Annotated in this window: 47 protein-coding genes, 1 other RNA gene and 11 pseudogenes; 42 read left to right on the top strand and 17 right to left on the bottom strand. The window is 62.1% G+C overall.

The genetic code is table 11. From position 1 onward, the window contains the following. Window positions 1-94: 94 nt before the first annotated feature. Together X735_RS142185 and ssrA are read right to left on the bottom strand one after the other, a co-directional pair. Window positions 95-655 (bottom strand): AAA family ATPase, encoded by a 561-nt coding sequence (locus tag X735_RS142185; protein ID WP_023813087.1) that lies wholly within the window; start codon window positions 653-655, stop codon window positions 95-97. 100 nt (window positions 656-755) lie between these two features. Continuing rightward, window positions 756-1115, bottom strand: a transfer-messenger RNA (tmRNA) gene (gene ssrA / locus X735_RS1000000167995). Between the two features lie 170 nt (window positions 1116-1285). Between ssrA and X735_RS142190 the strand changes: the two genes are divergently transcribed. From X735_RS142190 to X735_RS142205, 4 genes are all read left to right on the top strand, one after another. After that, a complete protein-coding gene (locus X735_RS142190; protein WP_023813086.1) occupies window positions 1286-1597 on the top strand; it encodes a DUF2853 family protein in 312 nt (103 codons plus the stop codon). 157 nt (window positions 1598-1754) lie between these two features. After that, on the top strand, window positions 1755-2549 hold the full coding sequence (locus X735_RS142195; RefSeq protein WP_023813085.1) for a thymidylate synthase: 795 nt from the start codon (window positions 1755-1757) through the stop codon (window positions 2547-2549). Continuing rightward, complete coding sequence (locus X735_RS142200; RefSeq protein WP_023813084.1) at window positions 2546-2965, top strand: HEPN domain-containing protein; 420 nt, start codon at window positions 2546-2548, stop codon at window positions 2963-2965. The genes X735_RS142195 and X735_RS142200 overlap by 4 nt, the downstream gene beginning before the upstream one ends. Beyond that, entirely contained in the window at window positions 2944-3339 is a 396-nt protein-coding gene (locus tag X735_RS142205) for a hypothetical protein (RefSeq protein ID WP_155930600.1), read from the top strand. Before X735_RS142200 ends, X735_RS142205 begins: the two co-directional genes overlap by 22 nt. Window positions 3340-3361: 22 nt before the next feature. Here X735_RS142205 and X735_RS1000000170430 read toward each other — a convergent pair. Then, window positions 3362-3564: pseudogene (locus X735_RS1000000170430) on the bottom strand (molybdopterin-binding protein). Between the two features lie 149 nt (window positions 3565-3713). Between X735_RS1000000170430 and modA the strand changes: the two are divergent. The 4 genes from modA to X735_RS142225 all read left to right on the top strand — a co-directional run bounded on the left by modA (window position 3714) and on the right by X735_RS142225 (window position 6762). After that, complete coding sequence (gene modA, locus X735_RS142210; RefSeq protein ID WP_023813082.1) at window positions 3714-4508, top strand: molybdate ABC transporter substrate-binding protein; 795 nt, start codon at window positions 3714-3716, stop codon at window positions 4506-4508. A gap of 24 nt (window positions 4509-4532) precedes the next feature. Further along, the gene (gene modB, locus X735_RS142215; protein ID WP_023813081.1) at window positions 4533-5237 is read left to right on the top strand and encodes a molybdate ABC transporter permease subunit; all 705 of its coding nucleotides are present in this window, start codon (window positions 4533-4535) and stop codon (window positions 5235-5237) included. Next, a complete protein-coding gene (gene modC, locus X735_RS142220; protein ID WP_023813080.1) occupies window positions 5234-6346 on the top strand; it encodes a molybdenum ABC transporter ATP-binding protein in 1113 nt (370 codons plus the stop codon). Before modB ends, modC begins: the two co-directional genes overlap by 4 nt. 74 nt (window positions 6347-6420) lie before the next feature. Next, window positions 6421-6762, top strand: a complete 342-nt coding sequence (locus X735_RS142225; protein ID WP_023813079.1) for a winged helix-turn-helix domain-containing protein — start codon at window positions 6421-6423, stop codon at window positions 6760-6762. 42 nt (window positions 6763-6804) lie between these two features. On the opposite strand, the gene cobF is transcribed toward X735_RS142225, so the two are convergent. Beyond that, a complete protein-coding gene (gene cobF / locus X735_RS142230) occupies window positions 6805-7590 on the bottom strand; it encodes a precorrin-6A synthase (deacetylating) (protein WP_023813078.1) in 786 nt (261 codons plus the stop codon). A 206-nt stretch (window positions 7591-7796) separates the two neighbouring features. On the opposite strand from cobF, the gene X735_RS142235 reads away from it, so the two are divergent. The 8 genes from X735_RS142235 (at window position 7797) to X735_RS142270 (ending at window position 14166) form a co-directional block, all read left to right on the top strand. Further along, window positions 7797-8798 (top strand): DUF4424 domain-containing protein, encoded by a 1002-nt coding sequence (locus X735_RS142235; RefSeq protein ID WP_023813076.1) that lies wholly within the window; start codon window positions 7797-7799, stop codon window positions 8796-8798. Then, the gene (locus tag X735_RS142240) at window positions 8798-9316 is read left to right on the top strand and encodes a dihydrofolate reductase (RefSeq protein WP_023813075.1); all 519 of its coding nucleotides are present in this window, start codon (window positions 8798-8800) and stop codon (window positions 9314-9316) included. Before X735_RS142235 ends, X735_RS142240 begins: the two co-directional genes overlap by 1 nt. A gap of 179 nt (window positions 9317-9495) precedes the next feature. Further along, on the top strand, window positions 9496-10620 hold the full coding sequence (gene hflK, locus X735_RS142245) for an FtsH protease activity modulator HflK (RefSeq protein ID WP_023813074.1): 1125 nt from the start codon (window positions 9496-9498) through the stop codon (window positions 10618-10620). Then, a complete protein-coding gene (locus X735_RS142250; protein WP_023813073.1) occupies window positions 10620-11588 on the top strand; it encodes a protease modulator HflC in 969 nt (322 codons plus the stop codon). The genes hflK and X735_RS142250 overlap by 1 nt, the downstream gene beginning before the upstream one ends. Window positions 11589-11594: 6 nt before the next feature. Next, a complete protein-coding gene (locus X735_RS142255) occupies window positions 11595-11783 on the top strand; it encodes a DUF2065 domain-containing protein (protein ID WP_023813072.1) in 189 nt (62 codons plus the stop codon). A gap of 127 nt (window positions 11784-11910) precedes the next feature. After that, complete coding sequence (locus tag X735_RS142260) at window positions 11911-13428, top strand: DegQ family serine endoprotease (protein WP_023813071.1); 1518 nt, start codon at window positions 11911-11913, stop codon at window positions 13426-13428. 55 nt (window positions 13429-13483) lie between these two features. Further along, the gene (locus tag X735_RS142265; RefSeq protein WP_023813070.1) at window positions 13484-13909 is read left to right on the top strand and encodes a putative toxin-antitoxin system toxin component, PIN family; all 426 of its coding nucleotides are present in this window, start codon (window positions 13484-13486) and stop codon (window positions 13907-13909) included. After that, window positions 13906-14166, top strand: a complete 261-nt coding sequence (locus X735_RS142270) for a hypothetical protein (protein ID WP_023813069.1) — start codon at window positions 13906-13908, stop codon at window positions 14164-14166. Before X735_RS142265 ends, X735_RS142270 begins: the two co-directional genes overlap by 4 nt. On the opposite strand, the pseudogene X735_RS01000000166240 reads toward X735_RS142270, so the two are convergent. Continuing rightward, a pseudogene (locus tag X735_RS01000000166240) lies at window positions 14167-14729 on the bottom strand (GNAT family N-acetyltransferase). Continuing rightward, window positions 14726-15613, bottom strand: coding sequence for a phosphoserine phosphatase SerB (serB, locus tag X735_RS142275; RefSeq protein WP_023813068.1), 888 nt, complete (start codon window positions 15611-15613; stop codon window positions 14726-14728). The pseudogene X735_RS01000000166240 and the gene serB overlap by 4 nt, the downstream one beginning before the upstream one ends. On the opposite strand from serB, the gene miaA reads away from it, so the two are divergent. Both miaA and X735_RS142285 read left to right on the top strand, forming a co-directional pair. After that, the gene (gene miaA, locus X735_RS142280; protein WP_031213588.1) at window positions 15612-16571 is read left to right on the top strand and encodes a tRNA (adenosine(37)-N6)-dimethylallyltransferase MiaA; all 960 of its coding nucleotides are present in this window, start codon (window positions 15612-15614) and stop codon (window positions 16569-16571) included. The genes serB and miaA overlap by 2 nt on opposite strands. Window positions 16572-16676: 105 nt before the next feature. Continuing rightward, on the top strand, window positions 16677-17468 hold the full coding sequence (locus tag X735_RS142285) for a GGDEF domain-containing protein (RefSeq protein WP_023813066.1): 792 nt from the start codon (window positions 16677-16679) through the stop codon (window positions 17466-17468). A 221-nt stretch (window positions 17469-17689) separates the two neighbouring features. Here X735_RS142285 and X735_RS142290 read toward each other — a convergent pair whose 3' ends face one another. Further along, window positions 17690-19522, bottom strand: a complete 1833-nt coding sequence (locus X735_RS142290) for an ATP-binding protein (protein ID WP_023813065.1) — start codon at window positions 19520-19522, stop codon at window positions 17690-17692. Window positions 19523-19677: 155 nt separating this feature from the next. Here X735_RS142290 and X735_RS142295 point away from each other — a divergent pair, with 155 nt between their 5' ends. Genes X735_RS142295 through X735_RS142305 form a run of 3 tightly spaced genes read left to right on the top strand, consistent with a single transcriptional unit; the run spans window position 19678 to window position 21126 of the window. Continuing rightward, window positions 19678-20241, top strand: a complete 564-nt coding sequence (locus X735_RS142295) for an XRE family transcriptional regulator (protein WP_023813064.1) — start codon at window positions 19678-19680, stop codon at window positions 20239-20241. Between the two features lie 4 nt (window positions 20242-20245). Further along, window positions 20246-20554 carry a hypothetical protein gene (locus X735_RS142300; RefSeq protein WP_023813063.1) on the top strand — a complete coding sequence of 103 codons (309 nt, stop codon included), beginning with the start codon at window positions 20246-20248 and terminating at the stop codon, window positions 20552-20554. A gap of 44 nt (window positions 20555-20598) precedes the next feature. Then, the gene (locus X735_RS142305) at window positions 20599-21126 is read left to right on the top strand and encodes an N-acetyltransferase (protein WP_023813062.1); all 528 of its coding nucleotides are present in this window, start codon (window positions 20599-20601) and stop codon (window positions 21124-21126) included. Window positions 21127-21130: 4 nt separating this feature from the next. Here the strand turns inward: X735_RS142305 and X735_RS142310 are convergent, their stop codons facing one another. After that, window positions 21131-22009: a LysR family transcriptional regulator gene (locus X735_RS142310; RefSeq protein WP_023813061.1), complete on the bottom strand. Its 879-nt coding sequence runs from the start codon at window positions 22007-22009 to the stop codon at window positions 21131-21133. 122 nt (window positions 22010-22131) lie between these two features. Here X735_RS142310 and X735_RS142315 point away from each other — a divergent pair, with 122 nt between their 5' ends. Then, window positions 22132-23283, top strand: coding sequence for a gamma-butyrobetaine dioxygenase (locus tag X735_RS142315; RefSeq protein WP_023813060.1), 1152 nt, complete (start codon window positions 22132-22134; stop codon window positions 23281-23283). After that, a complete protein-coding gene (locus X735_RS142320; protein WP_023813059.1) occupies window positions 23280-23870 on the top strand; it encodes an HD domain-containing protein in 591 nt (196 codons plus the stop codon). Before X735_RS142315 ends, X735_RS142320 begins: the two co-directional genes overlap by 4 nt. Before the next feature lie 73 nt (window positions 23871-23943). Here the strand turns inward: X735_RS142320 and X735_RS01000000166235 are convergent. Then, a pseudogene (locus tag X735_RS01000000166235) lies at window positions 23944-25763 on the bottom strand (NAD(P)/FAD-dependent oxidoreductase). A gap of 432 nt (window positions 25764-26195) precedes the next feature. Here X735_RS01000000166235 and X735_RS142325 point away from each other — a divergent pair. The 10 genes from X735_RS142325 (at window position 26196) to X735_RS142370 (ending at window position 38379) form a co-directional block, all read left to right on the top strand. Further along, a complete protein-coding gene (locus X735_RS142325; RefSeq protein ID WP_245273282.1) occupies window positions 26196-27338 on the top strand; it encodes a DUF6600 domain-containing protein in 1143 nt (380 codons plus the stop codon). 256 nt (window positions 27339-27594) lie between these two features. After that, complete coding sequence (locus X735_RS142330) at window positions 27595-29376, top strand: acetolactate synthase 3 large subunit (protein ID WP_081734942.1); 1782 nt, start codon at window positions 27595-27597, stop codon at window positions 29374-29376. 86 nt (window positions 29377-29462) lie between these two features. Continuing rightward, the gene (gene ilvN / locus X735_RS142335) at window positions 29463-30035 is read left to right on the top strand and encodes an acetolactate synthase small subunit (protein WP_023757090.1); all 573 of its coding nucleotides are present in this window, start codon (window positions 29463-29465) and stop codon (window positions 30033-30035) included. A gap of 115 nt (window positions 30036-30150) precedes the next feature. Beyond that, the gene (locus X735_RS142340) at window positions 30151-30747 is read left to right on the top strand and encodes a LysE family translocator (protein ID WP_023813056.1); all 597 of its coding nucleotides are present in this window, start codon (window positions 30151-30153) and stop codon (window positions 30745-30747) included. A 239-nt stretch (window positions 30748-30986) separates the two neighbouring features. Then, entirely contained in the window at window positions 30987-32243 is a 1257-nt protein-coding gene (locus tag X735_RS142345; protein ID WP_023813055.1) for an efflux RND transporter periplasmic adaptor subunit, read from the top strand. Further along, complete coding sequence (locus X735_RS142350; protein ID WP_023813054.1) at window positions 32240-35401, top strand: efflux RND transporter permease subunit; 3162 nt, start codon at window positions 32240-32242, stop codon at window positions 35399-35401. The genes X735_RS142345 and X735_RS142350 overlap by 4 nt, the downstream gene beginning before the upstream one ends. 80 nt (window positions 35402-35481) lie before the next feature. After that, the gene (gene nthA, locus X735_RS142355) at window positions 35482-36105 is read left to right on the top strand and encodes a nitrile hydratase subunit alpha (protein WP_023813053.1); all 624 of its coding nucleotides are present in this window, start codon (window positions 35482-35484) and stop codon (window positions 36103-36105) included. Then, the gene (gene nthB / locus X735_RS142360; RefSeq protein WP_023813052.1) at window positions 36102-36761 is read left to right on the top strand and encodes a nitrile hydratase subunit beta; all 660 of its coding nucleotides are present in this window, start codon (window positions 36102-36104) and stop codon (window positions 36759-36761) included. Before nthA ends, nthB begins: the two co-directional genes overlap by 4 nt. After that, the gene (locus X735_RS142365; RefSeq protein ID WP_023813051.1) at window positions 36748-37107 is read left to right on the top strand and encodes a nitrile hydratase accessory protein; all 360 of its coding nucleotides are present in this window, start codon (window positions 36748-36750) and stop codon (window positions 37105-37107) included. Before nthB ends, X735_RS142365 begins: the two co-directional genes overlap by 14 nt. Before the next feature lie 144 nt (window positions 37108-37251). Next, complete coding sequence (locus X735_RS142370) at window positions 37252-38379, top strand: ATP-dependent RecD-like DNA helicase (RefSeq protein ID WP_023813050.1); 1128 nt, start codon at window positions 37252-37254, stop codon at window positions 38377-38379. Here X735_RS142370 and X735_RS142375 read toward each other — a convergent pair. Further along, window positions 38372-38794 (bottom strand): STAS/SEC14 domain-containing protein, encoded by a 423-nt coding sequence (locus X735_RS142375; RefSeq protein ID WP_023813049.1) that lies wholly within the window; start codon window positions 38792-38794, stop codon window positions 38372-38374. The genes X735_RS142370 and X735_RS142375 overlap by 8 nt on opposite strands. Before the next feature lie 135 nt (window positions 38795-38929). Between X735_RS142375 and X735_RS142380 the strand changes: the two genes are divergently transcribed. Further along, window positions 38930-39670, top strand: coding sequence for a pyridoxine 5'-phosphate synthase (locus X735_RS142380; protein ID WP_023813048.1), 741 nt, complete (start codon window positions 38930-38932; stop codon window positions 39668-39670). 103 nt (window positions 39671-39773) lie between these two features. Further along, window positions 39774-41418: pseudogene (locus X735_RS01000000166230) on the top strand (potassium transporter Kup). Window positions 41419-41475: 57 nt separating this feature from the next. Here the strand turns inward: X735_RS01000000166230 and X735_RS01000000166225 are convergent. From X735_RS01000000166225 to X735_RS142385, 3 genes and pseudogenes are all read right to left on the bottom strand, one after another. After that, window positions 41476-42255 (bottom strand): annotated as a pseudogene (locus X735_RS01000000166225) (IS6 family transposase). Window positions 42256-42282: 27 nt separating this feature from the next. Further along, window positions 42283-42582 (bottom strand): annotated as a pseudogene (locus X735_RS1000000168945) (DUF1403 family protein); the annotation flags it as partial. Between the two features lie 122 nt (window positions 42583-42704). Continuing rightward, on the bottom strand, window positions 42705-43082 hold the full coding sequence (locus X735_RS142385) for a hypothetical protein (protein ID WP_023679574.1): 378 nt from the start codon (window positions 43080-43082) through the stop codon (window positions 42705-42707). A 329-nt stretch (window positions 43083-43411) separates the two neighbouring features. Between X735_RS142385 and X735_RS01000000166220 the strand changes: the two are divergent. The 3 genes and pseudogenes from X735_RS01000000166220 to X735_RS142400 form a co-directional block, all read left to right on the top strand. After that, window positions 43412-44107, top strand: a pseudogene (locus X735_RS01000000166220) (IS6 family transposase); the annotation flags it as partial. Then, a complete protein-coding gene (locus X735_RS142395; protein WP_031194388.1) occupies window positions 44104-44283 on the top strand; it encodes a hypothetical protein in 180 nt (59 codons plus the stop codon). The pseudogene X735_RS01000000166220 and the gene X735_RS142395, both read left to right, overlap by 4 nt. After that, on the top strand, window positions 44283-44900 hold the full coding sequence (locus X735_RS142400) for a hypothetical protein (RefSeq protein ID WP_023737119.1): 618 nt from the start codon (window positions 44283-44285) through the stop codon (window positions 44898-44900). Before X735_RS142395 ends, X735_RS142400 begins: the two co-directional genes overlap by 1 nt. A 105-nt stretch (window positions 44901-45005) precedes the next feature. Here the strand turns inward: X735_RS142400 and X735_RS1000000169375 are convergent, their stop codons facing one another. After that, window positions 45006-45281 carry an acyl carrier protein gene (locus tag X735_RS1000000169375; protein WP_023679571.1) on the bottom strand — a complete coding sequence of 92 codons (276 nt, stop codon included), beginning with the start codon at window positions 45279-45281 and terminating at the stop codon, window positions 45006-45008. A gap of 141 nt (window positions 45282-45422) precedes the next feature. Here X735_RS1000000169375 and X735_RS1000000167985 point away from each other — a divergent pair. After that, a pseudogene (locus X735_RS1000000167985) lies at window positions 45423-45704 on the top strand (winged helix-turn-helix domain-containing protein); the annotation flags it as partial. Beyond that, window positions 45673-45801 (top strand): annotated as a pseudogene (locus X735_RS1000000168940) (winged helix-turn-helix domain-containing protein); the annotation flags it as partial. The pseudogenes X735_RS1000000167985 and X735_RS1000000168940, both read left to right, overlap by 32 nt. A gap of 1574 nt (window positions 45802-47375) precedes the next feature. Here X735_RS1000000168940 and X735_RS1000000169985 read toward each other — a convergent pair. From X735_RS1000000169985 to X735_RS1000000169975, 3 genes are all read right to left on the bottom strand, one after another. Continuing rightward, window positions 47376-48200 carry a hypothetical protein gene (locus X735_RS1000000169985; protein ID WP_245273281.1) on the bottom strand — a complete coding sequence of 275 codons (825 nt, stop codon included), beginning with the start codon at window positions 48198-48200 and terminating at the stop codon, window positions 47376-47378. 2935 nt (window positions 48201-51135) lie between these two features. Further along, window positions 51136-52488, bottom strand: coding sequence for a Ulp1 family isopeptidase (locus X735_RS1000000170425; RefSeq protein WP_348625602.1), 1353 nt, complete (start codon window positions 52486-52488; stop codon window positions 51136-51138). A 2270-nt stretch (window positions 52489-54758) separates the two neighbouring features. Continuing rightward, on the bottom strand, window positions 54759-54893 hold the full coding sequence (locus tag X735_RS1000000169975; RefSeq protein WP_023671820.1) for an aldehyde dehydrogenase family protein: 135 nt from the start codon (window positions 54891-54893) through the stop codon (window positions 54759-54761). A gap of 877 nt (window positions 54894-55770) precedes the next feature. Between X735_RS1000000169975 and X735_RS1000000167970 the strand changes: the two are divergent. Both X735_RS1000000167970 and X735_RS1000000167965 read left to right on the top strand, forming a co-directional pair. Beyond that, a pseudogene (locus tag X735_RS1000000167970) lies at window positions 55771-56159 on the top strand (DDE-type integrase/transposase/recombinase); the annotation flags it as partial. A gap of 267 nt (window positions 56160-56426) precedes the next feature. Then, a pseudogene (locus tag X735_RS1000000167965) lies at window positions 56427-56724 on the top strand (type IV secretory system conjugative DNA transfer family protein); the annotation flags it as partial.

Raw genomic sequence — 56724 nt, 5'->3', positions numbered from 1 at the left:
TGGAAACGAATCTCCATCCTGTTCGATAGGTCTTACCAGATCCTCATCCAGCCCAACTTAAGTGAACTGCATTACGGGTTCATCCCGGCCTTTTTCATGCCAATCCTGCCTCGATCAGCACGAAGCGCAGCCGCTCCTCGACCGTCGCCAAAGGCAGCGGGACGGTTTCATAGCCCAACTCCGTGTAGACGCCGACCAGCGCATGGTGCGTACGCTCGGCCTCCTCAAGCGTCTGCTTTCTCTCCTCATCCTGCGCGAAGATCTCCGGCCAAAGCGGGGCGACGAAGACGCGCTGATGATAGCGGAAGCGCCCGGCGGCGGCGTTGGCGTGTTCGGGTAGCGGCAGGCCGCTCAGCCTGAGGTACCCAATCGTGTCCGGAACGCCGCGATCGAAAAAAACAGGACGCCCGGTCTGTTGTCGCGCAATTTGATACGAGCGCATCTCCCATGCCAGCATCAACTCGGCGAACAGGGCGCGATCACGCCAGGGCAAAGCGGATCCGCCAATGGCGGACTGGTCGCGGATAATGCCGCGCCCGGCTTCCACCGAGGTGGCAAAGCCTGCGTGGCGCAGGGCTTCGATCAGGGTGGTCTTGCCGGATCCGGGACCACCGGTCAGCACGAAGAATCGATCGGAATCGTTTTGTTTGTCCATAGAGACGGGCACGCGGCGGTGCGCCTTCGCGGCCCATAGCCGTTGGACGGACCGGCCAGCGGGTGTTACCGTTGTGCGTAGCCATGTTGAGGAGGGGAGAAGTGGAGGTTTCTGTTGCCAGGTACCTCCGAACCCCGCCTAGAAGTGCGAACCTCTAGGGCTTGATTTGAAGCTATCGCACCGCTTACGCGGCGAGACGTGCTTCCGCATAGTTGTCATTTGCAACTACAGGTTTAGCCCGATGACGGTGGTACCATGCCGGGCAAAAGTACGATCTTTACACCTTCGTCGATCCTATTTCGCCCCCAGCAGAAACCGCTCTGTCATCAGCAGCGGCTTTTGGTGGAGGCGCCGGGTACCGCCCCCGGGTCCGAACGGCTTATTTCATCGCCCATTTATCGCCATAGTCGGTCAAGCCGACAAACTGAATATAGGGGGCCATCGCAAGAAATGGAAGGCCGGAATGGCACTTTGTCCCCCTGACAAAACCGCAAGTCCAAAGGGTTGACTTGGGCGCGGTCTCAACCGAAGCTTTGCCCCGGTGAGGAGTTACCGACCTAGCGCACATGTTGCAGCAGCGCGCCACAGCCCTCATCGATCGGATCCGTGGCGCCGACGAGGGGAATTTTGATGGCCGACTATCTTGCAGACGTGAAGAAATACGATGCCGGCGCCAGCGCTGATGCGGTTGAAAAGATCGTCAAGCACCTGGGTATCGCGCTCAGGAACCGCGATTCCTCGCTGGTATCCTGCACCGACCCGAAGGAACTCGGGCGTGTCAGGGACAACTGGGTCGCCAAGAAGCTCGGCATCAGCGATGCAGCGAAGGCCGATGCATCCATCGAGAAGACTTGCAAGGCAATGGCTGCCGACAACACCAAGAGCCGGGTGACTTTCTACTACCTCGTCGCGAAGGACCTGGGCAAGCTCGGCTCCCTCTGACGACCGCGCTTCAATTCGCAGGGCTGGCGCGGTCCATGCGCCAGCCCTGATGTTGTTGGGGACTGGCTGGCTTCGGGCAGGGCTTGCGCTGCTTTGTGGTGTTCGATTGCCTGTCCGTAAGCTATGATGGCTGGACAACCGAATCGAGCCGGAACCAATGCGCCAGTATCTCGACCTCCTGCAGCACGTGCTGGACAACGGCGCCGATCGCGGCGACCGCACCGGCACCGGAACCCGCTCCGTCTTCGGCTACCAGATGCGTTTCGACCTGGCGCGCGGCTTTCCCGTCACCACCACCAAGAAGCTGCATCTCAAGTCGATCATCCATGAACTGCTGTGGTTCCTGGCCGGCGACACCAACATCAAATACCTCACCGACCATGGCGTTTCGATCTGGGACGAATGGGCCGACGAGAATGGCGATCTCGGCCCGGTCTACGGCAAGCAGTGGCGTTCCTGGCCGGACGGCCATGGCGGCTCGATCGACCAGATCGCGAATCTTCTCAAGGAGATACGAAAAAATCCTCAATCGCGGCGGCTGATCGTTTCGGCATGGAATCCAGCCGAGGTGGAAGCGATGGCGCTGCCGCCCTGCCACTGCCTTTTCCAGTTCTACGTTTCGGAAGGGCGGCTTTCCTGTCAGCTTTACCAGCGGTCGGCCGATATCTTTCTCGGCGTGCCGTTCAACATCGCGTCCTATGCCCTGCTGACCCTGATGGTGGCGCAGGTCACCGGGCTGAAACCCGGCGATTTCGTCCACACACTTGGCGATGCGCATCTCTACTCGAACCATTTCGAGCAGGCGCGCGAACAGCTGCGGCGCACGCCGAGGGCGCTGCCGACGATGTGGATCAACCCCGAGGTGAAGGACCTGTTCGCCTTCCGCTTCGAGGATTTCCGGCTGGAAAAATACGTCGCCGATGCATCGATCAAGGCGCCGATAGCGGTATGACGCTAGAGCGGACCGCGCTTCAAGCCATAGCCAATGCGAAGCTGCAAGACGCAGAACTTTTGTTTCAGAACGAACGCTATTCGAATGCTTACTATCTTTTCGGGTACGCTGCGGAAATTGCCATCAAGTCACGAATTTCGCGGCTTTTTCAGCCAGATACCATTCCTGATAAGAAATTCGTCCAAGACATTTACAGCCATGACCTCAACCGGCTTGTGGCGTTGGCTGGCTTGTCTGTGGATCTTACCGAAAGCCGGACGGCGTCGCCGGTATTCGATAGCCATTGGTCGGCGGTCTCAGATTGGAATGAAGCTTCGCGTTACGATATGATAGATGTGTTCGAGGCGACGGCCATGCGAAACGCGATGGTCGACGAAGAGCAAGGAATATTCAGATGGCTTCAGGATCGTTGGTAAGGATCGACATCGACGCCGGCATCAACCTAATTCGTGCTCTTGATGAAAAGGGATTCGGAGTTGCAGCTGCACTATGGTTGTACAACAGTGACGTCGACAATTGGCGCATGATTATCGCCTATCGCGGCCCACGAAAGGATCTCGAAAAAAAATATCTCGATGCGGCAACCATTGCTGCTGACTGGCGCAAGGCACGTCCACAAGAGCCTATTTTAGATCTTAGCAAGGTGAAGATCACATCAGCGGACGACCGGCTCATCGCCGGCTTGGGTATCGCCATGCGGGTTGATGGTCTAGGTGAGGTGCGATTTTCTCACAACACCATCAATGGCATCTATGTCGAAGATGCCTTGATCCATAGGCTTGCGGCCTAAGCCCAATAAATTAGGACAGGCCCTAGTCGATGCCTACCATCACGTCCGAGGCCTTGACCACGGCATAGGCCTGCTTGCCCTTTTCGAGCTTGAGATCGGCGACGGCCTCGTTGGTGAGCGAGGCGGTGACGATGGCCGCCGCCAACGCCGATCATGACATGCGAGGTGGTGGCTCCTTGACGATCTCGGCGATCGTTCCCCGGAGGGGATGTTGCGGGCACTGATCTTTCCAGGGTTTCTTTGCCGGTCTTTCCAGGACAATTGGTGTCGTACGGACGCTTTCATGGGGCGCCGGGCCTTCCCTTGTTATATTCATGCGGATATATCGGTCGGAGACTTAGGGCTGACTAGCTTTCAAACCGAGGAGAGTTCCCATGCTGCGCAAAGGTTTTGGATCGAGGGCGATCGCCATTGGCGGTTTCGCTGCGGCGCTGATGGCAGTCGTGCCGGCAGCACATGCGGAAGACAAGGTGGTGGTGTTTGCCGCGGCCAGCCTCAAGGACGCGCTCGACGCCGTGAACAAGGCCTGCGAGGCCGATGTCGGCGAGACGGCGACTGTCTCTTATGCCGCGAGCTCGGCGCTGGCCAAACAGATCGAGGGCGGGGCGCCTGCCGACGTCTTCATCTCGGCCGACCTCGACTGGATGAAATATCTCTCCGACAAGAAGCTGACCAAGCCGGACACCGAAGTGAAGCTGCTCGGCAATCAGATCGTGCTGGTGGCGCCGAATGACTCGGCGGTCGAAACCAGGATCCAGAAGGGCTTTGACCTCGCCAAGCTGATCGGCGACGGCAAGCTCGCCATGGGCGATTTCAAGGCGGTGCCGGCCGGCAAATACGGCAAGGCCGCACTTGAATCGCTCGGCGTCTGGTCCTCGGTCGAAGGCAAGGTGGCGCAGGCCGAAAACGTGCGCGCGGCGCTGAAGCTGGTTTCGACGGGCGAAGCAGCGCTTGGCATTGTCTATGCCACCGACGCGCATGCCGAAAAGGGCGTCAAGGTGGTCGGCACCTTCCCGGAGGATTCGCATCCGTCGATCATCTATCCGATTGCCCAGACCGCCGATTCGAAGGACAAGGACACGCCGGCTTTCCTGAAATGCCTGCAGTCGGCCAAGGCGGCCGCGCTGTTCAAGGATCAGGGATTTACGGTGCTCGCGCCGAGCAACTGAGTTCCAGGGGCTTCATCTGACATTATGAACTGGCTGCTGGACCTCACTCCCGACGAATGGAATGCGGTCCGGCTGTCCATCAAGGTGGCAACGGTGGCGATGCTCGCCAGCCTGCCGCCAGGCATCTTGGTTGCGCTGCTGCTTGCCCGGGGACAGTTCTGGGGCAAGACCGTTCTCAACGGGCTGGTGCATCTGCCGCTGATCCTGCCGCCCGTGGTGACCGGCTACCTGCTGCTGCTCACCTTCGGCCGGCGTGGCCCGGCCGGCGCTTTCCTGGCAGAGCATTTCGGCATTGTCTTCTCCTTCCGCTGGACAGGTGCGGCGCTGGCCTGCGGCGTCATGGGCTTTCCGCTGATGGTGCGGGCGATCCGATTGTCGATCGAGGCGGTGGACCGCAAGATGGAAGCGGCGGCGGGAACGCTCGGCGCCAACTCGCTCTGGGTTTTTGCCACCATCACGCTGCCGTTGATCCTGCCCGGGCTGATCGCCGGCGCCATCCTCGCCTTCGCCAAGGCGATGGGCGAGTTCGGCGCCACCATCACCTTCGTCTCCAACATTCCCAATGAGACGCAGACATTGCCGTCGGCGATCTACACATTCACGCAGGTGCCGGGTGGCGATGAAGGGGCGCTCCGCCTGACGCTGATCTCCATCGTCATCTCCATGGCCGCGCTGGTGGCCTCGGAGGTGCTGGCGCGGCGTGTCGGCCGGCGACTGGACATCGAATGAGCGTTCTCGTCGACATCAGTCATCGGCTCGGCGGTTTCGCCATCGACGCCCGCTTCGAAAGCGCTGGGCGGCTGACGGCGCTGTTCGGAGCGTCTGGGTCGGGCAAGACGACGCTGATCGACATGATTGCCGGGCTGATCCGGCCCGACAAGGGACGCATCGAGGTCGACGGCCGTGTGCTGGTCGATACCGGTGCCGGCATTTTCGTGCCGAAGCACAAACGCCGCATCGGCATGGTGTTCCAGGATGCGCGGCTGTTTCCGCATTTGAGCGTTGCCGGCAATCTTCGCTACGGCCGCTGGTTCACGCCGCCGGCGGAGCGCTACGCCGATATCGATGCCGTCGTCGACCTGCTCGGCATCGGGCCGCTCATGAACAGGCGGCCGGCAAAGCTCTCGGGCGGCGAGAAACAGCGCGTGGCGATCGGCCGGGCACTGCTTGCCAGCCCCAGACTGCTGCTCATGGACGAACCGCTGGCCTCGCTCGACGAAGCGCGCAAGGCCGAAATTCTGCCCTATGTCGAAAGGCTGCGCGACGAGACGAAAATCCCGATCGTCTATGTCAGTCATTCAGTCGCCGAAGTGGCGAGGCTGGCCAGCGACGTGGTGATGCTGGCGCAGGGCAATGTCGTTGCCAGCGGGCCGACCGAGGCGGTGATGCAAAGGCTCGACCTGTTGCCGGCGGAGGAGCGCGGCGAGGGCGGCGCCGTGCTGGACACCAGGGTGCTGCGTCACGACGAGACTTTCGGCATGACCGTGCTCGGCTCGGCCGCGGGCGAGTTCCGGGTGCCACAGCTGGCGATGAAGACAGGTACGCCGGTGCGCATCCGTATCCGCGCCCGCGATGTGATGATCGCCACCGAAAAGCCGAGGGGTCTCAGCGCGCTCAACATCCTGCCGGGGACCATTACCGCGATGAGCCCCGGCGAAGGGCCCGCGGTCGAGGTCGGTATCGACTGCAATGGTGCAACCGTGCTTGCCCGCATCACTGAACAGTCGCGGCAGGCGCTGAAGCTCCATCTTGGCGGCAAGGTTTTCGCGGTGATCAAGACGGTGAGCTTCGATCGGGCGAACACCGGCGCCGGCCTGCCCGCCGAGGTGGATGGGTGATCCCGCTATGTCTTTTTGGAATAGCGGTTTCGCCAGGGAGCTTCTAGTATGAGGTTGGACCGCGGAGAGTAATGATGCCGTCGCTGAGCTTGCGGATAAATCTCGACCCCGACGGGCGCGTCGGGCCGGGCAAGATCGAACTCCTGGAACAGATCGCCGCCTTCGGCTCCATTTCGGCCGCCGCGCGCGGCATGGAGATGTCCTACAAGCACGCCTGGGACCTGGTCGAGGACATGAACCGGGTGTTCGGCAAGCCGCTGGTGGCGGCACAGACCGGTGGCCGCAAGGGCGGCGGCGCGCAACTGACGGCTGTGGGGCTGGCGGTGGTCAGCCGTTTTCGCGCCATCGAGCGGGCGGCGGCTTCGGCGGCAGCGACGCATATGGAGGCATTGCAGGCGGAGATTGATGCTGGGTGAGGGGGAAGGGAGTAGGGGAGTAGGGGAGTAGGGGAGTAGGACTTATTGCTTTTCACCGGGCTTGCGCAGCAAATAGCTGTCCATGATCCAGCCCTTCTGCCGACGAGCTTCTTCTCGAACCTTTTCGATCTCTGCGCCGATGTCACCGATCCTGCCGGAGAGAGTGATCTCGTCTTCCGTTCCGAGATAGGCGCCCCAATGGATGACGACATCCTTGTCTACAAGCGTGTTGAAAGCGCATTTGCCGTCCAGCAGCACGACCGCGCTGCCGGCATTGTCCGGCATGCCTTCCTCGGTCAGGCGGCGGCCTGTGGTGATGAGGACGGAATCGCCGATGCGGTTCAGCGCCATCTTGTGGCTGGCGGCAAGTGCCTGGACGGCGGTGATGCCGGGGATCACCTCAAGCTCGAACGCCACATTGCCTCGCAGGCGCACGCGCTCGAGGATGCGTAACGCGCTGTCATAGAGCGAAGGATCGCCCCAGATCAGGAAGGCGCCGCAGCCGTCGCCTGCAATCTCGTCGCGGATCAGGCCTTCGTAAATGGCGGCGATGGCTTCATGCCAGTCATCGACGGTCGAGCGGTAGGAGGGGGCCGGCCCATCTTCCATTGGCAGGTCGCGCAGCGGCACGTCGAATTCGACGCGGCGCGACTTCGGATTGGTGACGAAGCGGTCGCATATCCGGCGGCGCAGTTCGGCCAGCTCATTTTTTTTCGCGCCTTTGTCGGGAATGAACAGCACATCCGCCTGGTTCAGGCCTGATATGGCCTGAACGGTCATGTGGTCGGGATTGCCGGCGCCGATGCCGATGACGAGAAGCTTGCGCATGGGCGAACTCCTGCCCGATCGGAACCCGTTAGTCCAGACCGCGCTGGCGCGTGTCCAGACCGCGCTGGCGCGTGTCCAGACCGCTGCTGGGTGTCCAGACCGCTTGCTCCAGACCCTTTTTGGTGCGCTAGCGGATGCGGAAGGGCTTTGAAACGCCACATTGAAACGGCTAGGGTCCTGCAAGCATTCTAGCCGAGGGGGCTTCCATGTTGCGATATGTTCTGACCGCCGTGCTGGCCCTGTCGGCTGCGCCCGTATTTGCCAATGATTCGGTTGCCGAACTTGGCACTGGCGGCCTGATCCTGTCGCGCAGCGATGCCGTGGCGATGCAAAGCGAGGACCTTTTCATCTCGCCGGAAAAGGTCACGGTCGACTATGTCTTCCACAACAACACCGATCGCGATGTCGAGGCCATCGTAGCTTTCCCGATGCCCGAAATATCGGGCAATCCCGAAGAAATCCCGGCGATTCCCGAAAACCAGAGCGACAATTTCCTCGGCTTCGAGGTGACGATCGACGGTGCCGCCGTCAAGCCGCAGCTCGAGCAGAAGGTGTTGGCGCTAGGCATCGACATCAGCGCAGAGCTGAAGCCGCAAAACGTGCCGTTCTACCCATTCGGCGATGCGGCGAAGGCGGCGCTGGCCAAGTTGCCGCAAGCGGTTGTCGATAACTGGGTCAGCCGCGGCATCATCATCGAGGACACCGGCAGCGACGGCACCGAGACGACCAAGGTCTACACGCCGTTCTGGCAATTGCGTTCGACCTACTGGTGGCGCTCGACCTTTCCGGCCAACAAGGACGTCCATGTTTCCCACCACTACAAGCCGAGCGTCGGCGGCACGTCTTCAGTCAGCTTCTTCTACGACGGCAAATTCCAGGGTCAGTATGCGGCCTACAAGGCCCGCTATTGCATGGACGACACATTCGAAAATGCGGTGCGCAAGGCGGCCAAGGACGACCCTGACGGCTACCCCAAATATGTCGAGAATCGCATCGCCTATATCCTGACCACCGGCGGCAACTGGGCCACCGGCACGATCGGCAAGTTCAAGCTGACGATCGACAAGGGCAATCCGAAAGCCCTGGTCTCGTTCTGCGGCGACAATGTCAAAAAGACCGGACCGACGACCTTCGAGATGACGGCGGGTGATTTCTACCCTGAGCGCGACATCGACATCCTGATCCTCGAGCCAACGGACGACAATTGATGCATGTCGCAATTTACGTTGCCATCGCCGAGAACGGCGTGATCGGGCGGGACGGCGGGCTCCCGTGGCGGCTCTCCACCGATCTCAAGCGCTTCAAGGCCGATACGATGGGCAAGCCCATCATCATGGGCCGCAAGACCTATGAGGGCATCGGCCGGCCGCTGCCGGGCAGGTTGAACATCATCGTCACCCGCGACAAGACCTGGCGCGCCGAGGGCGTAGAGGTGGCACATTCGCTCGAAGCCGCGATCCAACTGGCGACGGAGCGCGGGCGCCGCATGGTCGGTGTGGACGAGGTGTGCGTCATCGGTGGCGGCGAAATCTATGCCCAGGCCATGCTTCTGGCCGATCGGCTGCATGTCACCCATGTGCTGGCAGCGGTCGACGGCGACGCGCATTTCCCGCCGATCGATCCCGATTCCTGGCGTATTGTCAGCTCGCACGACGTCCCGGCCGGGGAAAAGGACAGCCACCCGACGCGCTATTCGGTTTACGAGCGGCGTCGAGAGAGACATTGACTGAAAAAAGGGGGATTGAAGGGGCATTGAAGGAAGACAAAGGGTCGCGACCGGACAAATCGGACGAAGTCGGCAGCGCATCGCGTTGAAAGCGCCTCGTGGCGTCCCTATAGAAGAGCAATACTGGATTTTGCGCCGTAATACCGGCGCTTGAGGGAATTCCAAGCGAAAGGACATTCATGCCCTGGAACGACAAAAGCGGCGGTGGCGGCGGCCCATGGGGTGGCGGCGGCAACAATCAGGGACCCTGGGGGCAGGGTCCAAAGGGACCCAGCGGGCCACAGGGCTCGCCTCCAGATCTCGAAGACATCATCCGCCGCGGCCAGGACCGGCTGCGGCGCGCTCTTCCGGGTGGCGGCGGCGCGAGCCCGGCTATCTTCGCCCTGATCGCGGCTGCACTTGTGGTGCTGTGGGCGTTCAAGGCGGTTTATACCGTGCAGCCCGACGAGGTCGCGGTCGAATTGCGCTTCGGCAAGCCGAAGACCGAACTGTCGCAGCCTGGCCTGCATTTCCATTGGTGGCCGCTCGAAACCGTCGAGACGGCCAAGATTTCCGAGCAGCTCGTCGATATCGGCGGCGGCGGCGCGACAAGTGGCAACACGTCCGGGCTGATGCTTACCGGCGACCAGAACATCGTCAACGTCCAGTTCTCGGTGGCCTATCAGGTCTCCGACCCGAGCGCGTATCTCTTCGATGTGTCCGATCCCGACGGCATGCTGCGGCAGGTTGCCGAAAGCGCCATGCGTGAAGCCGTCGGCCGCCGGCCGGCGCAGGACATCTTCCGCGACGACCGCCAGGGCATTGCCGCCTCGGTGCGTGAAATCATCCAGACGACGCTGGACGGCTACAAGGCCGGTCTCAACGTCAACGCCGTCTCGATCGAGGATGCGGCACCGCCACGTGAAGTGGCCGATGCGTTCGACGAAGTGCAGCGCGCCGAGCAGGACGAGGACAAGTTCGTCGAGCAGGCCAACCAGTACTCCAACCAGAAGCTCGGGCAGGCGCGCGGCGAGGCCGCACAGATCCGCGAAGACGCGGCCGCCTACAAGAACCGGGTCGTGCAGGAAGCCGAGGGTGAGGCGCAGCGCTTCATCTCGGTCTATGACGAATATGCCAAGGCGCCCGATGTAACGCGCAAGCGCCTCTACCTGGAAACCATGGAGAAGGTTCTGAAGGATTCGAGCAAGGTCATCGTCGAGCAGGGCAACGGGCAAGGGGTCGTTCCCTATCTGCCGCTGCCGGCATTGCAACCGAAAGCGCCGGCACCCGCTGCGCCCAGTGGCGTTACGGGAGGTAACCAGTGATGGCCAACCGTCTTCCCATCATCGTCGTCGCAGCAGCGGTTATCCTGTTCCTGCTCTATTCGTCGGTCTTCGTGGTCAATGCGCGTCAGCAGGCGCTGGTGCTCAGGTTCGGCGAGATCGTCGACGTCAAGAGCGAACCCGGCATCTACTTCAAGGCGCCGTTCTCGTTCTTCGACGCTGACACCGTGCAGCTGATCGAGAACCGGGTGCTGCGCTTCGACCTCGACAACATTCGCGTCCAGGTCTCGGGCGGCAAGTTCTATGAGGTCGATGCCTTCATCGCCTATCGGATCTCGGATCCGCGGGTCTTCCGCTCTGCCGTGTCCGGTCAGATCGAATTGGCCGAGGCCCGGCTCAGGACGCGTCTCGACGCTGCCTTGCGCCGTGTCTATGGTCTGCGTGATTTCGAGGCAGCACTCTCCGAAGAGCGCGGCGTGATGATGCGCGAAGTCCGCGACCAGCTCAGGCCCGATGCCACATCGCTCGGCCTGCAGATCGAGGATGTCCGCATTCGCCGCACCGATCTCACGGCCGAAGTCTCGCAGCAGACCTTCGACCGCATGAAGGCGGAACGCCTGGCGGAAGCTGCCCGGCTGAGGGCACGCGGCAACGAAGCGGCGCAGCGCATCACGGCCCGCGCCGATCGCGAAGTGGTCGAGATTGTCGCCGAAGCACAAAAAGAGTCGGAAATCCTGCGCGGCGAGGGCGAAGCCCAGCGCAGCGCCACCTTCGCGGGAGCCTATCAGCGCGATCCGGCCTTCTTCGACTTCTACCGGTCGATGAATGCCTATGGCACGGCGCTGGACAACACCGGAACGACGATGGTGCTGTCGCCGAACTCGGAGTTCTTCCGCTTCTTCCGCAATCCCGACGGCAGTGAGGGGCCGGCAAAGCCGGCTTCGCCTGCGCCAAACGCTCCGGCGACGGCACCCGCCGCGCCGGCGGCACAGCCCAGCACCGGCCAGTAGCGGCCGGTGCAGGATTTTCTTGCCGCCATGGGCCTGGTCCTTGTCATAGAGGGTCTGGTCTATGGCGGTTTTCCCGGCCTGGCCAGGAAACTTGCCACCGAAGTGCTGTCGCTGCCCGAGAACGCGCTGCGGATCGCCGGGCTGGCGGCGATCGTGATCGGCGTCGGCATCGTCTGGCTGGTGCGGGGCGCATGACGGCGGCGATGATTTATCCTCTGCCGATAGTCATAGCCGCAAACGTGCCGTATTTTTTGCCAACATGGCGTGACGCGGCGTTTTCGTCGAAGCGCTTTTCTTTTCAAGGATACCGGGAGGCTTCTCGATGACATCCAATACAATTCTGTGCGCGGCTCGGCGGACATTCATCGCCGGCGCGGCGGCACTTCTTGTCAGCGCCGTCGCTGTTCCGTCCTTCGTGACGCCGACATTTGCCGCCGATGGACCCGCTTCGGTCGCTGATCTGGCGCAAGGCCTGCTCGGCGCGGTGGTCAACATATCGACCTCGCAGACGGTCAAGGGCACCGAAGGCCCGGGCGCCGTGCCGATGCCGCAATTGCCCGAGGGGTCGCCCTTCCAGGATTTCTTCGACGATTTCTTCAAGAACCGCGGCGGTGACAAGGACAACGGCTCGCAGAAGGTGCAGTCGCTGGGCTCCGGCTTCGTCATCGATGCCGAGCAAGGCATCGTCGTCACCAACAACCATGTCATTGCCGATGCCGACGACATCGAGGTCAATTTCTCCGATGGTGTCACCTTGAAGGCGACGCTGGTCGGCACCGACACCAAGACCGATGTCGCCGTGCTCAAGGTCGATCCGAAAGGCCACAAGCTGACGGCGGTGAAGTTCGGCGATTCCACCAAGATGCGCGTCGGCGACTGGGTGATGGCGATCGGCAATCCGTTCGGCCTCGGCGGCACGGTGACGGTCGGCATCGTCTCTGCCCGCAACCGCGACATCAATTCCGGCCCCTATGACGACTTCATCCAGACCGATGCCGCGATCAACCGTGGCAATTCCGGCGGACCGCTGTTCAACAGCGCCGGCGAAGTCATCGGCATCAACACGGCGATCATTTCGCCTTCCGGCGGTTCGATCGGCATCGGCTTCTCCATCCCCTCGCAGCTCGCGTCCGGCGTCGTCGACCAGTTGCGCCAGTTCGGCGAGACGCGGCGCGGCTGGCTGGGCGTGCGCATCCAGCCGGTGACCGACGACATCGCCGAAAGTCTCGGCATGGCGACCGCCAAGGGCGCGCTGGTCGCCGGCGTGATCAAGGGTGGCCCGGTCGACAATGGCACCATCCAGGCGGGCGATGTCGTCATCAAGTTCGACGGCAAGGACATCCATGAGATGCGCGACCTGCCGCGCGTTGTCGCCGAAAGCCCGGTCGGCAAGGCGGTCGATGTGCTCATCGTGCGCAAGGGCGTCGAGCAGACCGTGAAAGTGACGCTCGGCCGGCTCGAGGATGGCGAAAAACTCGCCAGCGGCGAGGAGGGTGGCAATACCGACCAGGACAAGAGTGACAAGGCTCCGGCCGTTTCGACGGCTTCGGTGCTCGGCATGACGGTCGGTGAACTGAACGACGAAACACGCAAGAAGTTCAGCATTGCCGCCGATGTTTCGGGCGTCGTCATCACCGATGTCACCAAGGACTCTGCCGCCGCCGAGCGCGGCATCCAGCCGGGCGAGGTGATCACCGAGATCGCACAGGAATCGGTCGCGACGCCCAAGGATGTCATGGACCGGATCGGCGCCTTGAAGGAACAGGGACGCAAGAATGCGCTCTTGATGCTGGCATCGAAGACCGGTGAGCTCAGGTTCGTGACGATCCGGATGGACTGAAGTCAGCAGCCCGCAGGCATATTGTAACATCCTATGGGATGTACTATTTTGCCTTGTGAAGCGGATCGTACTGGACACAAACGTTCTGACGGCAGGTTTGCGAAGCAGGAATGGTGCATCGTTCGCCATCTTGCAACTGGTTGCGGACCGGCGGGTTTGCCCATTGGTGACGACAGCGCTGTTTCTTGAATACGAAACCGTTCTGTCCCGACCCGAGCAAATGGCGATTCACGGGTTGTCCACTACGGATTTAGATGGACTGTTGGCCGGCTTTGCGGCCTTGGCCGAGCCGGTCGAACTGCACTTTCTCTGGCGTCCGCAATTGAGCGATCCGAAGGATGAGATGGTGCTGGAAGCGGCGATCAACGGTCGGGCGGATGCGTTGGTGACTCACAATCGCCGGGATTTTGTGGCTGGGGCAGGCCGTTTCGATGTCCAAGTCGTAAGCCCGGCTGAGTTCCTGGAAGGATTTCGAACATGAGCAAAGCGACTTATCCGTTGAAACTCCCGCTTTCGGTCAAGGAGGCGGCCATGCGCTTGGCAAAGGCCGATGGCGTGTCGCTCAATCAGTGGATCGCTTCGGCCGTGGCGCAGAAAGTTGGGGCAATGGAAACAGCGGCCGAGTTCCTGCGTCGTCGGACAGGCGATGCGTCCGCTGACGATTTTGGAAAGCTGCTTGAGCGGGTTGCTGCCGGACCTCCGCAACCTGGCGATGAGCTTCCGCCTGATCGACATTGATCAGCGACATTTCTTTCGCCAATTCTTGGCAGTCAGCCGGTAGAACACATGTCGCTTGAGCGCGGGATGGCTGTCGGGAATGCCGGGGTGGTCGAAGTCGGCGGACGGATCGGCGGTCATGGCGAGGCGTTGCATGACGGCGTAGAGCGGTGGTTGTCATAGACCGCGAAAGACACGATCTCGCCAAGGCCGAGGGTTTCGAAGTCGTGGGCCAGCCAGGCTTCCGAGGCTTCAGTGACATAGCCTTTGCCCCAGAATTCAGGCGCCAGCCGCCAGCCGATCTCGACGGTGCCGGCCGGCAGGAACGGCATATGCTCGGTTCCGGTGATGCCGACAAAGCCGATGCATTCACCGGTGGCGATGATCTCGGCGGCGGCAAAGCCATAGCCGTCGCGGTCGGTCACGCCTCGCAACTCGTCCATCTTGGCATCCGCCTGGGCGCGGTCGCGGCGGAACGGAAAGAACTCCATCACCTGTTCGTCGGAGTTGATGCGGTGGAACAGGTCGCGGTCGCGATCTTCCCAGTTGCGCAGGATCAGGCGCTCGGTACGCATTGGTTTCATTGCACAAACTCCTCCTGCCTGTAGCCTTGCACATAAAGCAGCGCGGTCAGGTCGCCATGATTGATGCGGACCTTGGCCTGTGCCGCCACCGTCGGCTTGGCGTGGAGCGCGACACCGGTACCGGCCAGGCGGATCATGTCGAGATCATTGGCGCCGTCGCCGACGGCGATGGCGTCGGCGGGCGTCAGGCCGAGGCGCGCTGAAATTTCGATCAGCGCGTCCGCCTTGGCGGCGCGGCCGAGGATCGGCTCGCCGACAAGGCCGGTGAAGCGGCCATCCTGCTCGAGCAGGCGATTGGCACGGTTCTCCTGGAAGCCGAGCATGGCGGCGATGCGCGTCGTGAAGACCTCGAACCCGCCAGACACGAGTGCCGTCCAGGCGCCGTTGGCGCGCATGGTCCGGACCAGAACACGGCCGCCCGCGGCCAGCGTCAGGCGATTGGCGACGATGCGATCGACCACGGCGGCGTCGAGGCCCTTGAGCAACGCCACCCGCTCGCGCAAAGCCGGTTCGAAGGCGATCTCACCATTCATGGATCGCGCGGTGATGGCCGCGACATGATCCTTGACGCCGATCTCGTCGGCCAGCTCGTCGATGCATTCCTGGTCGATCATGGTCGAATCCATGTCGGCGATCAGGATTTTCTTGCGGCGGGTTTCTGCCTCTTGGACGATCACGTCGACCGCCTCGCCGGCGAGTGCCTTGCGCAAGACGGCACTCGTAACGGCGGCGTCGGCTGCCTCAGGCAGGACGAGATCGCAGGCAATAGCTTCAGCCAGCCAGACAACAGCGCTTGCGCCGACCGACCGTGAGGCCATATTCGCAAGCGACAGCGACAAAGCGCGCTCAGTGGGACGGGAAACAAGCGTGGCGACGAGCGGCATGGAACATTCCGGCGGGCAGGCGGGCAAGGGCCGCGTGAAGAACGCGATCCTGATAGCCGGGCCGACCGCCAGCGGCAAGTCGGCGCTTGCGCTCGATCTGGCGGAGCACAGGGGTGGCGTGATCGTCAACACCGATTCCATGCAGGGCTATTCGGTGCTCGACGTGCTGACCGCCCGGCCGGAGGCGGCCGACCTCGCCCGCGCACCGCATTATCTTTATGGCCATGTCCAACCGGCCACCGCCTATTCCACCGGCGCCTGGCTGCGCGACGTGATGAAGCTGATCGACGACGGCACATTCTTCGAACGGCCAGTGATTTTCGTCGGCGGCACCGGGCTCTACTTCCGCGCGCTGGCCGAGGGCATTTCGGAAATGCCCGACATTCCGCAGCGGGTCCGCGACCGTTGGCGCTATGAGTTGAAGGAGCAGGGCGCCGTCAAGCTGCACAGCCTGCTGCTGCGCGAGGATTCGGCGGCCGCCATGATGTTCAAGCCAACCGACAGCCAGCGCGTCGTGCGGGCATTGGAGGTTCTCGATGCGTCTGGCCGTTCGATCCTGGAATGGCAGGCGGAACGCGGCCAGCCGCTCATCGACCGGGAAAGCGCGCGTTTCCTGGTGATCGATCCGGATCGGGCGGCGTTGGTCGCTCGCATCGACAAACGCTTCGACCAGATGCTGGACAAGGGCGCGCTGGACGAGGTCAAGCGGCTTGCGGCACTTGGCCTCGATCCCGAATTGCCGGCGATGAAAGCGATCGGCGTTCGCGAACTGCAGGCAGCGATGGCCGGAGAGATTGGCTTTCCCGAGGCAATCGAACGCGCCAAGATCGCGACCAGGCAATATTCCAAGCGGCAAACCACCTGGTTCAGGCATCAATTGGGGCCGGAATGGCTGAGGTTGCGCCCCGGTGATGATCTGGAAACCACGATCTCAGCGCTTGCTTCCGATGCAACCTGAAAAGTTTACCTGCAAGGAAAGGTTCCCGTTGTGGTTGTCTGAATTAACCCTCCGTAAGCCCGCCCATGCCATAAGATCAGTGGGCACTTTTCCAACGGGGAGCAGATGCGTTTCCACAAGGCGGAATCAGCATTTTTCGTCTTTATATTCGTGATCCTGGCCGCCGGCCTGGTGACGCTGCATGCTTACGGACTTCTGCAGTCCTTCGCCGACGAGTTGCATACGGCTTCGGGTCTGGACAAGGTCATCTATCTCAACAAGCTCTTGTTCGCGACCGGCGTGCTCCTGGCCACCGCGCTGTTCTTCGGCATTTTCTTCATCTATCCGCTGATCCGCAAACAGGCGACGGAGGAAGGCAAGCTGCGCGCCATGACGGTCTCGCTCAGCGCGCGCTCGGAAACACTCGAGCATGCGGCGTTGACCGACGGCCTGACCGGCATGCAGAACCGGCGCTATTTCGATGATGCGCTGAAGGAGTATCTTGAGGAGTTCCGGCGCATCGAAAAGCCCGTCGGGCTGATGATCCTCGATCTCGACCATTTCAAGCAGGTCAACGACACCCACGGCCATGACATCGGCGACGAAGTGCTCAAGGCCGTCGCGAACTGTCTCAAGGACATGACGCGCTACCACGATGTGGTGGCGCGATTGGGCGGCGAGGAGTTCGCCGTGGTCACGCCCAACATGGACGCCGAGCTTCTGGGCAAGTTTGCCGAGCGCATCCGCAAGGCGATCGCCAACATGTCGGTGCTGTCGGGCAATGTCCGCCTCAAGATCACCACCAGCGTCGGGCTCGCCGTCTGGGACCGCAAGGAAACAGCGGAAGAGTTCTATCGCCGCGCCGACCGCCAGCTTTACGAAGCGAAGAGGCAAGGCCGCAACCGCGTCTGCGCCTAAATCCCATCACTGAATTCGTGAGGCTGACCGTCTGGCGCCGTTTTCTGCGCTTCCGATGCTCACGGACTCAAATGTCCGCTCCGCTTCGGTTCTCGAAAACAGCACCACCCGACTCAGCCTGACGAATTCCCTGACGGGATTTACCCAGGCTTTTCCAATGGATATCGGAAGCCCTGACTTGGGTGCTCAGACCCATCCGCCGATGTGCGTGACGCCCAAACTCAATCGTTTTGCGGGCGCAGGCCGAAGGTTGCGGGCTTTAGGCCGTAGCGCATGTCGAAATCGTCGTCCGATGGCGCGCGTGCGGCGGGTGGCTTGCGGTAGTCGGGATCGCCGGCCTGGCGGCCTGAATCGACGACCTCGGCGAAGGCCATCGCCTGCTGCGTTGATTTCGGCACGTTGCGCAGTCGTTCCACGATCGCCACCAGATCGACATCGTCGCCGGCTTTCGACGAGGCGGCTTCTTCGCGCTTGGCGGTGCCAGGAAGCAGGTGGCTCGGCAGTTTTTCGAACTTCAGCCGCATGGTCGTCGCCACGCCTTCGCCGAAGGCGATGGCTTCGCGCTGGCCCATGGAGGACAGGAAGGCAAGCGTCGAGGCGGAAGAATCGGCAATCGCCGAGCGGATGATCGCCTGGTCCTGCTCATTGGCAAGCCGCATGGCGAAAAAAGTCGAGCATTGCGACAGGATGGTCGGGTCGAGCTCGCCAGGGCGCTGGGTGACGACGCCGAGATAGCAGCCATATTTGCGGCCTTCCTTGGCGATGCGCGACAGCGCGTGCCTGGTCGGCGCGAAGCCGAGACGCGGGTCGGCCGGCATATAGCGGTGCGCCTCTTCGCACAAAAACAGAAGCTGCAGCTTGCCCTCGCTCCACAGAGCGAGATCGAAGGCCAGGCGCGCCAGCACCGAGCAGACGGAATTGACCACTTCCGACGGCATGCCGGCCATCTCGAAGCAGGTTACCGGGCGGCCATGATGCGGCACGCGGAAGATGTTGCCGATCGTCTCGTGGATGGTGTCCTCGATCAGGCGCGAGTTGAACATGAAGCGGTAGCGTGGATCGGCCGCCGCCGATTCGATGCGCGTCTTCAGCGATTTGAGCGTCGGGCGATCGGTCTTGCTTTCGAGCATGCCCATGCGCTCATCGATCTGCTTGAGCAGGTCGGCGATGCGGTAAGGCACCGGAGTATCGGCGGTCAGCGCATCGCTGCCGCGCCTGATATAGGAGCCCGAATTCGGGTTGCGGTAGAGATTCTTGGCGGCCGGAATGAGGTCGCGCAAGGCGTCGATTTCTTCCGGCTCGGTCTCGCGGCCCCGGAACAGCACCTCGGCGAATTCCTCCAGCGTGAACATCCAGAACGGAAGATCCAGGGTTTTGGAATCGACCCTGACGCAGTATTCGGGCAGCGATGCAGCGAACTCGTTGTGCGGGTCGAGGATCAGGATGCGCAGATCCGGCCGTGCCGCGATCGACTTGCGCAGCAGCAGCGAGACGGCGGTGGATTTGCCGACGCCGGTGGTGCCGACAATGGCGAAGTGACGCGCCAGCGTATCGTCGATGGCGATGTTGGCGGCGATCGTCTCGTCCTGCGCGAGCGTGCCGATCGTGATCGAATGACGCCCCGCGAGGTCATAGACCGCCTGCAGGTCGCGGGTGCGGATGCGATGCGCAACGGCGCCGATATGCGGATAGGTGGTGATGCCGCGGTCGAAGACCGGTTTGGCGCCGGGCTCTGCTCCGTCACGGACTTCGCCGATCAGCTCGATGCTGACCTCGATGGCGTTCTGGCCCTCATTGCTCCACGCGCGGTCCGACTTGCCGATTGCGTAGACCAGGCCGACGGTTCGCGTCGATCCGAGATTGATGGAAATCATCTTGCCGACCGTCCACAGGCCGGTCACCGCGCCGTCGGCGTCGTTCGCGTAGGCGCTGATGGTGGCGCGCGCGCCATCGCATTGCACGACATTGCCGAGGATGCGCTTGTCGTTCTGCTCTGCGTCGCGGCGCTCCTGCGATGTCGGTTCTCCAACGGAGGCTTCGCGTTCGACATACATGGACAGGCCAATCCCCATTTCCCCTGGAGCATCGATGCTACCCGAATGGGGTTAAGGCCCGATGAGGTCGGATGGTGTAGAGAGCATTAAGGGGCTCGTGGAAATTGTCGCAAGGCGGCTCTTCTCCGGCGTCTATTTTTCGCTATAATAGACATATGGATGATATAGCGAACGACATTTCCTCGACGATCGGCCGCAGGATACACGCCGAAAGGATCGTGCGCGACTGGTCCCTGGCCGAACTCGCGGAGCGTTCCGGCGTCTCGAAGGCGATGCTCAGCACGATCGAGCGGGGCAAGACCAGCCCGACGGCGGCGCTTCTGGTGCGCATCGCGTCGGCCTTCGGCATGACGCTGTCGACCTTGATCGCGCGCGCGGAATTGCAGGGCGGCGGGCTGTTGCGCGAAGCCGACCAGCCGGTGTGGCGCGATCCCGACACCGGCTATGTCAGGCGGCATCTTTCGCCGGCTGGCGATATGCCGCTGGAACTGATCAAGGTGCATCTGCCGGCGGGCGCCAAGGTCAGTTTTCCGGCCGCTTCATACGCCTTCATCAAGCAGCAGATATGGCTGATCTCCGGGCGGCTCGAATTCATCGAAGGTGAGACAGTGCACAAGCTTGTATCAGGCGACTGCCTGGCGCTTGGGGCGCCGTCGGACTGCACCTTCCATGCCCTGGAGCCCGGCGCCGACTATCTCGTCGCGCTGGTCAGGGGCTGACACAATGGCAAGAAGACCAAAGCGCTCCCATAATGGGGGGCCGCCTCTCGATGAGTACAACGGCCCGCCATGGGGCAAGGGCGATCCCTACATCTTTCTTGCCTGGCAGGCAGCGTACGCCAAGGCGTGGAAGGCGCCGAGCCACGAGGTGATGCTGCTGCGCATGGACAGAGCCGAGCGGCTTGGCCTGACCTATGAGGAGTACACGCTCGAGATCCTCGAGCGCGGGCGGCATCTCGGGCACGAAGACGCCGACCGCATCAGCGCCATCAAGGCGGCGCGTAAGCGACGCCGCGCGCGCCATCTGGAGTGACAGCAATGCGCCCGCTTCTATCGCAATCACAGGATATCCTGCACATGAACTCGATCGAGATCGCAACCCTGAACCCGGCTGCCGAGACGCAGGACATGCTGGCCGAATTGCTGGTCGCAACGGTGGCGGCCGGCGGTTCGGTCAGCTTCATGCATCCGTTGGCGCCGCAGGCGGCAAGGGCGTTCTGGGAAAAATCGCTGGCCGCGGCGGCAAGGGGCGAAAGATCGGTGCTTGGCGCCTGGGATGGCAAAAACCTGGTCGGCACCGTGACCTTGCTGCTCGACTGCCCGCCCAACCAGCCGCACCGGGCCGAGATCGCCAAGCTGATGACATCAGTCGATTACCGGGGCAGGGGTGTGGGAACGCGCCTGATGCGGGCCGCCGAGAGCCTTGCCATCGAGAGGGGCCGCACGCTGCTGGTTCTGGACACGGCGACCGAGGAGGGCGCCTCAGGCCTCTATGAGCGGCTGGGCTTCACGCTGGCCGGTGAGATACCGGACTATGCCCTGAAGCCGCATGGCGGGCTGACCGGCACGCTGATTTACTGGAAGCGGATCGGGCCAATCTCGTAACCGGTCATGCCGGCGCGGAGAGGCGTGACAGCAGCCACTGGCGAAAATCCTGTTCGGCACCGGTCAGGCGTGCTGTCGACGCCTTGGTCAGGAAATGCCCCGATGTGCTGGAAAGTTCATAGTCGGAAAGCCTGACCAGCGTCTTGCTGTCGAGCGCCGCATCGACCAGCGGCCGCGAGCCCAAAAGCACGCCGGCGCCGGCGCTCGCCGCCTCCATGGCGGTGACGAAACTGTCGAAGCGGTGCGATCGTCTGGGATGGCCAGCCAGTCCAGCGGCGGCGAACCATTCCGCCCACATTTCGCGCGCGCCGGCGACCAGAAGCAGCGGCAGGGAGGTCCAGTCGGGGTTGCCGGCGAGCACTGGCGCCGCCACCGGCACGAGCCGCTCTGCGGTCAGCCTGTCGGCTTCACGGCCGGGAAAGGATCCGTTGCCAAAACGGATGTCGAGCACCGAGCCCGGCAGGTCGTAGTCAGCAGGGCGATGGATCGTCACCAGATCGAGCTGGATGCGCGGCAGCGCCTTCGCCAGATCGGGCAGCGCCGGGGCGAGCATCAGCAAGGCAAAGGAGATTGGCGCGCGGATCGAGACGGTCTGGATGGCGCGCGGCTCGAACAGTTCCGCGGTGCTGTTGCCGATGGTGGCGAAGGCCGACTGGATGTGGGGCAGGTAAGCCGCACCCTCTGGCGACAGCGCGACGCCGCGCGCCAGCCGCGAAAACAGGCGCGTCTTCAGCCATTCCTCGAGAAGCCGGATGTGCTGGCTGACGGCGGCCTGGGTAAGGCCGAGCTCGGCTGCCGCCGCGGTGAAATTCGACAGCCGCGCCGCCGCCTCGAAACTGCGCAGCCAGTCCAGAGGCGGCACCGGTGTATTTGTACGAGCCATTAGTATTCTGCGGTCATTGGCTAAAAAATGATAATTTGAGTTATGTCTGTCGCGCGATCAACATGCAATCGAAACCCTGCGGATCAGGCTGCGGGGGACGCAATGGACAGGAACGGATCTCCATGCTCACCCAGGCGCGGATCGGCGACGAAGGCAGAACAATCGACCTTGGCTGGCAGGACGGGTCGCGCAGCCGTTTTCACGCCATGTGGCTGCGCGACAATGCGCTGGACGACAAGACGCGCAGCGCCGGCAATGGTCAACGGCTCATCACCATTCTCGACATTCCCGCCGACACCAGGATCGGCGCCGCGTCGATCAAAGGCGGCGCCCTGGAAGTCAGCTTCGTGCCCGAGCAGAAGACGGTCAGCTTTCCCGCGGCATGGCTGAGCGCCAATGCCTATGATCGTGACGCAGGCCGCCAGCCCGGCTGGACAGGCGAGGCCACCGTGCGATGGACCAAGGCCTCGATGCAGAATTCGGTGCCGCGCGCCGGCTATGTTGCGGCCAGCCGCGATCGCGCTGTGCTGGGGCAATGGCTGTCGGCGGTGAAAACCTGTGGCTTCGCGGTGATGGACGATCTGCCGACCGAATCCGGGGCACTGTGCAAAGTGTCCGATCTTTTCGGCTACATCAGGGAAACCAATTACGGGCGCTGGTTCGAAGTGCGCGCCGAGGTCAATCCGAACAATCTCGCCTACACGAATCTCGGCCTCCAGGCGCACACCGACAATCCCTATCGCGACCCTGTGCCGACGCTGCAGATCCTGTCCTGCATCGAGAATACGGTTGAGGGCGGCGAGTCCAGTGTCGTCGATGGGTTTGCAGTCGCGGCTGCGCTGCAGGCTGAGAACCCGGAAGGCTTCCGGCTGCTGAGCTCATGCCCGGCGCGCTTCGAGTATGCCGGCTCTTCCGGCGTGCGGCTGCAGGCGAAGCGGCCGATGATCGAGCTCGGGCCCGATGGCGAGCTGATTTGCATCCGCTTCAACAACCGCTCGCTGGCGCCGACGGTCGACGTGCCGTTCAGCGATATGGAAGCGTACTACGCCGCCTATCGCCGGTTTGCGGAACTGATCGAGGATCCATCCTTCGAGGTGACGTTCAAGCTCGAAGCGGGGCAAGCGTTCATCGTCGACAACACCCGCGTCATGCATGCCCGCAAGGCGTTTTCCGGTACCGGTAAGCGCTGGCTGCAGGGTTGCTACGCAGACAAGGACGGTCTGCTGTCGACGCTCGCGGCAATCGAGCACGGGTTCAAGGAGGCCGCGGAATGAGCGGCCAGGATTTGAACGCGGACACCATCGTCGAGTTCATCGCCGACATCTTCGAGCGCCGGGGCGCCGAATCCTATCTCGGCGAACCCGTCACCATGTCGGAGCACATGCTGCAGGGTGCCTGGTTCGCTGAAAAGGACGGCGCGCCGGACGAACTGGTGGCGGCGGCGCTGCTGCACGACATCGGCCATTACACCAGCGAGTTCGGCACCTATTCGCCCGAGGATGTCGAGGACAAGCATCATGACGAGGCCGGCGGCGAGGTGCTGGCGCCGTTCTTTCCACCTGTCATCGTCGAATGCGTCAGGCTGCATGTCGCCGCCAAGCGCTATCTCTGCGCCACCGACCCGACCTATTTCGGCAGGCTTTCGCAGGCCTCGGTGCACACGCTGTCGCTGCAGGGCGGGCCGATGAATGCCGAGGAGGTCGCCGAGTTCCGCAAGAACCCCTTCCATGAGGAAGCGGTCCGGGTCCGCATCTGGGACGAGAGCGGCAAGATCGCCAACATGAAGACACGGGCGTTTCGCGATTACGTGCCGCTGCTGCAGCGGGTGGTGACGCAGTTCGCCGCGGGCAAGCCGGCGTAAATTCCCCAGGGAAGGAGGCAGGGTGCAAGCCGTGCCTCCTTCTTTCTTCCGGCTTTGCCGGAATGGCGCTCGGCTATCCCTTATGGTGCACCTGCTGCAGCCCGTAGACCGGCGTCGGCAGGCCTGCCTGCCTGGCCTTCAATTGCAGCGACAGAAATTGCGAATAGTGACGTGACTGGTGCAGATTGCCGCCGTGGAACCACAGCGCTTCCTGTTGCGTCGGCTTCCACATGTTGCGCAGCTCACCTTCCCAGGGGCCGGGATCCTTGGTGGTGTTCGAGCCGAGGCCCCAGCATTTGCCGACCTTGTCGGCGGTTTCGCGGGATATCAGATCGGCGGCCCAACCGTTCATCGAGCCGTAGCCGGTGGCGTAGACGATGAGGTCCGCAGGCAGTTCCGACCCGTCGCTGAGCAGAACAGAGTGCTGCTTGATTTCCTCGACGTCGACGCCGCTCTTCAGCTTGATCGAACCATCGATGACCAGCTGCGAGGCGCCAACATCGATATAGTAGCCGGAGCCGCGCCGGAGATACTTCATGAACAGGCCGGATTCGTCGTCGCCCCAGTCGAGCATGAAGCCGGCCTTTTCCAGACCCTTGTAGAATGCCGCGTCGCGCTTCTTCATCTCGGCATAGGCCGGGATCTGGAACTCGTGCAGGATCTTGTAGGGCAGCGAAGCGAAGATGAGATCAGCCTTGGCGGTGGTGATGCCATTCTGCAGCGCCTGCTCCGAATAGAGCGAACCCAGTCCGATTTCCATCAACGTGTCGGACCTGGAGATATGGGTGCTCGAGCGCTGCACCATGGTCACGTCGGCGCCGGCTTCCCAAAGGGCCGCGGCAATGTCATGGGCGGAATTGTTGGAGCCTATGACGACGGCCTTTTTGCCGGCATAGGCGTCGGGACCCGGGTGCTTCGAGGAGTGGTGTTGGTCTCCCTTGAAGGTCTCCATGCCCTTGAATTTTGGCAGATTGGCCTTGCCGGACTGTCCGGTGGCCAGCACCAACTGCTTCGGCTTCAGCGTGATGTCCTTGCCGTCGCGGTGGACGACAACGGTCCATTCCTTTTTCTTGTCGTCATAGGAAGCGCTTTTGGCCTCGGTCGAGGACCAGTAATTCAGCTCCATCACCTTGGTGTACATTTCCAGCCAGTCGCCGATCTTGTCCTTGGGCGAGAAGACCGGCCAGTTCTTGGGGAAGTCGATATAGGGCAGATGGTCGTACCAGACCGGATCATGCAGGCAGAGCGACTTGTAGCGCTTGCGCCAGCTGTCGCCGGCACGCTCGTTCTTCTCGATGATGATGGTGGGCACGCCAAGCTGCCGCAGCCGCGCGCCGAGCGCGATACCGCCCTGGCCGCCACCGATGATCACCGTATAGGGCTGCGTCTTGAAGCCGAGCTCGGCGGTTTCCCTCTCGCGTTCTTCTTTCCATGTCGGACGGTTCTTGCCCGAGCCGTGCCTGGCGCCCATCGGCCGCGCAAAGCCTGCCGGCTCCTCGTGGCCTTTCAGTTCGGCCATGGTGGTCAGCAGCGTCCAGATCTTGCCGTCCTTCAGCCTGACATGGCCGAAGCCGCGTGCCACCTCCGTCTCGAAGCTGATCCAGCCTTCGATCAACCCGTCGCTCTCCGTCGCGTCCTCGCCCTTGGCGATGGCGAAGTGTGACGGCCTGGTCTTCGACAATTGGCTTTCAGCATGTCGCGGACCTGGTCGCGGCCTTCCATGGTCTTGATGTTCCAGGTGAAGGTGACGAGGTCGCGCCAGTAGCAATCCTCTTGAAAGCAATCGACCGCTTTCTCGATGTCATTGGCGGCAAGCGCGGCGCCGAATCGATCGAGCAGGTCGGACAGTTTCTTGCTAGGGGCCGTGTTCTTGCTAGAGGGCTTGTCGAGCATCAGGTTTCCTCCCGTGAAATCCAGATCGTCATGGTGGTGGCTCCGCCGGGCTCGCCGCCGGACGATCAAGTATCGTCAGAGATGGCGGCCCTCGTCACGCCCCACCATAGTTTCCAGCGATTTCAATGGTCTATCCTATAAGTGAGATCGCCGGACAGTTTCGGAATCGCTCGGGCGCCGGAAACGAACGTTCCATTTGTGAATGCCGCGCCGGTCGCGCAAAATTGATGGTCAAATGCCGCAATGCGGTCACCGAGGCCGATGACAACCGATCGGTGAGAAGCCGGGAAGCGGTGGCGGGCAACAGGACGGTTCCCGGGATTTTCTGGATGCGGAACTCTGGAGCCCGTTATGATCATCGTACCTTTTATCCAAGCGTCTTCATGTCGCTCCCTTGGCCGGCGTGGACGCGCAGCGGCAATGGCCGCGGTCATGGCCTTGAGCGCGACCCTGACCGGCCCGCTGGTGCTGCCCGGAACGCAGGCGCATGCGGCGGAAATTGCCGTTACCGTCCGCGAAAGGCTTTCGAACTATGGCGGATGGCGAACCTCCAGCCGCTTCGGCGATGTCTGGGTTCCCTCGGTCCGTACCGAATGGCGACCCTACACCGAAGGCAGGTGGGTCTGGACCGACGATGGCTGGTACTGGCAGTCCACCGAGCCATTTGGCGATGTCGTCTATCACTATGGCCGCTGGGCCTATGATCCCGATTTTGGCTGGGTGTGGATCGCCGGCGATCAATGGGCGCCAGCCTGGGTGGTCTGGCGCCAGGGCGGCAATGATGTCGGCTGGGCGCCGGCACCACCCGACGTAGATGTCGCCTTCGCCGATTCCTGGTGGTGTTTCGTGCCGGTGGCGGCGATCGGCGCGGTCGATCTGGTCAGAGTGGTACGGCCTGCCATTGAGAACGTCGGCATCGTGCGCAACACGACGATCATCAACCAGACGGTCCTGGTCAACAAGGCGCCGCACGTGCGGCTTGGCAATCAGGTGGTTGCAATCAATGCCGGACCCCGGCTGCAGCAACTCCCGAAGCCCGTCATCGAGTCGATCAAGGCGGCAAAATTGGTTCCTCCGCGCAAAGGCGTGTTTGCCAGTGCACGGCTCGATGCTTCCAGGGGCGCCGAGATCAAGAGACTTGCCGGCAATACAAAGGGGAACGGGCAAATCGTGGCGGGCTCCAAGACTGCGATCGGCGGCAAGGCCATTTCCCCCGGCGCGGTGGCTGCCAGCAATCCGGCCGTCGTGAAGCCTGGCGACGCCGTGAGCAAGCGGATGGTCGCCGGCAACGGCGCGAAGGCCGATGCGCTCAAGCTGCATGTCGACAGGACCGCGGGCGACGGACGCATCGTTGTCAAATCGTCGCCCAAACCGGTTTCGCCCAAGCCGGTTTCGGGGCAGCGTCTTGCACTCGGTGGCGGGCAACAAAAGCCGCATCAGCAAGCGTTGGCAGTGCACATGCCCCAGCACCATGGCCCGGCAAGGGTGGCACCCCACCATCCGCCAGAGAAGATGGAGGCCAGGAAGGCGTCCAAATGCGATCCACGCGTTTCCCGCTGCAAGGCGCCGGGCTGACACCGCAGTCGCGCCTGTACGCTGTGCGCGCCGGCGCGATTTTTCCCGTTGACAGGCTGCCTTGCCCGCCCTTAGTGTCCGCCACCATGAAAACGGCACTCATTCTCGTAGGAAAGCGCGTGGGCAAGGCGGTGTAACCGCCGGGCAAAAACCCCCCATGCGCAAGACACAGGCTCCCTCGGGGGCCTTTTTTATTGCCTGAAACACGACTAAACGACCAGCAAACGCCCAATGGCGACAGTACGGGACCAGACCGATGAGCAACGGACAGAACGAGCGGCGCGAGATGACAGGTGCCGAAATGGTGGTGCAGGCGCTGAAGGACAATGGCGTCAAGCATGTCTTCGGCTATCCCGGCGGCGCTGTCCTTCCGATCTATGACGAGATCTTCCAGCAGGACGATGTCGAGCACATACTGGTGCGCCACGAGCAGGGCGCCGGCCATGCAGCCGAAGGCTATGCGCGCTCGACCGGCAAGGCCGGCGTCATGCTGGTGACCTCCGGTCCCGGCGCCACCAATGCCGTGACGCCGCTGCAGGACGCGCTGATGGATTCGATCCCGCTGGTCTGCCTGACGGGGCAGGTGCCGACCTCGCTGATCGGCTCCGACGCTTTTCAGGAATGCGATACGGTTGGCATTACCCGCCCCTGCACCAAGCACAACTGGCTGGTGAAGGACGTGAACGAGCTCGCTGCGACCATCCACGAGGCTTTCCATGTCGCGACCACCGGCCGCCCCGGTCCGGTCGTCGTCGATATCCCGAAGGACGTGCAGTTCGCCAGGGGATTCTACGTCCCGCCGCAGATCGCGCCGCGCACCAGCTACCAGCCAAAGGTCCAGGGCGACCTGGAAAAGATCAAGGCGGCGGTCGAGCTGATGGCCGGTGCCAAGAAGCCGATCATCTACAGCGGCGGCGGCGTCATCAATTCCGGCCCGGAAGCGAGCCATCTGCTGCGCGAACTGGTCGATCTCACCGGTTTCCCGATCACCTCGACGCTGATGGGCCTCGGCGCCTATCCAGCATCGGGCAAGAACTGGATGGGCATGCTCGGCATGCACGGCACCTATGAAGCCAACATGGCCATGCATGACTGCGACGTGATGATCTGCATCGGCGCGCGTTTCGACGACCGCATCACCGGGCGGCTGACCGCCTTCTCGCCGAACTCGAAGAAGATCCACATCGACATCGATCCGTCGTCGATCAACAAGAACGTCCACACCGAGGTCCCGATCATCGGCGATGTCGGCCGGGTGCTGGAGGATATGGTGCGTTTGTGGCGTGCGAGCGCCAAGGCCGACAAGAAGGCGCTCTACCCCTGGTGGGAGCAGATCGCCAAATGGCGTGCGCGCGACTCGCTCGCCTACAAGATGAACAACGACGTGATCATGCCGCAATACGCCATCGAGCGGCTCTACGAACTGACCAAGGGTCTGGACACCTACATCACCACCGAGGTCGGCCAGCACCAGATGTGGGCGGCGCAGCACTATCATTTCGAGAAGCCGAACCGCTGGATGACGTCGGGAGGGCTGGGCACGATGGGTTACGGCCTGCCGGCGGCACTCGGCGTGCAGATCGCGCATCCAGGCGCGCTGGTAATCGACATTGCCGGCGACGCCTCCGTGCAGATGACGATGCAGGAGATGAGCGCGGCCGTGCAGCACGACGCGCCGATCAAGATCTTTATCTTGAACAACCAGTATATGGGCATGGTGCGGCAGTGGCAGCAGTTGCTGCACGGCAACCGGCTGTCGCATTCCTACACCGAGGCGATGCCGGACTTCGTCAAGCTGGCCGAGGCCTATGGCGGCCACGGCATTCGCTGCGAGAAGCCGGACGAGCTGGACGACGCGATCAAGGAGATGATCTCGGTCAGGAAGCCGGTGCTGTTCGACTGCCGCGTGGCGACGCTCGCCAACTGCTTCCCGATGATTCCGTCGGGCAAGGCGCACAATGAGATGCTGTTGCCCGACGAGGCGACCGACGAGGCGGTGGCCAATGCCATCGACGCCAAGGGCAGGGAACTGGTGTAGCCGGCAGAACCAAGGCAGGGCTGTCGCGAGAAAGCCCCGCGCAAACAGAGAATTAGCTCAAGAGCTTGAAAAACGAGATTCATGTCATGAACGCACAGCTACAACCGACCGGCTCCGCCTATTTCATCGCCAAGGAGACGGAAAAGCCGGAAAACCACACGCTTTCCGTGCTGGTCGACAACGAGCCGGGCGTGCTTGCCAGGGTCATCGGCCTGTTTTCCGGGCGTGGCTACAACATCGAGAGCCTGACCGTCTCCGAGACCGAGCATGAAAAACACCTGTCGCGCATCACCATCGTGACGCGCGGCACGCCGCATGTGCTGGAGCAGATCAAGCACCAGCTCGAGCGCATCGTGCCGGTTCACCGCGTCGTCGACCTGACCGTGCGTTCGCATGAATCCGGCCAGGAGCGGCCGCTGGAGCGCGAACTGGCGCTGGTCAAAGTCGCGGGCACCGGCGAGGCCCGCGTCGAGGCGTTGCGGCTGGCCGATGCGTTCCGCGCCAGCGTCATCGACGCCAACACCGAGCATTTCATCTTCGAGATCACCGGCAAAGGCTCCAAGATCGACCAGTTCATCGCCATCATGAAACCGCTCGGCCTGGTCGAAATCTGCCGCACCGGCGTGGCAGCGTTGAACCGCGGCCCGCAGGCGATGTAGGACTTCGGCGGGGCTGGCGTCGAACGCGTCAGCCAGTTTCCATGGTGAGGCCGTCCGTAGCCTTTGCGGGGTCGCCGAGAAGAGACAAGATGCTGACTTGTCAGGGAAGATATCCATGTCGCTCGACGCATTCCTTGCCCTGCTTGTCTACGCCTTCGTGACGTCGATCACGCCGGGGCCAAACAATCTCATGCTTTTGGCATCGGGCGTGAATTTCGGCCTCGTCAGAACCGTTCCGCACATGCTGGGCATCAGCATGGGTTTCCTCGTGCTGCTGCTTGCCGTCGGTCTTGGCCTCGGCGCTGTGTTGACGGCGTTTCCGGCGCTGCATACGGCGCTCAAGATCGCTGGCGGCGCCTATCTTTTGTACCTCGCCTGGAAGATCGCCATGTCGCGCACGCTGACCGGCAAAGGCGAGACGAAAGCGCGGCCCATGCGCTTCATCGAGGCAGCCGCATTCCAGTGGGTCAATCCCAAGGCGTGGGTGATGGCGATCACCGCCATGGCCGTCTATGCCAATGCCGAGCACCCGTTCCTGTCGGTGGTGTTGATCGCCGTGGCTTTCACCATCGTCAATTTGCCGAGCGTCTCGGTGTGGGCCGGGTTCGGCACCGCACTGCGCGGTTTCCTGTCGGACCCGGTGCGGCTGAAATGGTTCAACATCGTCATGGGCGTGCTGCTGGCGGCGACGCTTTGGCCGATGCTCAGGTAGGCCGTGGGGCGCACCATCTGATCGTAGGGGCACCCGGACGCTCGGCGGACCGCCCCCGGATCGGGAGCCGCCCCGTGTTGCACATCCATTGTGCAGTGCACATTAAATCTTCGTAATGCCGCCTTTTGGCCCTTTTCCGACAAAGGCGTGTCCTATCTATTCGGCGAAATCGCGGCAACGGGCCGCGTTGGAATAGAACCATCGGACCACGACGTGTCGGGTGGAGAGGGCCTTTGACCATGCGTGGAAAAGTCATTCTTTCGTTGCTGGCCGTCGCCTGCCTGGGTGCGGCCGGGTGGCTCTATGTTTCGCCTGACGCGCTGGGCAAGGTGCAACAGCTCGTCGGCGTGAAGCAGATGGCGGCGTCGGACAAACCGGCTGCGGGTTCGGACAAGAAAGACGCCAGTGCGGCCCGCTCGGCCTCGATCCTCTCGGCCGTCGCCTCGGCAGCCGATTTCCCGATCCGGCGCTACGCGATCGGCTTCGTCTCCTCTCCCGCCGTCGTCAACATCAATGCGCGCGTGTCCAGCCAGATCGTGTCCATCGACGTCAAGGACGGGCAGATGGTCAAGACCGGCGATCTGCTGTTTTCGCTCGATGACCGGGCGCTGAAGGCGCAGCTTGCCAAGGATCAAGCGGCGCTGGCCAAGGATCAGGCGATGCTCGCCAGCTCGCAGTCCGATCTCCAGCGCGCCAAGGATCTGGTCGCCAAGCAGGCCGGCACGCAGCAGACCTACGACCAGGCCGTCGCCGCGCAGAAGGCTGCCGCAGCGACTGTCGATGCCGACAAGGCGACAATCGACGCCGACAATGTCCAGCTTGGCTTCGCCACGATCACGGCGCCGATTTCCGGCAGGCTGGGCGCAGTCAGCGTCGCCGTCGGCGATCTCGTCACCGTCAGCAATGGCAACAGCAGCACGGCCACTCCGCTGGTGACCATCACCCAGATGGACCCGCTGCAGGTCAACTTCAATCTTCCCGAGAGCAATCTGGCCCTGCTGCACAAGGCGCTCGCCAACCCGCAGCAGGACGCGGTGACACTGACCAAGGATGGCGACCCGACGCCGATCGGCAAGGGTACGCTCGATTTCGTCGACTCCAGCGTCGACACCGCGTCGGGCACGATTGCCACGCGGGCAAGCATTCCCAATGCCGATCTTTCGCTATGGCCCGGCCAGTATGTGAATGTCGTGCTCGACGCCGGCATCATGCCGCAGATGACATCGGTTCCCACGGTCGCGGTGCAGCCAAGCCAGAAGGGGCCGTTCGTCTATGTGGTCAAGCCGGACAACACGGTCGAGATGCGGCCGGTGCAGGTGGCGCTGACCGAAGGCGACAACAGCGCCATCAGCCAGGGGCTGAAAAGCGGTGAGATGGTCGTCACCGAAGGCCAGACGAGGCTGAAGGACGGCGCGGCGGTGCATGAGGGCAAGGCCACGGCGAATGCTGCTCCCAAGGTGGCCGAGGCGACCAACGCCGGCGAGGCGGCCCAATGATCTCCGAATTCTGCATACGCCGACCCGTCGCCACCCTTCTGATGTCGTTCGCCCTCGTGCTGGGCGGGCTGTTCGCCTACAAGTTCCTCCCGGTGGCCGCACTGCCCAGCGCGGAATTCCCGGTGGTCAATGTCTCGGCCTCGCTGCCGGGCGCCTCGCCGGAAACCATGGCGACATCGGTGGCGACGCCACTGATCAAGCAGTTCGCCACCATCGCCGGCATCGATTCGATCTCGACCACGAACTCGCTTGGCCAGACATCGATCGCCATCCAGTTCGTGCTCAACCGCGACATCGACGCGGCAGCAGCCGATGTGCAGGCGGCGATCGCGCGCACGCAGAAATCACTGCCGCCGCAGATGACGGCGCCGCCGAGCTATCGCAAGGTCAATCCGGCCGACGCGCCGATCCTTTTGATGTCGCTGGTCAGCGACACGGTTCCACTGACCGATCTCGATGCTTTCGCGGAAAATGTCATCTCGCCATCGCTATCGACCATCGACGGCGTGGCGCAGGTCTCGATCTTCGGCCAACAGAAATACGCGGTGCGCATCCAGATCGACCCGACCGCGCTTGCCGCACGCGGCATCTCGATCGATCAGCTGCAGGCGGCGGTCGCCTCGGCCAACAGCAACACGCCGCTGGGCGTGCTGCAGAACGACAAGCAGCAGCTCACCATCACCGCCAACACGCAGCTGACCGACGCCGCCGGCTTCTCCAACATCATCATCGCCACCAAAAACGGTCACCCCGTGCGGCTGGGCGAGGTGACCCGCGTGGTCGATTCGGTGCAGACGACCACGACCGCAAGTTGGTACGATGGCACCCGCGCGATCATCATGGCTGTGCAGCGCCAGCCCGATGCCAACACTGTCGACGTCGTCGACAAGGTCAAGGCGATGCTGCCGTCCTTCAAGGACCAGATGCCGGCCGCCGCCGACATCAAGCTGCTTAACGACCGCTCCAGTTCGATCCGGCAGGCGGTCAGCGACGTGCAGTTCACGCTGTTGCTCACCATTGCCCTGGTGATCATGGTGATCTTCGTGTTCCTGCGCCGGGTGACGGCGACGATCATTCCGGCCGTGGCTGTGCCGATCTCGCTGATCGCCACGCTCGGCGCGATGTTCCTGTTCGGCTTTTCCATCGACAACATCTCGCTGATGGGCCTGACGCTCGCCGTCGGCCTCGTCGTCGACGATGCCATCGTGATGCTGGAAAACATCTTCCGCCATATGGAGGAGGAGGGGCTGTCGGCTTTCGATGCGTCGCTGAAGGGCGCGCGCGAAATCGGCTTCACCATCATCTCGATCTCGATTTCGCTGGTGGCGGTGTTCATCCCCGTGCTGCTGATGGGCGGCGTGATCGGACGCATCTTCAACGAGTTCGCCGTCGTGGTGACGGTCGCCATCCTGGCGTCGATGTTCGTGTCGCTGACGCTGACGCCGATGCTGTGCTCGCGGCTGCTGTCGGTGACCAAAGCCGACCGTGACAAGCATGGCCCCGGCCATAAGCAGGACCTCGTCACCCGCGGCTACGACCGGGTCTTGAGCTTCTGCCTGCGCCACACCTTCCTGGTGTTCCTCGTCTTCGTCGGCACCGCGGCAGCGTCGGTGTGGCTGATCCAGACTTCGCCGAAGGGTTTCTTCCCGCAGGAGGACATCGGCCAGATATCGGTGACCACCATCGCACGTCAGGACATCTCTTTCGATGCCATGTCCAGGCTGCAAGGACAGGTCGCCAGCGTCTTCTCGCATTCGCCCTATGTCGACCATGTGGCGTGGTCGGCGGGCAGCGGCAACAATGCGCTCAATCAGGGGCAGCTTTTCGTCCAGCTCAAGGGCAAGGACCAGCGCCCCGATATCGAGAAGGTGCTTTCGGATCTGCGCAAGCAACTGGCCGGCGTGGCGGGCATCGAGACCTACATGCAGCCGGTGCAGAATTTGAGGCTGGGCTCGCGGTCGTCGGCAAGCGCCTACCAGCTCGTGGTTCAGGGCCTTGATACCGGCCTGACCGATATTTGGGCGCAGAAACTGAACGACGCGATGGCTGCCGACCATGCGAACTTCACCGACGTCACCAGCGACCTGCAGAACAATGCGTTGCAGGCGACGCTGGTGGTGGATCGCGACAAGGCCGCCCAGCTCGGTATCGACACCGACACGTTGCGCTCCGCCCTCTATGGCGGGTTCGGCACCGACCAGGTTTCGACAATCTTCGGTTCGGCCGACAGCTACGAAGTCATCACCGAGCTCGATCCCAAGATCGAGTGGTCGCCCGAGCGGATGCTGGCCATCCAGATGAGAACGGCGAGCGGCAGTCTTGTTCCGCTCGGCGCCTTCGCCCGGGTCGATCGCACGGCCGGCGCCCTGACTGTCAACCAGCTCGGCCAGCTTCCAGCCGTGACCATCTCCTACAATCTGCCGCAGGGCGTGGCGCTGGGCGACAGCGTGACGCGCATCAATGCGCTGAAGGAGCAGATCGGCATGCCGACGGTGATCTCGACCACCTTCGCCGGGACGGCCAAGACCTTCCAGGATTCTCTTGCCAACCAGGGTTTTCTGGTCGGCGGCGCAATCCTGACCATCTACATCGTGCTCGGCATCCTCTACGAGAGCTTCATCCACCCGCTGACGATCCTCACCGGCCTGCCGTCGGCCGTGTTAGGAGCGGTCGTTGCGCTGCGCTTCGCCGGCATGGATCTGTCTGTCATCGCGGTGATCGGCATCCTGATGCTGATCGGCATCGTCAAGAAGAACGGCATCATGATGGTCGATGTCGCGCTTGAACTGCGACGAGACGGCATGTCGGCGACCGAGTCGATCCACAAGGCCTGCCTGATGCGGTTCAGGCCGATCATGATGACGACGCTGGCGGCACTGATGGGCACATTCCCGATTGCGCTCGGCACCGGGGCCAGCGCCGAATTGCGCCAGCCGCTGGGCGTTGCCGTTGTCGGTGGTCTGCTTGCCTCGCAGGCGCTGACCCTGTTCGTGACGCCGGTGATCTATGTCTACATGGAGAATTTCTCTGGCTGGCTGGTCGGGCTTTGGTCGAAGCGCAAGGGCGAGCCAAGCCCGGTCGAAGCGGGGGATCAGCCGTCGCTATTCGAGGCCAGGGAAGACATGCTGCCCGAACCGCAGCGGGCGGCGGCCGAATGATGTGACAGGGCCAGCGCCATGTGCCGTTGGCCCAAGCCGTTGCGCTTGCGGCGGCATCACTGGAAACGTAGTTTGCGGCCATGTCACACGATCATGACCACGACAACGAACTCGATCCGTTTGCCGCCCGGGTGCGCGCGCTGGAGACCATCCTCACTCAGAAGGGGCTGATCGATCCGGCCGCGATCGACGTCATCGTCGATACTTACGAGACGAAAATCGGGCCGCGCAACGGCGCCAGGGTGGTGGCCAAAGCCTGGAGCGATCCTGCCTTTGCCGACTGGCTGAAGCGCGACGCGACGGCGGCGATCGAATCGCTCAGCTATACCGGCCGTCAGGGCGAGCACATGCAGGCGGTGTTCAACACCGAGGAGACGCACAATCTCGTCGTCTGCACGCTGTGCTCCTGCTATCCGTGGTCGGTGCTCGGCCTGCCGCCGGTCTGGTACAAGGCGCCGCCCTATCGTTCGCGTGCCGTCATCGATCCGCGCGGCGTGCTGGAGGAGTTCGGGCTGACGCTGCCGGCGGACAAGAAAATCCGCGTCTGGGATTCGACTGCGGAGCTGCGCTATCTCGTCGTGCCGATGCGGCCCGACGGCACCGAGGGCTGGAGCGAGGAGCGGCTGGCGGAACTGGTCAGCCGTGATGCGATGATCGGGACCGGCCTGGCCCAAAGACCTGAAATGGAGGGGCAGCCGGCATGAACGGGCCGCAGGATCTCGGCGGGCAGATGGGGTTCGGTCCCGTCGCGCCCGAACAGGACGAGCCGTATTTTCATGCTGCATGGGAGAGGCGGGCGCTCGGCGTGACGCTGACTGCCGGCGCCATGGGAGCCTGGAACATCGACGAGAGCCGGCATGCGCGGGAATCACTGCATCCGGCCGACTATTATGCCTCCAGCTACTACGAGATCTGGATCAAGGCGCTGGAGGTGCTGCTCAAGCGCCATGGGTTTGTCAGCGAGCGCGACTTGGCTGAGGGCCGAGCGATTGATCCGGCTGCGACACCGAAAAGGGTGCTGAAGGCGGAAAACGTGCCTGCCGTGCTGGCCAAGGGTGGGCCTTGCGACCGGCCGGTGGCACAGCCAGCGCGGTTCAAGGCCGGCGATCCTGTACGGACCAAGAACTTCAACCCGAGCGGCCACACGCGGCTGCCGCGCTATGCGCGCGCCAAGCAGGGGGTGATTGAGGCGGTGCACGACGGTTTCGTGTTCCCCGACAGCAACGCGCATGGACACGGCGAAAATCCGCAATGGGTCTACACCGTGGTTTTCGAAGGGCCGGAAATCTGGGGCGAGGGCGCCGACCCGACGCTAAGCGTGTCGATAGACGCCTGGGAGAGCTATCTTGAGCCGGCGTGATACGGATCTGCCCGAGCTGCCGCCGGGCGTCGATGCGCGGGTGTTTGCCGAGCCATGGCAGGCCGAGGCTTTCGCCATGACAGTGGCGTTGCACGACAAGGGCCTGTTTTCGTGGAGCGAGTGGGCGCAGGCACTGTCGGAAAAAGTGAAGAGACCGGGCGCCGCAGCGGACGGCCATGATTATTACGAACATTGGCTGGCGGCGCTGGAAAGCCTGCTTGCCATCAAAGGGCTGGCCGCGAAGTCGGATGTCGACGCTATGGCTGAAGCCTGGGAGCGCGCCGCGCTTGCCACGCCGCACGGCAAGCCGATCCTGCTGGAAAACGATCCCCAGCCGATTCGATAAGATGTGGGGCGAGCTTGTATGTTCCCTTTACGTTCTTGTCTGCGCCTGATAGCCTGACCCGTCGGCGGCATTGAAGCGTCCCGGCGCATCGATGATGGTGGCCGCTGTCTTGTCTTTCCCTTGCGAATCCGGTCTCTCGCGCTGATGGAATTCTCTTCCCAACAGGACGACGCGCTGAAGGCGGTCGCCCAATGGCTGAAGACCGGCCAGCCGCAGCTGTTCCGGCTGTTCGGCTATGCCGGAACCGGCAAGACGACCTTGGCGCGGTATTTCGCCGAACATGTCGACGGCCAGGTGCAGTTCGCCGCCTTTACCGGCAAGGCGGCGCAGGTGCTGCGCTCCAAGGGTGCAGTCAATGCGCGCACCATCCATTCGCTGATCTATCGGCCGAAGGGCGAGGAATCGGTATCGGACGAGGTCACCGGCAAGACGTCGATGTCGCCGACCTTCTCGCTCAACCGCCAGAGCCCGATTACGCGGGCGAAACTGGTCGTCATCGACGAATGCTCGATGGTCGACGAGCAGCTCGGCCGCGACCTGATGAGTTTCGGCACGCCGATCCTGGTGCTCGGCGACCCAGGCCAGTTGCCGCCGATCTCGGGCGGCGGCTTCTTCACCGACCACGAGCCGGATTTTTTGCTGACCGAAATCCACCGGCAGGCGCGCGACAACCCGATCCTGCGGCTGGCGCTCGATGTGCGCGAGGGCCGTGAATTCATGCGTGGCGACTATGGCACGGCGCAGGTGATCGGCAAGGAAGACGTCACCCAGGAGTTGGTGCTGAAGGCGGACCAGGTGCTGGTCGGCACCAACCGCACGCGTCGCCGCTACAATCAGCGGCTGCGCGAGCTCAAGGGCTTCAACGCCGATTATCCGCAGGCCGGCGACAAGCTCGTCTGCCTGCGCAACGATCCGGCCAAGGGCCTGCTCAACGGCTCGCTGTGGAAGGTGATGACCTCGTCGCGCGAGACGGTGAAGCCCGGCATCAATCTTCTGGTGTCCCCGGAAGAGGACGATCCGGATCGTGGCGTCGCCAAGATCAAGCTGCTCAAGGCGGCGTTCGAGGATCCCGATGCCGATATCCCCTGGCAGCAGAAGAAGCGCTTCGACGATTTCGACTATGGCTACGCGCTGACCGTGCACAAGGCGCAGGGCTCGCAGTGGAACGAGATTGTGCTGTTCGATGAAAGCTGGGCCTTCAAGGAAACCCGCCAGCGCTGGCTCTACACCGCCATCACGCGGGCGGCCGAGCGGCTGACGATCGTCAGGTAGGGGCGCCGGATGCTGTTGCCCCGATAGGCTGTGCGGCAAGCCATTGCCAGGCGGCAGCCTCGTCCTCCGCCCTGAAATGCCTGATTTCGATGGGCGGTGAGGACGGCAGAAAGCGTTGTGCGTCCGCTATCCAGTCCGGTTCGCCGATGGTTGCGCAACGGCCGACATGTTCCAATGCATGAATGGCGCCCTGCTTCAGGGTCTCGTCCGCGATATCGGCCCAGTCGACGCCATCGTGGTCGACGAGGCGCACCAGCACATCGATGCGCGAGTGCAGGGCATAGGCTGCCTCCAGCAGCCCGAAAAGATTTTCACCGTCGGCCGCGGAAACGTGCCCGACGACATCGATGGCGAAAAGGTCGTCGCGGCTGGTCTCGATACGGCGGATTGCCGGAACCTCATCGAGAAAATGCATCGGTGCGTCCTTTCCCGGGTTCGCTCATCAGGCTTGGAACACGCGAAACCCCCAGTCTGTTCCCACCAAAGGCATTACTGTTCCCGTCAAAGGCATTATAGGTGGGCGCGTTGAATGATTTCCGAGGCCACCCGCATGCCTGCAAAGCTCTCCGTCAACCTCAATGCCATCGCCATGCTGCGCAACCGGCGCGACCTGCCGTGGCCAAGCGTGACCGGCCTCGGCCGCATTGCGCTGGCGGCCGGAGCGCATGGGCTGACGGTGCATCCACGCCCCGACGAGCGGCACACAAGACACTCCGATCTGCCTGAGATTCGGTCGCTGATCGACGACGAGTTTCCGCGCGCGGAATTCAACATCGAGGGCTATCCGACCGAGGATTTCCTGGTGCTTGTGGAAAAGCACCAGCCCGAACAGGTGACTTTGGTGCCGGACGATCCGGCCCAGGCGACATCGGACCATGGCTGGAACTTCGCCACCCGGGCCGCGTTCCTCACACCGATCGTCAAGCGTCTGAAAAAGGGGGGCTTTCGCGTGTCGCTGTTTTCCGATCCGGACCCCGATTGGGTGGCGGCCGCCCGCGATGTCGGCGCCGACCGTATCGAACTCTATACGGGTCCATATGGTAGCTATCACACAGATTCCGCCAAAGCGGCTAAGGAGCTGGAAAGACTGGGAAAAACCGCCGACGCCGCGCTTGCTGCCGGGCTTCAGGTCAATGCCGGGCACGATCTGGTGGTCAGCAATCTGCCCGCACTTGCCAAGCGCATTCCGGCATTGGCCGAAGTGTCGATCGGACATGGGTTGACAGCCGACGCGTTGGAGTATGGCATGGCCGGCACGGTGGGTCGGTTCCTCAAGGCCTGCGGATGGTAGCGATGGCAGCCTCGCGTGGCAGGCATGGCAGCCATTACGCGACGGCACTTGATATTGCATTGCAGCAAGCGTAGAGCACCGCGCGCTTATCGGAGTGTCGTCCATGGCCCTTACCAATACTGGTAGTGAGGCAGAACCCGTCGAACAATCGAGCCATTCGGAAGTCGAGCAGCACAGCACCAAGGTTCTGATGCTGGGCGCGCTCGGTGTCGTCTATGGGGATATCGGCACCAGCCCGATCTACGCCTTTCGCGAGGCGCTGGTGGCGTCGTCGGGCGGACAAGTCGCCCAGCGCGGCGATATTCTGGGCGTTTTGTCGCTGATCATCTGGTCGCTGACGATCATCGTCACCATCAAATACATCATGTTCGTGCTGCGGGCGAACAACCGCGGCGAGGGCGGCGTGCTGTCGCTGATGGCGCNTGATGGCGCTGGCGCGCGGCAGTTTCCCCAAGCGCTCGGCGCTGATGCTCGGCATCGGCATTGTCGGGGCATCGCTTTTCTTCGGTGATGCCGTCATCACGCCGGCGATATCGGTGCTGTCGGCGGTTGAGGGCATGAATGTCGTCACGCCGACCTTCCAGCCCTATGTCGTGCCGCTGACACTGGTCATTCTTGCCATGGTGTTTGCGGTGCAGCGCTTTGGCACGGGCGGGGTGGGATTGGTCTTCGGTCCCGTGACGGCGGTGTGGTTCCTGGCGATCGGCCTTTCAGGTCTCNGCCTTCCTGATCAATTCGCCCGACGTCGCTTTCGTGACCATCGGCGCCATCTTCCTCGCCGTCACCGGCGCGGAAGCACTCTATGCCGATCTCGGTCATTTCGGCCGCAAGCCGATCGTGCTCGCCTGGCTGTGGGTCGTGTTTCCGTGCCTGCTGCTCAATTATGCCGGGCAGGGCGCTTTCGTGCTGGCCAAGAACGGCGTCGTCGGCCATCCGTTCTTCGAAATGAATGAAGGCTGGACGCTGATCCCGATGGTCGTGCTGGCGACCGCCGCGACGGTCATCGCCAGCCAGGCGGTGATCTCGGGCGCCTTCTCGCTGACCAGGCAGGCGGTGCAGCTCAACATGCTGCCGCGCCTTGAAATCCTGCACACCTCGGAGAAACAGTCCGGCCAGATCTACATGCCGCGCGTCAACCTGCTGCTGGCGCTGGTGGTGATGATGCTGGTCGTCGGCTTCGGCGAATCCAGCAGGCTGGCGTCGGCATACGGCATCTCGGTGACCGGCAACATGCTGGTGACCACGGTGCTCTTGTTTGTGGTCATGACGCGGATCTGGAAATGGCGGCTGTGGGTCGCGGTCGCCATGACGGCGTTGTTCGGCTTCATCGATGTCGGCTTTTTTGCCTCCAACATCGTCAAGGTCTTCGAGGGCGGCTGGGCCTCGCTGGCCGTGGCCTTCACCATCGTGCTGGCCATGTGGACCTGGGTGCGCGGCAGCCGCTATCTGTTCGACAAGACCCGCCGCAACGAAATCCCGCTCGATTNACGCTGACCTTCGGCTACATGGAGCAGCCGAACATCCCGCGCGCGCTGGCGATCTGCCGCAAGCAAGGCTGGAAGTTCGACATCATGACGACCTCGTTCTTCCTGTCACGGCGTTCGCTCAAGGCCTCGCCCAATTCCGGCATGCCGGTGTGGCAGGACCGGTTGTTCATCGGCCTGGCGCGTACGGCGGCCGACGCGACGGAGTACTTCCAGATCCCGACCGGACGCGTCGTCGAGATCGGAACGCAAGTGACGATTTAGGGCATGCCGCGGTTGAGAAGAATCGGTGCTGTCACATTGATTGAGCGGTAAGGAAATTCAGGTAGCAGCGCGCCCGGCACTGTAAGTTTCAGCGGCTTGATGCAGCGATAGCTGGCCGGGACGGCTGTCACGCTGTGGCGACACACGCGATTTTGTTCCAGATTTGCATGGGGCGTTACGCAGGTCTCGATGTTGAGCCGATGACAGCGCATTGCAGGGAAAGTGAGCAGGTCGGCAATCGGATCATGGATGGAAACGAACCGCTGAAGCTGGCGTGCCGACTTGAAGCGTTTCATGATCCTTTCGCGTCGTCGGGTCGGCTGGTGCGAATTTTCCGCTCGATTATTCAGGCCTGTGTGCGACCGGTGTTCGACGCCGGGCATGAGGTCGCGCATGGCGGCATCATAGGATCGGAGCTTGTCGGTGATCATGATCCGTGGTGTCCGCCCTTGAGCTTTCAGCAACTTGCGCATCAGACGCTTTGCCGCCTTGGCATTTCGGCGGCTTTGTACCAGCACTTCGAGGACGAAGCCGTCCTGATCGACGGCACGCCGGAGCCACTGCTTCTTGCCACTGATAGCCACGACACATTCGTCGAGATGCCATTTATCGCCCAGGCAGCCGGCTGATATTGATCTCCTGGGCGGAATGCCGTCCGAATTTCTCCGCGCAGCTTCGAACGGTCTGATGCGTGACGATGATGCCGCGGGCCGCCAGCATGTCCTCAACCATGCGCAGGCTGAGCGGAAAGCGAAAGTAGAGCCATACCGCGTGCGCAATGATCTCGGCGGGAAAGCGGTGGCGACCATAGAGCGGATCACGAGCAACTTCTGACATGGCCCAATGTACGCACATCTTCATAAGCTGTCGGTTGACTTTACGATGCCGCGCCAAGCGAGCAGCATCCGGCCGGCGGGGCCGACCCCGTCTCCCGGCCGTGAGCAGAACGGCATCGCGCAGGTGCCGCTTCATCCTCGACCGGCCAGCCTGCTTTGCCGTTACCGCCGCCGCCGAAAGCGCCAGGCGTTGCCGCCAGGCGCCGATCCGCCGGCAGCGGTTCGTTTCCACCGATGATCCGAGTGCCAACCAGTTCCACTTTCCCCCAATACCTGCGTAACGCCGCCATGCAAATCTGGAACAAAATCGCGTATGTCGCCGCAGCATGACAGCCGTCCCGACCAGCTATCGCTGCATCAATACGCTGATATCTTTACAGTGCCCGCACGCCTCTCGCGCGCCAACGGCCAGTCGGGTGTCGCGAATGAGGCGCGCTGAAGCCATCCGGCTCAGCCGATCATGGCGCTTCGGTTGCCGGGTTCGAGGTCGTGGCCTCTGCCGCTGCGCGATTCTAGCATTTGCGCCTTGGAGAGCTCTGCTTCAGCCTCGGCGAGGCATGGCTCGGCTGCGGTTCTCTGCCGCAGAAGGTCCGATTGCGAATTCTTGACGTTGTCACGACGTAGGCGAGCGGCCTTGGCGAACGTCGGATAAGCGAAATGATTGACATCGGAGATGCCGGCCTTCGTTTCCTCGGCGTTTAACTGGAAGTCCAGTTCTCGCGCCATGCGTTCGAAATCGGCAATCATGATGTCTAGCTGGTGCAACTGTCGCCGCTTCTCATTCACCTGAAATTGCTTCAGTCGGACCAGATTACCTCGTGGCTTCATGACTCGGTACTCCGGTACCCATTTCGTCCAATCAAACCGCTCTCTCCCCTTAACGTTAGGCCTACAGCGACTCTCACGTTTTCTGCTGCGAGCGGAAACATATTTTCCAAAATCCTTGGCCGATGGCTATGAGTTCAATGGCATCGACAAGCATGCGAGCGGGGGACTTAAGGGGCGGTAAAAAAAGGCGGAATAGGGCGATTTTCACAATGTCTGCATTGAACGCGTTGAGACCTGCGGCGGGCTTGACACACAAAGCAATCGTCAAGATTTGCGACATGGACGCCGGGGGGCATGAATACGCCCGCCGTCAGCTACACGCCCCCCGATTTCCGCCGCCTATTATCGCCCACGCGGTCTGGCTTTATTTCCGGTTTCCGCTGAGCCTGCGCCTGGTTGAGGAAATGCTGCTGGAACGCGGCATCGTGGTTTCGTATGAGACAAGTCGCCGGTGGGGCATCAAGTTCGGGCTGGACTGCGCTCGCTGCTTGCGCCGCAAGCCGCCGTGCCGGAATGACGTCTGGTACCTGAACGAAGTGGTCGTCACCATCGCCCGGCAAAAAGCTTTGGTTGTGGCGCACCGTCGACCAGGATGGATATGTGCTGGACGAAATCGTGCAAAACCGCCGCAACACCAAGGCCGCCAAGCGCTTGCTGACGCGGCTGTTGAAGAAGCAGGGGCTCGCGCCGAAGCGCATGATCACCGACTAGCTGCGCTCGTATGGAGCGGCAAAGCGACAGGTGATGCCGGACGTCAAGCACCGGTCGCACAAGGGGTTGAACAACGGAGCGGAGAATTCCCATGTGCCGCCGCGAAAACGGGAGCGGATGATGCAGGGGTCCGATCGCCGAGAGGCCTGCAACGCTTCGTCTCGACCTTGTCAGCCCTCCGCAACCTCTTCGTCCCGCCCCGCCCCAAACGTTCTGCTCTCGCCATACATGTTCATCGCCTCAGCGCGATGGCGCTGGTGATATCACGACGCGTTTGTACCGCTCGACCTACGCCACAGGTGCCGACGCTGTGACGAGCTTCGTCGGTCGCGTGTCGAGTGACGGCACCGGGGACAATTATCGTCGACCGCAGTCCATTGCCCAGACCAAGGCGCTTCTCGGCGTCGGCACGATGGCAAATCGCAGCGTCACGATCTCGGCCGCTGCCCCTTCTGGCGGCGTGGACGGTGATTTCTGGGTGCAGCCGTAATGGCCCTTTACGTCAAAGCCTCCGGGGTCTGGGGGGCGGCCAGCGCCGTCTGGGTGAAAATCTCAAGCCTCTGGACCAAGGCTCGACAGGTCTATGTGCGCAGCTCGGGCGTCTGGGAGAAAATGTTCCCGATAGATCTGGTCTTCAATGGCACTCACGAAGACTCGACTGCCACGACCGTTTACACCCACACCAGCATTCCGCTTCTTGTCGCGCCACACGCTAATCGTCGTGTCATCGTGACAACTGAGACCACTGACACCGAAAGTGCAGTGACCGTCAACAGTATGACGATTGGGGGTGTGGCTGCCACCCTTCTCGCTCAGGTGGAAAGCATCTTCAATTCTGGTGTGGTCTATCTGTCAGTGTGGTCAGCCCTCGTGCCAACCGGTACGACGGCAACGATCGTGACCACGTATAGTGAGAGCGTGTTCCGTGACTACATGTCGGTCTATACGACCACCGATTGGGATGGTGTGGTGGGCACTGTTGCCTCTGACAACAATTCAACGGGTGGCCTGACAACGACCGTCAGCATTGGTGCCCTGGGCGCAGCGATCGCAATTGCGGGCAACGCCACCAAGGGGGCATCGGCACTGCGACATGGACCGGGCTGACCCAACAGTTCTCAAACACACCAGTCACGGATACAAACCACAGCGGAGCAATGGCCATAGCTACCGCCGCCCAAGCTGCCCTCACCGTAACCTGTGCCTACAGCACTACTCCAGCACTTGCCGCACTGCTGGTGGTTCCGCGGTGCGCAACTCCTGACTGGCGACGGCGTCGGCGACATGCCTTACGGACTCGTATTGCCAGAGCTTGTAATCGTCGACAAACCAGCCAAGTCGGCTCTCGATCGCCGTAGCAAGCTCGTTATAGTCGAGGCTGTCGAGGCCGAGATCCCGCATTCTGGTTGTCATCGAGACCTCTACTTTTTCGGCAACTAGAGCGTTGAGGGTTTTGAGAACCAGTTGTTCAATTTCAAGTAATGTCATCACTAATACATGCCTTTTGATTGCAGATTCAGGTAATGCAACCCTGATCGGGGCCCAACCCCCAAAACGAGGTGTGCCGTTGAAACATGTTCTTGTCATTGACGATGATGCCGCAATGCGGCGCCTCATCGCCGAGTATCNAAGCAGCGGCGACTGATCTGTGCGGAGCGTGGCGAGGTCAAGCTTACCGCATGTGAGTTCAATCTCTTGATCGCATTTCTGGAGAACCCCCGCAACGTGCTATCCAGAGAACGGCTTTTGCTCGCGAGCCGTGTGCGTGGAGAAGAGGTGTACGATCGAAGTATCGATGTCCTAATCATGCGCTTGCGCCGAAAGCTGGAGGCTGATGCGGCCAACCCTCGCCTGGTCAAAACATCCCGTGGCGCAGGNAATCATGCGCTTGCGCCGAAAGCTGGAGGCTGATGCGGCCAACCCTCGCCTGGTCAAAACATCCCGTGGCGCAGGGTACTTCTTCAACGCTGACGTAGATGTTAGCTACGGAGGCACGTTGGCCGCGTGACAGTGAGCTATGCTGGAGATTGGGGTGACGAGGCTGATCAAGCCTTCCAACAGTACCAGCCTGATCAATTACGGCGAGAGCTACCGGTCCGGAGATCGCATCAGCGCCTCTGTCGTCAAGAGAGCTGTTCTGCTTGACCCCAGCCATGGAGCTCAACGCCCCGCGTCGGAGCGCTCCCTGCTTCTGAAGGAAGCCACTAGGTCCGCTCGGGCTTGATCGGAGGCTTGGCTGATGGACGTCGTGGTTGCTTCGCTCAGTTGCCGCCCCATGGCGCGGCTTTGCGGATTATCAGTCCTCTGCCTCTTCGCCGGTCTCAACAGCGCTGTGGAATGTTCATTGTTTATGATGACGCCCCCGCTGTTCACGAGGTTGCTCCTGTCAAGTGTACTCGTCAGTCCGTCCTGGGCCTCGCGCTTCTTGCCCAAGTGCCGTTCAAACGGCGCTGGCGCGACTTGTTGAGCTCGAGAGATGGGTCCCTGCTCTCCTGCGTGGCCATGAGCTTGTGCCGCGGTCTGCGCAGCGGCGTCCCCAATGGCACGAGCCTCCATGCCGACTGCGTCTTCCGGACGAGCAGCAAGGGCAATTTCGCGCCCGAGTGCGGCNCTGCGCAGCGGCGTCCCCAATGGCACGAGCCTCCATGCCGACTGCGTCTTCCGGACGAGCAGCAAGGGCAATTTCGCGCCCGAGTGCGAACTTCCGGACATGAGTTAGTGCACTGATTTCAGCGGTTTTCATATAGCGCTTGGCATCTTCATCCAGCGACCGCTCGTGAAGCCGATCCGCAATCCCCGGCTTTTTGTTTTCAACCAGGCATTGACTGAAACGTCTAAGAGCAGACCCATAGACCTCAACGGTACGGGGTTTCGGCCCGGTCGGCGCTGCCTCGTACGCTTTGATGAGAGCCGCTGTGTACTCTCTGATGAGCACGGCGTCGGCAGGGTGGGGATTCAGGGCCGGGCGGCCCACCACTGGCGCTCCGCCCGCCCACGTCTTGAGACGACCCAGTGACCCAGCCACGGCCGAGGGGCCGCCACCCCAGATCTCGTACTCCTTGCGATCCCGATCCAGCGACTCCTCGTGAAGCCGATCCGCAATCCCCGGCTTGTTATTTTCAACGAGCCAATGACCAAAGCCGAAAAGAATATCTACATGGCGCTTGACCGTGATCTCCCCGACCTTACCGGCATAGAGTGCTGACCTCAGCCCTTCGACAAGGGTCGCATCGTTGGAATAAAGAGGACCCTTGTCGGGACCGGAGACCACTTTTGGGCGATCTGGCTGCACCGCCGCCGGCACAGAACGAGCATGGTCACGCAACTCGGACGGTGCGGGGGGATTCAGATCAACCACTGACGAATCNAGCATCGACCCACTGCCTCCGGCGTACGGCGCCGCGGCGTGTTCTTGTCCGCTCCCTTGCATCATGGGCTGCGCTTCCCATGGCAATGCACCCACTTGATGGGTGGGGGCCTGCATCAGCACGCGAGCGCCTGAATTGCCGATCTCGCTCAGCTGCGGCTCAGTGGCAACGTCCTGCAGACGACTGTTCGGGGTCCTTTGCCTCTTCGCTGGTCTCAACTCCGCTGTATCATGCTCACGGTTGATGAGGACCTCCTCGCTTGGTAGCTGGTTGCTCCTGTCCTGTGCTGCGATCCGCTCGTCCGGCGCGCGCTGGTCGCCGTCGCGCCAGNGCTTGGTAGCTGGTTGCTCCTGTCCTGTGCTGCGATCCGCTCGTCCGGCGCGCGCTGGTCGCCGTCGCGCCAGCTCAGGGGACGAAAGGACCCTGCGGGATCCGAGGCTTGGTGATGGGGCCCAGTTGGCACGAAAGACGATGCCAGTACAGCGTCGTCTTCATTAGCTTTCCCAGGGGGGAGATACTCTGGCCAACTGTATTCCTCCTGCGGCCCGCTGTGCTGCGCAGCGGCGTCCCCCCTGCTCTCAAGACTTTGAAATTTAAATGGGTCCCCGGGAGCAACGTCTGGCGCTGACTGGCCGAGCCGCTTGATCTGCTGGTGAAACGTCCCAACGGGGCTTTCCTTAACCGCGTCTCGGGCCTGTCGGTCCATGAGTTCAAAGTTCGTGAGATTATTTGCCGTTCCGAATGTATCGTCACCCCTGAGGCGGGTTTGTAGTGCCTGCCGATTGACGACGAGGTTGTTGAGGTTCAGGTCATCTGGCTGCGATTGCAATCGCCCAACCAGCGCCCGCGTGCCGTCCACCACGTAGACTCCGCAATCCACCACGTTGCTCTGCTGGGCGATGCGGGATACGCCCACGCGGGTCTCCAGGCTGGCGCCCAGATTTTCTGCGAGCTCTTTTGCAAGCGGGTCATGCCATCCGTTGTAGGAGTCATAATGATAGGCAACCGGCCGTTCCCGGTCGCTGCGATCAACGAACAGCAGCGACCAATGTTTGCCGCGCTCCNGGAGTCATAATGATAGGCAACCGGCCGTTCCCGGTCGCTGCGATCAACGAACAGCAGCGACCAATGTTTGCCGCGCTCCTCACGAGTCGTACCGGCATCGCTCACTGGCACGAACAGGAAGTCGGCTGTGTCGTTGCCGTTCTTATGGACGATGCGCTGGAATGCGCTTAGCATGACGCTCTTGGAGCCCAAGCGCAGATGATAATTGGCTACGAGGGGATCCACGAACCGCGTCCGGGCGGCGAGATCTGGATTGTTCCCCTGCAACTCCTGCTCCAGGAGTTGGTAATCCCTCTGGATATGTTCGTCGCCTAGCCATTCCAATGCGCCGAGCACCCGCCCGTCTTTAGCTTTCCCAGGGGGCCTCTCTGGCCGACCCAATGCCTCCTGCGGCCCGCTGCGCTGCGCAGCGGCGTCCCCAATGGCACGAGCCTCCATGCCGACTGCGTCTTCCGGACGAGCAGCAAGGGCAATTTCGCGCCCGGGTGCGAACTTCCGGAGATGAGCTAGTGCACTGATCCTCCGGTTACCACCGGAGTTCACATAGCGCTTGGCATCTTCATCCAGCGACCCCTCGTGAAGCCGATCCGCAATCCCCGGCTTTTTGTTTTCATGCAGGTATTCACTGAAACGTATAAGAGTAGATCCATAGACCTGAATGGTACCGCGATTCGGCCCGGTCGCAGGCGCTTCTTTGTACTCTTTGATGAGAGCCGCTGTGTAATCTCTGATGAGCGCGGCGTCGGCAGGGTAGGGATTCCGGACAGGGCGGTCGACCACTGGCGCTCCGCCCGCCAACGTCTTGAGACGACCCAGTGCTCTAGCCACGATCGAGGGGCCACCCCTGCTCTCGTACTCCGAGGGGCCACCCCTGCTCTCGTACTCCTTGCGATCCTGATCCAGCGACGATTCGTCAAGCCGAGCAGCAAATCCCGGCCTGTTATTGTCAAAGAGCCAACGACCAAAGCCGAGAAGAGAATTTACATGGCGCTTGACCGTGCTCTCCTTGACCTTACCCGCGTAAGCTGACCTCAGCCCTTCGACAACGGTCGCATCGTTGGAATAGAGGGGACCCTTGTCGCGACCGGAGACCCCTATTGGAGGATCTGGCTGCACCGCCGCCGGCACAGAACGAGCATGGTCACGCAACTCGGACGGTGCGGGGGGATTCAGATCAACCACTGACGAATCCGGCGCATGATGATGGCGCGCCGTTGAGTGACCCGGCTGCAGCACCGAGGCACCCAGCATCGACCCACTGCCTCCGGCGTACGGCGCCGCGGCGTGTTCTTGTCCGCTCCCTTGCATCATGGGCTGCGCNATTCTCGTCGGCCCATTCGTCCCAGATCGACCTCCTCGCTTGGTAGCTGGTTGCTCCTGTCCTGTGCTGCGATCCGCTCGTCCGGCGCGCGCTGGTCGCCGTCGCGCCAGATCAGGGGACGAAAGGACCCTGCGGGATCCGAGGCTTGGTGATGGGGCCCAGTTGGCACGAAAGGCAATGGCAGAACAGCGTCGTCTTCATTAGCTTTCCCAGGGAGCTCGCGCCCGAGTTCGGACTTCCGGAGATGAGCTAGTGCACTGATCCCACCGGAGTTGTTATAGCGCTTGGCATCTTCATCCAGCGACCCCTCGTGAAGCCGAGCCGCAATCCCCGGCTTTTTGTTTTCAACCAGGTATTCACTGAAACGTCTAGGAGCAGATCCATAGGTCTGAATGGTAGCGGGATTCGGCCCGGTCGGCGCTGCCTTGTACTCTTTGATGGGAGCCGCTGTGTAATCTCTGATGAGCGCGGCGTCGGCAGGGTCGGGATTATTCAGGACAGCGGCGCGGTCCAGCACTGGCGCTCCGCCCGCCCACGTCTTGAGATGACCCACTGCTCTAGCCACGTCCGAGGAGCCACTCTTGCTCTCGTACTCCTTGAGATCCGGATCCAGCGACTCCTCGTGAAGCCGAGCAGCAAATCCCGGCCTGTTATTATCAAAGAGCCAACGACCAAAGCCGAGAAGAGAATTTACATGGCGCTTGACCGTGCTCTCCAATGCTGACCTCAGCCCTTCGACAATGGTCGCATCGTTGGAATAGAGAGGACCCTTGTCGCGACCGGAGACCCCTATTGGAGGATCTGGCTGCACCGCCGGCGGCACAGAACGAGCAGGGTCACGCAACTCGGACGGTGCGGGGGGATTCAGATCAACCACTGACGAATCCGGCGCATCATGATGGCGCGCCGTTGAGTGACCCGGCTGCAGCACCGAGGCACCTAGCCTCGACCCACTGTCTCCGGCGTAGGGCGCCGCGGCGTGTTCTTGTCCGCTCCCTTGCACCATGAGTTGCGCCTCCCATGGCGATGTATNCTCCGGCGTAGGGCGCCGCGGCGTGTTCTTGTCCGCTCCCTTGCACCATGAGTTGCGCCTCCCATGGCGATGTATCCACTTGAGGGCCGGGATCATGCACTGGTTCGTCCATTTGCTTTTGCAACCGAGCCCACCTTGCGGCCTCCGCGGCCTCGCCAACCGCGGAGGGCGTCTCCTCAGCCCTGGCGAACGCTGGCCCGGCAGGCGCCGCCGGCACAGAACGAGCATGGTCACGCAACTCGAACGGTGCGGGGGGATTCAGATCAACCACTGACGAATCGCGCGCCGTTGAGTGACCCGGCTGCAGCACCGAGGCACCCAGCATCGACCCACTGCCTCCGGCGTAGGGCGCCGCGGCGTGTTCTTGTCCGCTCCCTTGCGTCATGAGTTGCGCCTCCCATGGCGATCNCCGACCCAATGCCTTCTGCGGCCCGCTGTGCTGCGCAGCGGCGTCCCCAATGGCACGAGCCTCCATGCCGACTGCGTCTTCCGGACGAGCAGCAAGGGCAATTTCGCGCCCGAGTGCGGCGTACGGCGGGAACTTCCGGAGATGAGCTAGTGCACTGATCCACCGGTTACCACTGGAGTCCAAATAACGCCTGGCATCTTCATCCAGCGACCCCTCGTAAAGCCGAGCCGCAATCCCCGGCCTGTTGTTTTCATGCAGGTATTGACTGAAACGTCTAAGAGTAGCCGCATAGTCCTGAGTGGTTTTGGGATTCGGCCCGGTCGCAGGCGCTCCCTTGTACTCTTTGATGAGAGCCGCTTTGTACTCTTTGATGAGCANCTGAAACGTCTAAGAGCAGACCCATAGACCTGAGTGGTTTTGGGATTCGGCCCGGTCGCAGGCGCTCCCTTGTACTCTTTGATGAGAGCCGCTTTGTACTCTTTGATGAGCACGGCGTCGGCAGGGTCGGGATTCAGGGCAGCGCGGCCCACCATTGGCGCTCCGCCCGCCGACTCTTTGAGACGACCCAGTGCTCTAGCCACGTTCGAGGAGCCACTCTCGCGCTGGTACTCCTTGAGATCCTGATCCAGCAACGGATCGTCAAGCCGAGTAGCAAATCCCGGCTTGTTATTATCAAAGAGCCAACGACCAAAGCCGAGAAGAGAATTTACATGGTCCGTGACCGTGCGCTCCCCGACCTTACCGGCATAGAGTGCTGACCGCAGCCCTTCGACAACGGTCGCATCGTTGGAATAAAGAGGACGCTTGTCGCGACCGGAGACCACTACTGGAGGATCTGGCTGCACCGCCGCCGGCATAGAACGAGCATGGTCACGCAACTCGAACGGTGCGGGGGGATTCAGATCAACCACTGACGAATCCGGCGCATGATGATGGCGTGTTTCCCCGGGAACAACGTCCCGTACGAACACCGAGTCTGGGTTGCCTTGGTCCGGCGCGACTGGAGCCAGGGCTCTGTCGTGCAACGCTCGCGCTGACTGGCCGAGCCGCTTGATCCGCTGGTGAAACGTCCCAACGGGGCTTTCCTTAACCGCGTCTCGCGCCTGTCGGTCCATGAGTTCAAAGTTCGTGAGATAATTTGCCGTTCCAGATGTATCGTCACCCATGAGTCGGGTTTGTAGTGCCTGCCGATTGACGACGAGGTTGTTGAGGTTCAGGTCTGGCAGGTCTGGCTGCCATCTTTGCAATCGCCCAACCAGCGCCCGCGTGCCGTCCACCACGTAGACTCCGCAATCCCACTCGTTGCTCTGCTGGGCGATGCGGGGTAAGTCCACGCGGGTCTCCAGGCTGGCGCCCAGCCTTTCTGCGAGGTGTTTTGCAAGCTTGTCATGCCATCCGCTGACGGAGTCATAATGATAGGCAACCGGCCGTTCCCGGTCGCTGCGATCAACGAACAGCAGCGACCAATGTTTGCCGCGCTCCGCNATAATGATAGGCAACCGGCCGTTCCCGGTCGCTGCGATCAACGAACAGCAGCGACCAATGTTTGCCGCGCTCCGCAAGAGTCTTACCGCCATCGCTCACTGGCACGAACAGGAAGTCGGCTGTGTCGTTACCGTTCTGATTATGGACGATGCGCTGGAATGCGCTTAGCTTGTCGCTCTCGGAGCCCAAGCGCAGATGATAATTGGCTACGAGGGGATCCACGAACCGCGTCCGGGCGGCGAGTTCTGGATTGTTCCCCTGCAACTCCTGCTCCAGGAGCTGGTAATCCCTGTGGATATGTTCGTCGCCTAGCAATTGCAATGCGCCGAGCACCCGCCCGCTGGGGTCGCCGAAAACACCAAAAAACCCTTCGACCGCGGGGGACATCCCCTCAGGAAAGAGCTCTGGCGAGGCGGAATTCCCCGCCCGCAAGCTGGGAGGAGCGAATTCCGGTGGCCTCAGTGGCACCTCCTCGCTTGGTAGCAGGTTGCTCCTGTCCTGTGCAGCGATCCGCTCGTCCGGCGCGCGCTGGTCGCCGTCGCGCCAGATCAGGGGACGAAAGGACTCTGCGGGATCCGAGGCTTGGTGATGGTGCCCAGTTGGTACGAAAGACGATGGCAGAACAGCGGCGTCTTCATTAGCTTCCCCAGGGAGCTTCTCTGGCCGACCCAATGCCTTCTGCGGCCCGCTGTGCTGCGCAGCGGCGTCCCCAATGGCACGAGCCTCCATGCCGACTNGCTTCTCTGGCCGACCCAATGCCTTCTGCGGCCCGCTGTGCTGCGCAGCGGCGTCCCCAATGGCACGAGCCTCCATGCCGAGTGCGTCTTCCGGACGAGCAGCAAGGGCAATTTCGCGCCCGAGTGCGGCGGACGGCAGGAACTTCCGGAGTTGAGCTAGTGCAATGATCCTCCGGTCACCACTGGAGGCCTTATAGCGCTTGGCATCTTCATCCAGCGACTCCTCGTGAAGCCGAGCCGCAATCCCCGGCTTGTTGTTTTCAACCAGGTATTCACTGAAACGTCTAAGAGTAGCTCCATAGTCGTGAATGGTTTGGCGATTCGGCCCGGTCGCAGGCGCTCCCTTGTACTCTTTGATGAGAGCCGCTTTGTACTCTTTGATGAGCACGGCGTCGGCAGGGTCGGGATTCAGGACAGCGCGGCCCACCATTGGCACTCCGCCCGCCGACTCTCTGAGACGACGCAGTGCCACAGCCACAGTCGAGGAGCCACCACTGCTCTCGTACTCCTTGAGATCTTCATCCAGCGACTCCTCGTGAAGCCGAGCAGCAAATCCCGGCTTGTTATTTTTAAAGAGCCAACGACCAAAGCCGTAAAGAGAATTTACATGGCGCTTGACCGTTTCCTCCTTGGCCTTACCCGCGTAGAGTGACCTCAGCCCTTCGACAACGGTCGCATCGTTGGAATAAAGAGGACGCTTGCAGCCGCGACCGTCGGAGACCACTACTGGAGGATCTGGCTGCACCGCCGCCGGCACGGGGGAACGAGCATGGTCACGCAACTCGAACGGTGCGGAAGGATTCAGATCACCCACTGACGAATCCGGCGCATGATGATGGCGCGCCGTTGAGTGACCCGGCTGCAGCACCGAGGCACCTAGCATCGACCCACTGCCTCCGGCGTACGGCGCCGCGGCGTGTTCTTGTCCGCTCCCTTGCATCATGGGCTGCGCNAGCATCGACCCACTGCCTCCGGCGTACGGCGCCGCGGCGTGTTCTTGTCCGCTCCCTTGCATCATGGGCTGCGCTTCCCATGGGGCCGCGCCTTCGATGAGGCTCAGGTCTCCGTGAGACGGATGAGGATGGAACGGGTCTGGCAGAGCCGGAACGCCGGGGGCGGGAATTTGGGCAGCGGCTTGGCGCGCCTCGCCCGAGCGCTGCTCAAAGCCCTCTTGCCCGGCCTGTGCCGCTTGCTCTTGAGATGCCGGGGGCTGCACCTGCCGCCAACCTGTTACATTGGATAGGTCAAATTTGTGCCGGTTCACGTTAGCCTCACGTCCACAGATCAGCTGAGCAACCTACTCGGGCATACTTACGAGAAGCTGACGAGGTCCGCGGTCCCGGAGCGGGTAGGCCTAATTTTCTGCGCGCCGATTGCGCTGGCGCGACGTAGCCCGGCCTTTTGCCAGCTCGGCAGCTACGGCTCGCAAAGAGCGTCGTAAGGCTTGCGGAGCCGCCCCTCAGCTCCCGTCGAGGAGCAATCCACAATTCACATATTTGGAGATGGCTCGCTGGTTTACCGGTCTGCGAGCCCTGCAAGCCCATGCTTCAGATGCCGCCCGTGCAGAGGTATTTCATTTCGAGGTAGTCCTCGAGGCAATGGCGGGAACCCTCCCGCCCGATGCCGGACTGCTTCACTCGGCCGAAAGGCGCGGCTTCCGACGACATGCGTCCCGTGTTCATACCACTATGCCATATTCCAAGGCCTCGGCGACACGCCAAACACGCTTCCGTTTGAGGCACAAATGTGGGGGAAGGCCGTAGATCGTGTCGTTGGCCTCATGCACGACCTATCCGCATCGTCGAAGCAATCACAGGCGCCAGCCGCCCGAATGTCTCTTTCTTGCGCGATGGTCATCTCGCTGGAGACCGGACCGATAGTTCGACGTGCCATTCGCGCGATGCGTTTGCCCCCGCATCGATTCTGCGGCCTTTCGCGACGGCATGGGATTCGATTTTGGCCAGAGCCTGCCTGTCGATCAGCGCACCGATCGCCACTCCGGAGCAAAGCCCTCGCCAACGATAAGTGGCGGACTTTCTCCACGAACTCTCGACAAACACCTTCGTGAACGCCTGACTGGACGGGGGTAGCCATGCCGAACAGGTCGCATAACCACGCCATCGTTCGGCGACTGCAGCCGCGAAGCGTCTCGAACACATCGGCTCGATGCGGTTGCGTCCAGAATGCATCAGCGAGCGGCGGGAGTCTTCGCTATATTCGCCCCCGACATCCCGAAGTCCACCAGCTTGCCTGCCAAAAAGGGGTGTTGCATGAATAAACCCGCTTTCGTCGCCGTCAGCCGCGTGCCCAGGAAGGACGACAGTCTCCATAGCAAGAATGCGAGATGATCATCGTATTCAGCGGCAGCGTGCCGGCGAAATTGGGTGTTCGGCAAGCCAAATAGCGCGATGCAGAAGGATGGTGAGGATTTCGCGTCCGCCACTGCGATGCATAGAGCCACCCTTCGCAACCGACCAGCGCAACAAAGCTCGTTATGCGGCGCGTAGGTTCGTAGACGCTTATCCAGTATCGAGATAACAAGGCCGCTGCGCAGGAACGAACTCTGAGAGCGCACCCTGCGAGAGGTTGCGCTTGCTGACGCGGCTGTGGAAGAAGCAGGGGCTCGCGCCGAAGCGCATGATCACCGACTAGCTTCGCTCGTATGGAGCGGCAAAGCGACAGATGATGCCGGACGTCGAGCACCGGTCGCACAAGGGGTTGAACAACAGAGCGGAGAATTCCCAGGTGCCGCCGCGAAAACGGGAGCGGATGATGCAGGGGTCCGATCGCCGGGAGGCCTGCAACGCTTCGTCTCGACCTTGTCAGCCCTCCGCAACCTCTTCGTCCCCCGCCCCAAACGTTCTGCTCTCGCCATACATGTTCATCGCTTGCAAGCCACCGCCGAATGGAAGGCCGTGACTGGAACGCCCGCAACGATGGATTGCTAACGGCGAACTCATGCTGGTCGGCAAGGCGATACTGGCTGGAGCATCAACTCGGCCGACGAGAGTGGCCACACCATCCTAGACAGGATCGGCCGATATGCCCGGCATCGCCGCTCTGCAAAAAGCACAGCGGGCATCCAGACGTTGCCGGGTTGACTATGGGTGTCCGAACCGCGAAAAGAGGCCGCTCTTTATGAGTGCCGTGCGCTGGCAGTCTAACCCCAAGCCCCCCGCCCGGGCTGCCGGCGCGCTTCTAGGAACATCGAGGTAGATGACGAGACTCCGAACTACATTTCCAAAGCTATCGGTGGATTCACATTTCAAGCCCAATCGATTTCCTACAGCCAGGCGCGAACGTTCGATTGGAACGTTCAGAATTCACATCAAGGTGCACCGCTGTTGCGTCCCGAACAGGTGCGGCTGCTCAATGACGAGTACGAAATCGTTCTCATCAAGGTCTGCCACCATTAAAATTGAGGAAGGTGCGATATTTTTCGGATCGCATTCTGAAACGCATCTTTGAAAGCCAGACAGGCGCCCTCCCGGAGCCGGCGCCCTTGACGGGAGC

Origin of the sequence: Mesorhizobium sp. L2C084A000 (genome assembly GCF_000502875.1) — a bacterium.
Classification (GTDB): Bacteria; Pseudomonadota; Alphaproteobacteria; order Rhizobiales; family Rhizobiaceae; genus Mesorhizobium.
This window is presented reverse-complemented; position numbering and strand designations above follow the sequence as displayed.

What these genes read in the sequence shown, in the direction of transcription:
- X735_RS142200 (WP_023813084.1), top strand. Translation starts at nt 2,546, where the DNA reads ATGACGCTAGAGCGGACCGCGCTTCAAGCCATAGCCAATGCGAAGCTG.
- nthB (WP_023813052.1), top strand. Translation starts at nt 36,102, where the DNA reads ATGAACGGGCCGCAGGATCTCGGCGGGCAGATGGGGTTCGGTCCCGTC.
- X735_RS142345 (WP_023813055.1), top strand. Translation starts at nt 30,987, where the DNA reads ATGCGTGGAAAAGTCATTCTTTCGTTGCTGGCCGTCGCCTGCCTGGGT.
- X735_RS142295 (WP_023813064.1), top strand. Translation starts at nt 19,678, where the DNA reads ATGGATGATATAGCGAACGACATTTCCTCGACGATCGGCCGCAGGATA.
- X735_RS142400 (WP_023737119.1), top strand. Translation starts at nt 44,283, where the DNA reads ATGGCCCTTTACGTCAAAGCCTCCGGGGTCTGGGGGGCGGCCAGCGCC.
- X735_RS142225 (WP_023813079.1), top strand. Translation starts at nt 6,421, where the DNA reads ATGCCGTCGCTGAGCTTGCGGATAAATCTCGACCCCGACGGGCGCGTC.
- X735_RS142305 (WP_023813062.1), top strand. Translation starts at nt 20,599, where the DNA reads ATGAACTCGATCGAGATCGCAACCCTGAACCCGGCTGCCGAGACGCAG.
- X735_RS142350 (WP_023813054.1), top strand. Translation starts at nt 32,240, where the DNA reads ATGATCTCCGAATTCTGCATACGCCGACCCGTCGCCACCCTTCTGATG.
- X735_RS142290 (WP_023813065.1), bottom strand. Translation starts at nt 19,522, where the DNA reads ATGTATGTCGAACGCGAAGCCTCCGTTGGAGAACCGACATCGCAGGAG.
- nthA (WP_023813053.1), top strand. Translation starts at nt 35,482, where the DNA reads ATGTCACACGATCATGACCACGACAACGAACTCGATCCGTTTGCCGCC.
- X735_RS142375 (WP_023813049.1), bottom strand. Translation starts at nt 38,794, where the DNA reads ATGCATTTTCTCGATGAGGTTCCGGCAATCCGCCGTATCGAGACCAGC.
- X735_RS142330 (WP_081734942.1), top strand. Translation starts at nt 27,595, where the DNA reads ATGAGCAACGGACAGAACGAGCGGCGCGAGATGACAGGTGCCGAAATG.
- X735_RS142260 (WP_023813071.1), top strand. Translation starts at nt 11,911, where the DNA reads ATGACATCCAATACAATTCTGTGCGCGGCTCGGCGGACATTCATCGCC.
- X735_RS142300 (WP_023813063.1), top strand. Translation starts at nt 20,246, where the DNA reads ATGGCAAGAAGACCAAAGCGCTCCCATAATGGGGGGCCGCCTCTCGAT.
- X735_RS142250 (WP_023813073.1), top strand. Translation starts at nt 10,620, where the DNA reads ATGGCCAACCGTCTTCCCATCATCGTCGTCGCAGCAGCGGTTATCCTG.
- ilvN (WP_023757090.1), top strand. Translation starts at nt 29,463, where the DNA reads ATGAACGCACAGCTACAACCGACCGGCTCCGCCTATTTCATCGCCAAG.
- modA (WP_023813082.1), top strand. Translation starts at nt 3,714, where the DNA reads ATGCTGCGCAAAGGTTTTGGATCGAGGGCGATCGCCATTGGCGGTTTC.
- X735_RS142205 (WP_155930600.1), top strand. Translation starts at nt 2,944, where the DNA reads ATGGCTTCAGGATCGTTGGTAAGGATCGACATCGACGCCGGCATCAAC.
- miaA (WP_031213588.1), top strand. Translation starts at nt 15,612, where the DNA reads ATGGAACATTCCGGCGGGCAGGCGGGCAAGGGCCGCGTGAAGAACGCG.
- X735_RS142240 (WP_023813075.1), top strand. Translation starts at nt 8,798, where the DNA reads ATGCATGTCGCAATTTACGTTGCCATCGCCGAGAACGGCGTGATCGGG.
- hflK (WP_023813074.1), top strand. Translation starts at nt 9,496, where the DNA reads ATGCCCTGGAACGACAAAAGCGGCGGTGGCGGCGGCCCATGGGGTGGC.
- X735_RS142370 (WP_023813050.1), top strand. Translation starts at nt 37,252, where the DNA reads ATGGAATTCTCTTCCCAACAGGACGACGCGCTGAAGGCGGTCGCCCAA.
- modB (WP_023813081.1), top strand. Translation starts at nt 4,533, where the DNA reads ATGAACTGGCTGCTGGACCTCACTCCCGACGAATGGAATGCGGTCCGG.
- X735_RS142380 (WP_023813048.1), top strand. Translation starts at nt 38,930, where the DNA reads ATGCCTGCAAAGCTCTCCGTCAACCTCAATGCCATCGCCATGCTGCGC.
- X735_RS142185 (WP_023813087.1), bottom strand. Translation starts at nt 655, where the DNA reads ATGGACAAACAAAACGATTCCGATCGATTCTTCGTGCTGACCGGTGGT.
- X735_RS142310 (WP_023813061.1), bottom strand. Translation starts at nt 22,009, where the DNA reads ATGGCTCGTACAAATACACCGGTGCCGCCTCTGGACTGGCTGCGCAGT.
- modC (WP_023813080.1), top strand. Translation starts at nt 5,234, where the DNA reads ATGAGCGTTCTCGTCGACATCAGTCATCGGCTCGGCGGTTTCGCCATC.
- X735_RS142340 (WP_023813056.1), top strand. Translation starts at nt 30,151, where the DNA reads ATGTCGCTCGACGCATTCCTTGCCCTGCTTGTCTACGCCTTCGTGACG.
- X735_RS142235 (WP_023813076.1), top strand. Translation starts at nt 7,797, where the DNA reads ATGTTGCGATATGTTCTGACCGCCGTGCTGGCCCTGTCGGCTGCGCCC.
- X735_RS142315 (WP_023813060.1), top strand. Translation starts at nt 22,132, where the DNA reads ATGCTCACCCAGGCGCGGATCGGCGACGAAGGCAGAACAATCGACCTT.
- X735_RS1000000169975 (WP_023671820.1), bottom strand. Translation starts at nt 54,893, where the DNA reads ATGAACACGGGACGCATGTCGTCGGAAGCCGCGCCTTTCGGCCGAGTG.
- X735_RS1000000169375 (WP_023679571.1), bottom strand. Translation starts at nt 45,281, where the DNA reads ATGACATTACTTGAAATTGAACAACTGGTTCTCAAAACCCTCAACGCT.
- X735_RS142385 (WP_023679574.1), bottom strand. Translation starts at nt 43,082, where the DNA reads ATGAAGCCACGAGGTAATCTGGTCCGACTGAAGCAATTTCAGGTGAAT.
- X735_RS142285 (WP_023813066.1), top strand. Translation starts at nt 16,677, where the DNA reads ATGCGTTTCCACAAGGCGGAATCAGCATTTTTCGTCTTTATATTCGTG.
- cobF (WP_023813078.1), bottom strand. Translation starts at nt 7,590, where the DNA reads ATGCGCAAGCTTCTCGTCATCGGCATCGGCGCCGGCAATCCCGACCAC.
- X735_RS142270 (WP_023813069.1), top strand. Translation starts at nt 13,906, where the DNA reads ATGAGCAAAGCGACTTATCCGTTGAAACTCCCGCTTTCGGTCAAGGAG.
- serB (WP_023813068.1), bottom strand. Translation starts at nt 15,613, where the DNA reads ATGCCGCTCGTCGCCACGCTTGTTTCCCGTCCCACTGAGCGCGCTTTG.
- X735_RS142190 (WP_023813086.1), top strand. Translation starts at nt 1,286, where the DNA reads ATGGCCGACTATCTTGCAGACGTGAAGAAATACGATGCCGGCGCCAGC.
- X735_RS142320 (WP_023813059.1), top strand. Translation starts at nt 23,280, where the DNA reads ATGAGCGGCCAGGATTTGAACGCGGACACCATCGTCGAGTTCATCGCC.
- X735_RS142195 (WP_023813085.1), top strand. Translation starts at nt 1,755, where the DNA reads ATGCGCCAGTATCTCGACCTCCTGCAGCACGTGCTGGACAACGGCGCC.
- X735_RS142325 (WP_245273282.1), top strand. Translation starts at nt 26,196, where the DNA reads ATGGCCTTGAGCGCGACCCTGACCGGCCCGCTGGTGCTGCCCGGAACG.